The organism is Nonomuraea sp. NPDC048881, from assembly GCF_040649795.1.
Classification (GTDB): domain Bacteria; phylum Actinomycetota; class Actinomycetes; order Streptosporangiales; family Streptosporangiaceae; genus Nonomuraea.
Window position 1 is genome coordinate 112,556 of the sequence record NZ_JBEZGC010000013.1, and the last position, 56,242, is coordinate 168,797.

The following is a 56,242-nucleotide window of genomic DNA, read 5'->3' on the forward strand; positions in this document are numbered from 1 at the left end:
CGCCCGGCGCAGGATGTCCCGCTCGGCCTCCAGTTCCCGCACCTTCGTACGCAGCCGCCGGTTCTCATCTTCAAGCCCGGCACCGGAGGCTACTGGGCCGGCATCGGGCACCAGCCGCCCCAGAGGGCCCTCTCACCCCCAGATCTCCATGATCCAGGGTGGTCAGGGGGCTCACACCGTGGGGGGAAGGCCCAGTAACGCCCAGCCCGGTCCGTGGCCGATCGGCTCAGCGGCGGACGCGGTAGCGGATGTGGGTGGCCTCTGGGGTGTCGATCACCTGAATGATCTCCAACTCGATCTCCGACGGCAGGACGTCGAACAGCCGGCGCCCTGCGCCCAGGAGTACTGGGATGTGGTGGATCTGCACTTCATCCAGCACCCCGGCCTGAAGGGCCTGCTGCACCGTGTACGCGCCACCACGAATCTGGACGTCCCGTTCCCCGGCGGCGGCCTTCGCCTGCGCCATCGCGCTTTCGATCCCGTCGTTCACGTAGGTCACCAGCGGATAGCCCCACCTGGCGGCCGGGCCCGGCGGCCGGTGGCTGGGGACGAAGATCGGCAGACCGCCGTGAGAGCCGCCCCAGTGGTCCATGAGCTCAGCGGTCCGCCGTCCCGCGAGGATCGCACCAGCTCCGTTCCATTCGTCCTGGAACTGCTTGACCGGCCCGGGATGCTGGTCCGAGTCAGCCCACTTGTGCAGCCGCTCGCCATCGTCGCCGCCGAGGAAGTCGTTGGGATCGGCGATGTACCCGTCGAGGGACATCGACATGTCGAGCACTGACTTGGACATGGCCCACTCCTTGGTTCACGGCGTGGCCTCTCGGCCACGGCCTGCGCCCGGGTCCGGAGACTAACTGTGTCCCCAGAACACTGTGTACGGTAGAGACAGTTTTGGCGGATGGCAAGCGGGAGGCGACGTGGCGGTCAACGAGGATCCGAGGACACTGGCCGAACTGTTGTGGGGCCTGCGCAGGCCGCGCAACAGAGGCCCCAGGCCCGCCTTCGACCTCGCCCGGCTGGCCGACACCGCCGTCAAGGTCGCCGATACCGAGGGCCTGGAGGCGGTCTCCATGCACCGCATCGCCGCCGAGCTCGGCCTCACCAAGATGGCCCTGTACCGCTACGTCAACGGCAAGACAGAGCTGATGGCCATCATGATCGAGGCGGCGGTCGGCACACCCCCAGACCTGAGCGGGGCGGCCGGCTGGCGGGCCAAGCTGGAGGAGTACGCCCGCGGACTGTCCACCGCCTGGCGGCGCCACCCCTGGCTGCCGTCGGTCACCGTGGGCGACCGCGTCATGGGCCCACGTGAGACCGCATGGACCGAAACAGCCCTCAGCGCCCTCACCGACACCCCCCTGACCGAACGCGAACGACTCGACGTGGTCATGATGGTGTCCCACCACATCCGCGCCACCCACCCGGCCGCCACCCAAGGCACTCAGACCTGGACGGACGGCAGCGCCGCCCCCATCATGCGTGACCTGCTACTCCTCAACGCCAGCCGCTTCCCGCTGCTGGCCACCACCGTGGCCATCCACTCAACCACCACCACCCGCGAATTCGGCCTCCTCACCCTCCTCGACGGCCTCGACCGCACCATCACTCAACGCGCCCACAACAACGGCGACGAATCCTCTCCATTGGACGCTTCGCGGTGACGCCCCGGGGCGGGTATCTGTCACGCCACAAGTGGCAGACTCCGCTTGGTCCTTGCTGTTGACCTCTCGGTCTAGGCAGGCGTGTTCGGCCATAACTGCTCCAGGGATGAGAGATCCTCAACCCTGGAGCGGGACTCACGGTGCCGCGGACACCGAGCCTGTGGCCTTCCCGGCCAAGTGCCACCGAAGGGCGGAAGAGGAACGTCGCTCCTCCTCGCGTGAAGGCAACCCGTGTCGACCCTGTGCGTCACGCCGACCCTTCGGACCGCGCCGGCCGGGCGGCGCGGGATTCGGGGACCATCCATGCCGCGCAACGCCCTCGCCGTCCGCCGCAGCCGCTTCACCCTCCAGGGCTGTCAGCAAGCGCTGGAGTCGATCCACCGCGCTTGGTGCGATCTCTCGCGCAACCCCTTCAGGCGTTCTTGGAGGCCCTGGTCCTGGAACGAATCGGCACATGGCGGCCTGCCTGCTGGACACCCGACATACTGGGATCGGCATCGCCTGGGTCGACCCGTCTCCGACCGGCATCGCGGCGAGATCGCCAAGCTGCTCCTCCACCACGAGGCGCGAGGCCGGGAGGTGTCGCGGCTGCTGCTGGCCGCGTCGTAGCGGTTCACAACATCTCGGTGAGCGCGTCGAGGTCGGCCAGGCGTCCGGCGGGGGCGAGGCGGGCCGCCACGGCGACCAGCAGCAGCTCGGTGACGGCGATCTGGTGCGCGAGCGGCGCGATCGGCCCGGCGGCCTCGCGCGGCAGCCTGATCAGCACCTCCGCCCGCGCCGCGAGCGGCGACTCCCCGGCGTCGGTGATCAGCGCCAGCCGCGCCCCGCGGGCGCACGCGGCCTCGGTGAAGCGGGCCGTCGCGGGGGAGTAGCGCTGGAAGTCGTACGCGACCACGGCCGCAGAACCGCCCAGGTCGAGCAGCGTACGGGCACGCGCGGACGCCGGGTCGGGCACCCGATGCGCCCCCGGACGCAGGCCGGCGAGCTGCCTGATCAGGTATTCGGCGGCCAGCTCGCTGAGCGGCCCGCCGAGCGCCCAGACCGACGCGGCTCCGGCCAGCAGGTCGCCGACGGCGTCGAGCAGGGGCTCGGTGACGACGGCGAGGGTGCTGTCGAGCCCGGCACGCAGGTCTTCGGCGGCCCGCTGGGTGCCGGGCGGACGGGCGACGAACTCGCGTAGGCGCGACCGGTCGCGGACGCCGTCGCGCACGGCCGCCTGGAACCCGGCGAATCCCGCGTACCCGAGCCGGTCGAACAGCCGGGAGGCGGTCGGCGGGCTGACCCCGGCACGCTCGGCGAGCGCGCGCAGCGAGCCGAGCGCGGCGAAGGGGTGGTCGTCGAGCAGCGCCCGCACGACGGCCCGCTCGCCCGGTGGCAGCTCGGGGTAGACCGCGCTGAGCCGGCTCGTCACCGGATCCTCATCCATGCTGACAAATGTTACACGTGGCGGAGTCAATGAAACGAATGTTACGGTCACCGGTATGAGTACCTGGAACGGACTGATCGACAGCGGCTACCGGCGCTGGCTCCCGGTCACCATCGACACGCCCGCCGTCTCGCTCAACGAGGGCAACACCCCGCTGCTGCGCTCGGCGCACCTGTCCGCGGTGACCGGCTGCGAGGTCTGGCTGAAGGTCGAGGGCGCCAACCCCACGGGGTCGTTCAAGGACCGTGGGATGACCGTGGCGATCAGCAGGGCCGCCGAGGCCGGCGCCGAGCTTGCCGTGTGCGCCTCCACCGGCAACACCAGCGCCTCGGCCGCCGCCTACGCCGCGCGCGCCGGGCTGACGGCCGCCGTGCTCGTGCCGAAGGGGCGGGTCGCGCTCGCCAAGCTGGGGCAGGCGGTCCGTTACGGCGCGCGGATCGTCGAGATCGACGGCACGTTCGACGACTGCCTGCGCGTCGCCCGCGAACTCGCCGCCCACCACCCGATCGCGCTGGTCAACTCGGTCGGCAACGAGCTGCGCCTGGCGGGGCAGCGCACGGTCGCCTACGAGATCGTGGACGCGCTCGGCGACGCGCCCGACATCCACTGCCTGCCCGTCGGGAACGGCGGCAACATCACCGCCACCTGGGGCGGCTACCGCGCCTACGAGCAGGAGGGGCTGTCCGGCCGGTCGCCGCGCATGTGGGGCTTCCAGGCGGCGGGGGCCGCGCCGCTCGTCCACGGCACGCCGGTCGCCGATCCCGAGACCGCGGCGAGCGCGATCCGCATCGGCAGCCCGGCCACCTGGGACGGCGCGCTCGACGCCCGCGACCGGTCCGGCGGGCTGATCGCCGCGGTGACCGACGCGCAGATCTTCGAGGCGTACGAGCTGGTCGCGAGGCGCGACGGCGTCTTCGCCGAGCCCGCCTCGGCCGCCGGGATCGCCGGCCTCCTCGACCAGCACGCCCGGGGCAACCTCGCGCCGGGCCAGCGGATCGTGATCACGCTGAGCGGCAACGGCCTGAAAGACCAGGACGCCTCCCTGCGCGGCGGCTACACCGCGACGGAAACCAGTTCGGCCACCTCGGCCGTGGCCCAAGCCCTCGGCCTCGCCGCCTGATCCCAGGCGCGCCCCGGCGCGTGCGCTGGGCGGGGCAGCACACCGCTGGCCGCCTACCTGTTCCGCCGGGGCCGGGAGATCGCCGATGCGCGCGGGATTCATGCGTTACTCCTTCGATCGGTCGCGGACGAGCGGCACGCGGATCCGTCTGCTGGTGTGCTCGATGACGGTCAGACGAAGGAGCACGGCCGATCATGCCGTATGCGTTCGCCCTCTCCCGGCGGTTGGAGCTCGTCCCGCGACGCGAAGCCTCCAGATGGCCGTGACCTGGGCGGATGTAATCATCGGCAGGCGTAATGTCCCCGCCCGGAGGGAGGACGCCGCGTCCAGTGGTGCGGGCCGGTCGTCGGTGGCGGGCTTGCCGCCTACAGGTCCGATTTCCGCCGGATGCATCCTGTCGGGGACGGACATGATGAGCGCATGATGGCAGAAGCAATGACGAATGACGGTCCGGCTTCGGGGGGCGACGAGGGCAGGAGCTCGCTGGCAGTGCTGGAGAGGTTCTATCGGGCGGAAGTCGCCTATATCGCCGCAGGGGGCTTCGGCAAGGCCGATTTCGGTGAGCTTGCCGAGTGCCTGGACCCAGAGGTCGTGATGTACCAGGCGGACTCCCTGCCCTACGGGGGGACCTGGCACGGACCGAGCGGCATCGAGCAGTTCATGGCCGCCATGAGCGAGGCATGGCAGTCCCTGGAGTTCCTGGAGCAGAAGTATGTGGTCGACGGCGACAGTGTCGTGGTCTGGAACCGCGGCATCCTGCGCGCCCGCGCCACCGGCCGGGCCTTGGAGACCTCGGTGATGCAGCTGATGACGATCAAGGATGATCGCATCACCGAGATACACCCGTTCTACCTGGACACTTCTGCGGTCCTGAACGCCCTACGCCCGGACGACGACGTCTAGCCGTTCTCTCCCGTGAGGTCGAGTACGCGGCCGGCTGGTGGCACACCTGCCAGTGCGGAGTGGCCGCGGTGGTGATTGCAGGTGTGCAGCCAGTACGGCAGGACTTGGCGGCGTTCGATCTCTGAGGCGCAGGGCCGGGCGTGGGCACATTCCTCCAGCAGGGTGCGGTAGCAGGAGCCGTTGTCGGTCAGCACCTCGCCCGGCGCCTCGAACCCCCGCGACGCCTCGACGAAGGCCAGGCAGACAGCACGGCCGGTGGCCCGCACCACCGCCGTGGCGATCACACAGAAGCGCGAGTGGTCGCCGACGCCGGTCACCACCTCCACCTCCGCCCGTCAGCACCATGTCCCGGGACAGGACAGGGATGAAAACATGACACAAGGCGTCGGGTTTCTGAGTGATCCTCAATGCACCGGTCGGCGCCGATGTGGGTGCGGACCGGGGGCCTCATGGATAGACAAGGACCTCAATGCGCGAAACGCCCGAGGAGCTCAAGGAGCTCAAGGAGCTCAAGGAGCTCAAGGAGCTCAAGGAGCTCAAGGAGCTTCAGACTCTCCTCGAAGCCTCCCTGTCCCGCTCCACCTCGCACCTCCGCCCGATCGTCACCGCGAACACCCTGACCGTGGAGCAGATCACCCGAATCGGCACAGCGCGCAGCGCCGCCAAGGCCCGTCACCCGGCCGCCCGTCCCGCCGCCGGCGCCGCACACCTGCGCGGTGAGGATCTGGGCGTGTCCACGCACGGCACAGTGGAGATCCGCAACCCCGAGGACGGGAAGCCGGCGGCGGACTGGCCGTACCTGCTCGCGTACTCAGGCATCGACAAGCTCGCCGGGGTGTCCCGGTCTTGATCTGCGGCATGGGCCGAATCTGGACCGGCCAGGCGCCGAGGGAGCTGATCAAACGGCCGCGTAGTGGCGGAATCGACTTGTTCGACATGGGCGGGAGTCCGTCCGCCTGTGTTCTGCTGTGTTGCGAGAGGGTGGATCAAGGTTGACTGCGTTCGTACGGGACGTCGCCAGTTTGGGGCGAGAGGCCATCGAGGTGGTGGGGGCTCGTACCAACAATCTGCGGGACGTGTCGGTGAGCATCCCCAAGGGGTGGCTCACCGCCTTCACCGGGGTGAGCGGCAGCGGCAAGACCTCGCTGGCCATCGACACCCTGCACAACGAGGCCCAGCTGCGCTACCTGGAGGGGCTTTCGCCGTTCGTACGGCAGTACATCACCCAGCGCAATCGGCCGAAGGTCGACCGCATTCTGGGACTCGGCGCGACGCTCGCAGTCGACCAGCGCCGCCTGAACCGCAACCCCCGGTCCACGGTCGCGACGATCACCGGCATCGACGGGCATCTCGGACTGCTGTACTCGCGCCTGCCGGGGATCGGCGCGGACCCGGCGGCGCAGAGCGTCAACGGGCATCTGACGACCGCTCACTTCGACCGCAACACCCCGGAAGGCAGCTGCGCGGACTGTCACGGCGTGGGCGGGCGCTGGCAGGCGCAGGAGGACCTCATCATCACCCGTCCGGAGCTTCCCCTCTTCGAGGGGGCCTCGCCCTGGTACGCCAGGTGGCGGTCGGGGGAGCACGCGTTCGTGCCGGCGCTCGCCGACAAGCGCGGCGTGGACCTCGGCCTGCCGTGGCGGTCGCTGCCGGAGGAGTTCCGCCACTGCGTGCTGTACGGCACAGGTGAGGAGAAGGTCGAGGCGACCGTCGACATGACCAGCAAGAAGGAGACGGTCTCGGTGACCTACACCTCCAGCCAGCCGCTGCGGGGTGCGCTGGCCGAGGTGGAGCGGGTGTTCCTGAACGCCCAGACCGCCAGCGCCAAGCAGCGCTACCTGCCGTACATGCGCAAGCAGCCGTGCGGCACCTGCGGCGGCAGCGGGTACGACCAGGTGGCCCGGTCCGTGCGGCTCGGCGGGCTGACCTTTTCCGACCTGCTCCAGGTGGACGTACGGGAGGTACGCGGCTGGGCCGAGCGGGTGGCCGGCGACCTGGACGCCCGGCAGCGCGAGGTGGGCGAGCCGCTGCTGCAGGACCTGGGCCGCAGACTCGGGATCCTCGACCGCCTCGGCCTGGCCCACCTCCAGCTGTCCCGGAGCGCGGCGACACTGTCGGGAGGCGAGTTGCAGCGAACGCGGCTCGCCGCGCAGCTCAGCACCGAGCTGAGCGGCATCGTCTTCGTCCTGGACGAGCCCGGGACCGGGCTGCATCCGGCGGACAAGGCGCACCTGCTCGACATCGCCCTGGAGCTGCGCGAGGCCGGCAACACCGTGCTCCTGGTCGAGCACGACCCCGAACTGATCGCCCGGGCCGACTGGGTGATCGACCTGGGGCCCGGCGCGGGCCGCCTCGGCGGTGAGATCCTGGTGTCGGGGCTTCCCGCCGACGCGGCCGCCCACCCCACGTCACTGACCGGACGCTACCTGGCCGGTGAGGGGCCACGGCTGCGCCGGACCCGCCGTCCGGCCGGGGATGACACCGGCTGGGTGGAGCTGCACGGCCTGCGTGCGCACAACGTGACCGCAGACGTGGTGCGTTTCCCCGCCGGCCGGCTCACCTGCCTGACCGGGGTGAGCGGCAGCGGCAAGAGCAGCCTGCTCGGCGCGCTCGCGGCGAGCGTGGAGGCCGCTTTGAACGGGACGACGATCGACACCGTGCGCCAGGTGACCGGCCTGGAGGGGTTCGACTGGGTCGCCGTCGTCGATCAAGAACCGCTCGGGCGCACGCCGCGATCCAACCCGGCCACCTACAGCAAGGCGTTCGACGTCGTCCGTAAGCTGTTCGCCGGTACCGACATGGCCCGCGCACGTGGGGTCAACGCGTCCTGGTTCAGCTTCAACACCGCGGGCGGTGGCCGCTGCGAACCCTGCACCGGCTATGGCCGCAAGCTGGTCGACATGCACTTCCTGCCGGATGTGTGGGTGGTCTGCGACGCGTGCCAGGGGCGGCGCTACACGCCGGAGGCCCTGGAGATCAAGTACCAGGGACTGGCCATCGATCAGGTGCTGGAGCTGACCGTCGCCGAGGCGGTGGAGCAGTTCTCCGAACCTCGGCAACTCGCCGAAACCCTGGGAGCCCTGAACCAGGTCGGGCTCGGCTATCTGCAGCTCGGCCAGAGCGCCACGGAGTTGTCCGGCGGCGAGGCGCAGCGGCTGAAGCTGGCCTCCGCCATCCAGCGCGGCGCCGCGGGCCGCAAGGCCGGTCTTGTCGTTCTCGACGAACCCGTCTCGGGCCTGCACCCCTCTGACGTCCAGCGGGTGGTGGACGCGTTCGACGTGTTGCTCGACTCGGGCAACACCGTCGTCGTGGCCGAACATGACATCCCCGTCGCCGCGTCCGCGGACTGGGTGATCGACCTGGGGCCGGGAGCCGGTCCGGACGGGGGCGCGGTGGTCGCGGAGGGCACCCCGGACGCCGTCGCGACCGCGAACACCCCGACCGCCGGCTTCTTCCGGCGGTACGCGGCGGGCCTGCCGCTCCTGGAAGGGCCGCGGCTCGCCGGAACAGGTCGCCGAGGACGATGAGGCCCTTCCGGCCGGGACGGCTGGTGGTGGGGCGCGAACGTGTCAGACGGCCGGGCGGCCGCAGGTGACGTCCTTACCGGGCAGGACACCGTCGACCAGGTAGCTGGTGACCTTGGTGTCGACGCAGGCGTTGCCCGCCGCGAGGTAGACGCCGTGGCGGAAGGCGTCGTTCAAGGTGATCATGCGGGAGCCGGTCAGCGCCCGGTGCATGGCCTGCTGGCCCGGATGGGGCGTCGCGGGGTCGCCGGCCGCGCCGACGATCAACGCCGGTACGGAGTTGCCGACCCTCGTGGGCGCTTCAAGCGGCTTGACCGGCCAGAACGCGCACGGGGAGATGTTGCGGACGAGCGGCCCGAACAGTGGTTCGGCGGTGCGGTGCCGCTGGATGTCGCGGTAGTAGGTCGCCGGGTCGCGGGGTGCGGCCCGGTCACCGCACAGGATCGCCGTGCCCGCCCGGTCCGAGGCCGCTCCGGAACCGGTGAACAGGCCGTCGAGGAATTCCTTCAGGGAGGCGGGCGGCGGTGCCTCGCCGCCGCGGCTCAGCGCCCGCGCCTCCTCGGCGAGGACGGCATAGGACTGCGGGCCGTCGCTGTAGAGGCGTGCGAACAGCCAGTACGGCACGACATGGGCATCGACGCGGTATGCGCCGATCTTCACGGGATGCCGGTTGATCTTCTCCACGGTCGCCAGGACGGCGTCACGGGTCCCGCCCAGCCCGTACTCCTTGTCATGTGACGCGGCCCAGGACGCCCAGCGGCGCAGCGCGGCGTCCATCGCGGGGGCGGCGCGGGAGAACATGCGCGGGCCGTACACCCGCGGGTCGACGGCGCTGTCGAGCACCACCCGGTCGGCCCGCGAGCCGAACATCTGCAGGTAGGTCGCACCCAGGTAGGTGCCGTAGGAATAGCCGAGGTAGGACAGCTTCTGCTCGCCGAGCGCGGCCCGGATCACGTCCATGTCGCGTGCGGTGTTCCTGGTCGTGGCGTACGGCAGGGTCTGGAGATTGCCCTTGGCGCAGCCCGCCGCCAACTGTTCGGCCAGGCGCACCCCCTCGTCGAAGGCACGCCGGTCGGGTCCCGCGGAGCGGAGGAAGGTGTCGGTCTGCCACCGGCAGCTGATCGGTGTGCTGCGGCCGACGAATCGGGGGTCCATGCCCACCAGGTCGTAACGGGCCGCGACCTCGGGCATCTCCTTGCCCAGCAGCGTCATCGGGAGGCCGGAGCCTCCCGGCCCGCCGGGGTTGAGCAGCAAGACGCCGCGGCGCCGGGAGGAATCGGTGGCCTTGGTCCGGGAGATCGCGATGGTAAGGGTCCGCCCCTGTGGGTTGCGGTAGTCCATCGGGACCAGAACGGTGGCGCATCGAGCACCGGCGGCGTCCATCTGTGCGCCCATCTGATCGCCGGGTCCGGTTGCGCAGGCGCGCCAGGTGATCGTCTGATGGTGGAAGCGGTCCAGGGGGGTGGCCGCCTGCGCCGGTCCGGCGGCGCCCAATCCGATTCCGGCCGTGAGTGCCACTGCGGCAGCCGTTCCACTCTTGCTGAGGAGCATGCGTCGTTCCTTGGTGAAGGGGGTTGTTTCCTGCGGATCCGGCGCGCGTCGGATTTCGACGCTCCGGTAGTGAGGTGTCCGGTCTCAGGGGTGCCCCCTGTTGATCACTGATCACCGGCCGTATCCAAAACTAGGGGCCTGAGCAGCCCCTGGACATCGTGCGGAAGGTCGATCCGGGCCCTGCCACCGGCACACCAACCGCCCGCTTCTCTGCAACCGCTGCCCTAACAACGACTCCTCCCAAAGGAGGACAAAGCGGGTCATGCTGGCGGCTACCTTCGTCTCATGAACGTGGTGCGACGATGGGGCCGCTGGTGGCGCGGCTTGCCGGTGATGGTCGCCGACAGCCTGCTGGCCGGTGTGTCGACCGCGCTGGCGGTGACGCAGGCCGCCTTGTCCGCCCATGACCCGGTCGTGCTGGCGTACCTGCTGGCGGTGCTCACCAGCGCGCCGCTGGTGCTGCGCAGGCGCCACCCCATCGCCGTCCTCGCGGTGATCACGGCGGGCCTGATCGGCTGCGGCCTGGCCGGCTACCCCAACGGATTCCAGGCCCCGCCGGTGCTGGTCAGCCTCTACACCGTCGCGGCCTACCGCCGGGAGGGCCACCGCGACGGCGTCCTGGCCCTGGTGTTGATGGCGGGCATCCTCGTTCCCGACCTCATCAGGTCCGGGCTGACCTTCACGATCGTCAAGAGCCTGGTCGAGAACGCGCTTCAGCTCGGCGCGGCCTGGGCCATCGGGGAGGGGGTGCGCAGCCGCCGGCTGCGCCACCAGGACCTCATCGAGCACGCCCGCCACCTGGAGATCGAACGCGAGGAGAAAGCCCTGCGAGCGGTCGCCGAAGAACGCGTGCGCATCGCCAGGGAACTGCACGACGTGGTCGCCCACCACCTGTCGGTCGTCTCGATCCAGTCCGGCGCCGGCGGCCGCCTGATCGACACCGAGCCCGACGCCGCACGCGAAGCATTCACCGCGATCGCCGCCACCACCCGCGAGGCGCTGGCCGAACTCCGGAACATGCTGTCGGTCCTGCGCCTCACGTCCGACACCGGCGAGGACTCCTACGCCCCGCAGCCGGGGCTGGCCCAGCTGGACACGCTGCTGGAACGCTCCCGCCTGTCCGGCCTGTCGATCCGGCGGGAAACCTCCGGTCAGGTACGCCCGCTGCCGCCCGGCGTGGACCGGTGCCTGTACCGCATCACCCAGGAATCATTGACCAACGTGCTCAAACACGCCCCACACGCCGACGTGACCCTCACCCTGACCTACCAGCCCGCCGCGGTCACGCTGCAGGTCGGCAACAGCGGCCCGGCCACCACCGGGCACAGCGCCGACGGGCACGGCCTGATCGGCATGCGCGAACGAGCCACCCTCTACGGCGGCACCCTCACCGCCGGCCCACGTACGGACGGCGGCTTCACCGTGACCGCGCACCTGCCCGCCTCCCCACTCGCCGACCCCGCTCTCGCCACGGCCCACCCGCCCGCCTCCCCACTCACCGACCCCGCTTTCGCCACGGCCCACCCGCGGCAGAGCGCACCACGACCTGGGGCACCCCGATGACCGGCCCCGACACCGGCCGCGGGACCATCCGCGTCCTGGTCGTCGACGACCAGGCCCTGGTCCGCGCGGGCCTGGTCGCCCTCCTCCGCACCGACGCCGCTCTCGCGGTCGTCGGCGAGGCCGCCGACGGCCACGAAGCCATCGCCCAGGCCGCGGCGACCGCCCCGGATGTCATCTTGATGGACATCCGCATGCCCGACCTGGACGGGGTCGCCGCCACGCGCCACATCCTCGCCCACGCCGCCGGCCCGGCACCGAAGATCCTCATCCTGACCACCTTCGACCTGGACGAACACGTCTTCGCCGCCCTGCGCGCCGGCGCCTCGGGATTTCTGCTCAAGGACACCCCCGCCGACCAGATGCTGGCCGCGATCGCCACGGTCGCCCGCGGCGAGGTGCTGCTGGCGCCCAGCGTCACCCGGCGCCTGGTCCACCATTTCGTCACCGCGCCCGAACCCGACCGGCGCCGGCCCGAGGAACTCGCCCGGCTCACCAGCCAGGAAACCGCCGTGCTCCACCTGGTCGGCCAGGGCCTGACCAACCAGCAGATCGCCACCCGCCTGAACATCGCCGAGGCCACCGTCAAATCCCACCTGGGCCGCCTCATGACCAAGCTCAAGCTGTCCAGCCGCGCCCAAGCCGTGGTCATCGCATACGAGACCGGCTTGATCGTCCCTGGAGCCGGAGACCGCACCTGATGCCCGGCACCACCGGTTCGGTCGCAGGTCGTCCCGTCCTCCGGTTCGGGTAAGTCCGGTCTTCCGGCCACCCGGACCGCCGGACTATCATGGACGCCGCGCGCGCGGATCCCCGCGATCTTTAAGATTTTCTGCAAGATCCGGTGCAGAACTCCTCGATGGACGCGTGCTCTCGCTCGCCAACAGACTCCCTTCCTGAGATCCAGCAGCGGACCCGACCGATCGGGGCCGCTTCACAGGAAGCGCGATCTATGGCGAATCGATCCCGGAGAGTGGTGCCCGCAGGGCTCGCGCTCGTCCTGGCCCTCGTGACGGCGGGCTGCAACGCGAACTCGCAGTCCACCTCGCAGTCCACCGAGCCGACGAAGGGCAAGAACGCGGCGCCGCTGGAGTCCGTGCCCAAGGGCGGGACCCTGCACTACCTCTCGCGGCGCGCGACCGAGTCCTTCGAGACCGCCAACGCGCAGATGGTGCCGACCAGCCGGCTGCGGTGGGTGCACCGCGGGCTGACGTCGTGGCGGACGCTCCCCGACAAGGACACGGTCCTCGTGCCGGACCTCGCCACCGACACCGGAAAGACGGACGACGGCGGCAAGACGTGGACCTTCACGTTGAAGGAGGGCTTGAAGTTCTCCGACGGCAGCCCGATCACCGCGCAGGACGTGAAGTACGGCATCGAGCGGTCGTTCGCGCCGATGTTCCAGGGTGGCCTTGGCTACCACAAGACGCTGCTGGTCGGCGGCACCGACTATGACGGCCCGTACGACGGCAAGGAGCTCGACTCCATCGAGGTCACCGGTGACCACAAGATCGTCTTCCGGCTGAAGCGTCCGTTCGGCAACTGGCCGTGGATCGTCAGCATGCCGGCCTTCGCGCCGGTGCCGGCCGCCGCCGACACCAAGCCGGAGACCTACGGCGAGCACCCGGTCGCCAGCGGCCCGTACCAGGTGACGAGCTTCCGCAAGGGGGCGCAGGCGGTGCTGGACCGCAACCCGAACTGGACGGCCGACAGCGACCAGGTGCGGTTCGCCGGCCCGGACAAGATCGTCCTGGACATGGGCCTGAACAACGACACGATCGTGCAGCGCCTCATCGACGACAAGGGCGAGGACCGGACCGCGATCAGCAACGCGCTCATCTCGCCGTCGCAGTTCCAGCGGATCGAGTCCGACCCGTCGATCTCCGGCCGCATGGCCAACAGCCCCTCGGGCTACTTCCGCTACCTCGCCATGAACGTCAAGCGCCCGGGCCTGTCCGACGTCCGCGTGCGGCAGGCGATCAACTACGCGATCAACAAGGCCGAGGTGCAGAGCGTGTACGGCGGCCCGAAGTTCGGCGGCCAGATCGCCTCGACCATCATGACGCCCGGCATCCCCGGCTACACCGAGTACAACCTGTACGACGGCGGTGACACCGGCGACGTCGACAAGGCGAAGGAACTGCTCGCCGCCGCCGGCGTCTCCGACCTGAAGCTCACGCTGACCTATCCGACCGACGTGAGCGCGATCGAGGAGAAGGAAGCCCAGAGCATCAAGAACTCGCTGGCGCGGGTCGGCGTCAAGGTCGAGCTCAAGGGCCTGGACGCCAACACCTGGTCCGAGCTCATCTCGTCCGCCGACGGCGACTACGACATGACGACGAACGGCTGGGGAGCGGACTTCCCGAGCGGCATGAGCACCATCCAGCCGCTGTTCGCGTCGAGCGAGATCGGCAACGGCGGCGGAAACGCCTCGAAGTTCTCCAACCCCAAGGTGGACTCCGCGATCGACGCCGCGATCGCGGAGCCGGACCTCGACAAGGCCGCCGAGATGTGGGCCGCGATCGACAAGCAGATCATGGAGGACGCCCCGGTCGTGCCGATCCTCGTGCAGCGCACGCAGGCCCTGGCCGGTTCGAAGATTATGAACTACTTCGTCCCCGCCTACCCGCCGTTCGCGAACGAGTTGGTCGTCGGTGTCGATCGCTGAGATCCAGCAGGCGGAGGGCCGGGGCACCTCGGTCCTCGGCCGCTTCCTCCGGAAGCGGTCCGGCGTCGCCGGCCTGGTCATGCTGGTGGTGCCGCTCGTCGCGGGGCTCTGCGCCCCGCTGCTCGTGTGGATGGAGGGACAGGATCCGAACACCTTGCACACCGACGTGCTCGACCCGGACGGCGGCCGTCCGCTGGGCGCCTTCGGTGGCGTCAGCGCCGACCACTGGCTCGGTGTCGTCCCGGTGACGGGTGTCGACCTGTTCGCCCAGATCGTCTACGGCATCCGCTCGTCGCTGTTCATCGCCTTCGGGGCTAGCATCCTGTCGATCGCGTTCGCCGCCGTCCTCGGTACGGCGATCGGGTACTTCGGCGGCTGGCTCAACGCCGTCGCGGGGCGGGTGATCGACTTCATGTTCGGCTTCCCGGGCCTGATGTTCGTCATCGCGATCATGGCGATCGTGCCGCCGGAGATGCCGCGGGGCCTGGTCCTCGTGCTCGTGCTGGCCTTCTTCGGCTGGACCGTCCCGGCCCGGATCATCGGCGCCCAGGCCGGCGCCGTCAACGCCCGCGCCTTCGTCGAGGCGGCGCGGGCGACCGGTGCCGCGCCCTGGCAGATCATCCGCCGGGAGATGCTGCCGCACCTCTTCGGCCTGGTCGTCGTCCTGTTCGCGATGTCACTGCCCGGCAACGTCAGCGTGGTCGCGGGACTGTCGTTCCTCGGGGTCGGCCTGCGTGGCGACGTTCCCGACCTCGGCAAACTGCTTTCGGACTCGCTGCCGTGGATCTACAGCGGCGCGGACGTCTGGTACATGCTCTTCCCGGGCGCCGTGGTGTTCCTGATCGTATTCGGCGCCACGCTCGCCGGTGACGCGCTCCGCGACGTCCTCGACGTGCGCATGGAGGATTCTGCATGATCGTCTACATTGCCCGCCGCATGGCCACCGCGGTGTTCATGCTCCTAGCGATCGCCTTCGTGACGATAGCCCTCTTCTTCGGGGCCTCGAAGGACCCGGCCCGCGCCATGTGCGGCAAGCCGTGTCCGCCCGAGACCCGGGCCAAGGTCGGCGCCTACATGCAGACCGACCAGAGCCCGGGGTGGCAGTACGCCCAGTTCGTGAAGGGCCTCTTCACCGGCCGTACGTACGGCGAGGGCGCCCAGCAGGTGCACTGCCAGGCGCCCTGCTTCGGCTACTCGTTCCCGAACCGCAGCGACGTCACGACGCTCATCGCCGAGCGGCTGCCCGTCACGTTGTCGCTCGCGTTGGGCGCGGCCGTCCTGTGCCTCGTCGTGGGCATCGGCCTCGGCGCGTTGTCGGCGATACGCAAGGGCGGGATCGTCGACCGGTTCTCGATCGGCTTCGCGATGTTCGGGCTGTCGGTCCCGACCTTCCTCGTCGGCCTGCTCGTCGTCCAGGTCTTCGGCTTCATGCTCAACGCGCTGCCGTACTCCGGCTTCGTGCCGTTCTCGGAGTCACCGGCGGATTGGGCCTGGCACCTGATCGGCCCGTGGATGGTGCTGTCGTTCATCCTCGCCGCCGGCTACATCCGGGTCACCCGCACGCAGCTGCTCAACGAACTCTCGGCCGACCACCTCGTCGCGATGACCGCGCGCGGCGCGTCGACCCGGCGGGTGAACCGGCACGCCGTCCGCGGCGTGATGGTGCCGGTCGTGGCGATGTTCGCGCTCGACGTCACCGCGCTCCTGGGCGGCTCGGTGATCGCGGAGAAGGTGTTCAGCCTGCACGGGCTCGGCGACCTGCTGCTGTCCGGCGTGAACGAGTCCGACCTGAGCATCGTCGTCGGGGTGACGCTCTTCTCCGCCTTCCTCATCATCGTCGGCAATCTGATCGCCGACCTGCTGATGCCGCTTCTCGACCCGAGGATCCGCCGTGCCTGACCCCGTACTCCAGGTCGAGGACCTGTGCGTCTCGTTCACCGGCGGCGGCGTCACCGCCGATGTCGTGCGGGACCTCTCCGTGAGGCTGGACGGCGGCCGCACACTCGCCGTGGTCGGCGAGTCGGGATCGGGCAAGACGATCACCGGCCGGGCGATCATGCGGCTCCTGCCGCGAGGGGCGAGCGCCCGGGGCCGGATCGTCGTCGCCGGGCGGGAGATGCTCTCCGCCGACGAGCGCGAGCTGCGCCGGGCCCGCGGCTCCGACGTGGCCATGGTGTTCCAGGACTCGATGTCCGCGCTCAGCCCGTACCTCGACATCGGCGCGCACATCGCCCAGGCGGTCCGCCTGCACGACCCGTCGGTCACCCGTCGCGCTGCGCGGGCCCGTGCGGTCGAGATGCTCGACCGGGTGGGCATCCCCGAGCCCGCGGACGCCGTACGCCGCTTCCCGCACGAGTTCTCGGGCGGCATGCGGCAACGCGCGGTGATCGCGATGGCCCTGGTGAACCGGCCGGCGCTGCTCATCGCCGACGAGCCGACCACCGCGCTCGACGTGACGGTGCAGGCGCAGATCCTGGCCCTGCTCCGCGGGCTCCAGCAGGAGTACGGCATGGCGATGCTCCTGATCAGCCACGACTTCGGGGTGGTGGCGAGTGCGGCGGACGACGTCCTCGTGCTGTACGCCGGCCGCCAGGCCGAGTACGGCAGCCTCCGCGACATCTTCGATCAGCCCGCCCACCCGTACACCGCCGGACTCCGCGCGGCCACGCCGCGGCTGGACGCCCGGCTCGACATCGGTGGGGAGCGGACGCGGCTGCGCGCCATCCCCGGCACGCCCACGTCGCTGCGCGACGCAGGACCGGGTTGCGCCTTCGCGCCGCGCTGCGGCTTCGCCGACCAGGTCGGCGAACGCTGTGTCGTGGACGTGCCGCTGCCCACCGTCCGCCCGGCCGGCGAGGGCGGCGGCGTGCACCTTGCGGCCTGCCACCTCGATCGTCTCCCCGAACCGCAGGAGGTCACCCGGTGAGCCAGCCGATCCTGGAGATGACCGACGTCAGCAAGCGCTACCGCATCGCCGGTGGCTTCGGCCGCAGCCGCAAGGGCCTCCTCGCCGTGGACGGCGTCTCGCTCCACGTCGAGCGGGGCGAGGCGCTCGGCCTGGTCGGCGAGTCCGGCTCGGGCAAGTCCACGCTGGCGCGGATGGCCAACGGCCTGGTGGTGCCGACGTCCGGCACCGTCCGTACGGACGGGCAGGACGTCGCCCGCCTCGGCCGGCGAGGACTGCGGCGGCTGCGGCGCAACGTCGCCATGGTCTTCCAGGACCCGCTGGCGTCGCTGAACCCGCTGCAGACCGTGCGGCAGACGCTGGAGAACGTCTTCCGCGCGCACGGCGAGACGACGTCGACCGCCGAACTGGTCGCCCTGCTGGAGTCGGTCGGCCTCGGCGCCGACTACCTGGGGCGCTACCCGCACGAGGCGTCCGGCGGGCAGCTCCAGCGCGTCGCCGTGGCACGAGCGCTCGCCCTCAAGCCGGATCTGATCATCGCGGACGAGCCGACCTCGGCGCTCGACGTGTCAGTGCGTGCCCAGATCCTCAACCTGCTGGCCGACCTGCAGCGCGACCAGGGGATCTCGTTCCTCCACGTCAGCCACGACCTGGCGGTGATCCGGCTCTACAGCGACCGTGTCGCCGTCATGCAGCGCGGCCGTATCGTCGAGACCGGCTCGTCCGACGAGATCTTCCGCTCCCCGCAGCACCCCTGCACGCGCGCGCTGGTCGAGGCGACACCGGAGGCGGAGCTGCGGACCTGACCTGCGGGAGCGTTGCGCGACGCCGAAGAGGCGTGCCACGATCATGACCATGATCCACCGAACGACAACCCCGTCGTGAGCCGGCCGGGGGCCGGCGCGACAGAGCAGTGAATGAGGACACGTGGGAACAGACCTGTTCGTCCGAGAGTATGGGCGGGACGCAGCAGATGCGCCTGCCATCCTCATCCTCCACGGCGCCGTGGAGTCCGGCGCATGCTACGGTGACGCCGTCGACCGCTGGGGCGGCGACTACCACATCGTGGCGCCGGACGCACGGGGCCACGGGGAGTCGCCCGGCCGTCTGCCCGAGCACGAGGGCGTTCCGTCCACCGACGTGATGGTGCAGGACGCGATCGACATCCTCAAGGACATGCTCGACGGGACCGGGCGCAAGACGCTCGTCGTCGGGCACTCCATGGGCGCGCGGATCGCCGCCTTCGTCGCCGCCGACGCCCCGCACCTCGTGGCCGGCGTCGTGCTGGAGGACCCGCCGTGGTGGGTGCCGGAGGCCGGTCCCAACCCGTGGCTCAGCGTCGAGCAGACCACCAAGGACCCCTTCGACTACGCCGACACGGCGTCGGTCGAGGAACTCGTGGACATGCAGCGCGAGCTCAACCCCCACTGGGCGGAGCAGGAGCTGCGCCCGCTCGCCGAGGCGATGAAGGCCGTCGACATCGACTACATGCAGCAGCGGGTCCACGAGAAGCGCCGGATCTGGACGCCGACCGCGCGGCAGATCACGGTCGGCCCGGCCGGCGTGCCGGCGCTGCTCGTCACCGGCACCGGCGACGTCATCGTCGACAAGCACTCCCGCGAGCGGCTCACGGCCGTCGCGCCCGGCTTCGACGTCGTCGTGATCGAGGGCGCACACCACTGCGTGCGCCGCGACAAGCCGGAGGAGTACCACCGGCACGTCGACGCCTTCCTCCGCGAGAACGCGCCGCCGGCCGGAGCCATCACTCGACGCTGAAGGTGTCGGACCGCGCGAGCGGGCCGTAGACCTCCGAATCCGGCTCGGACACAGCGGCCCGCATCGCCTCCAGCCCCGCGCGTACGACGGGGTGGCCCTGGTTGTCGCGCCGCGTCGTCATGATCACCTTGCGCAGCGGCGCGATGCCGCGCGTCGGCAGGATCGTCACCCACTCGGCGTCGCGGGCGGAGAGCGCGGACTCCGGCACCAGGCAGATCCCCGCCTCGGCGGCGACCAGCGCCAGCGCGGCGCGGTAGTCGTCCGAGACGTGGCTGATCGGCGGGTGGAAGCCGAGCTCCGCGCACGCCTGCAGCACCATCGTGCGGCACGGATTACCGGGGGAGGGCATGATCCAGCCCTCCTCGATGAGCTGGGTGAGCCCGATGCCCTCCTCGCCGGCCAGCGGGTGCGCCTGGGGGAGGACGACCTTGAACCGCTCGATGTAGAGCGGGAACTTCACGATGTCGGGGGAGTCGCGCTCGGGGTCGGACTCGTACTCCATGCTGACGGTCACGTCGATGTCGCCGCGCATCAGCATGCGGTGGCTCATGTGCGCCTCCGCGTCGACGACGGTGACGTCGACGCCCGGGGCCTGGCGGCGCAGCTCGACGATGGCGGGTGCCACCAGCCAGCTGATCGCCGTGGGGAAGGCGCCGATCCGGAGCTGCCCGAGGACACCGCCGGCGTGCGCGGCCAGGTCGGCCTCGGCGATCTTCAGCCGGGAGCTGATCTCCTCGGCGTGCCCGGCGAGGATGCGCCCGGCCGGCGTGAGCACCAGCTTGCGCCCCGAGCGTATGACGAGCGCGTGACCGACCTCGCGCTCGAGCGCCGCGAGCTGCTGCGACACCGCGGACGGCGTCAGGTGCAGCGCCGCCGCGGTCGCGGTGACAGAGTCGGACAGCACGAAGGCACGGAGGATGAGGAGACGTCGGGGGTCGATCGTGGGCACGCGGGCTCCGTGGCGGGTCGGCCGGGCGTCCGTCGCAGTGGGGCATCCGCGAGGCGGGACCGGGGGACCCCGATGTTAGCGGGCCCTTCCGGACGCGGGCGCTCCGGCATGGGTACGCCGCCCGTGGGCGCCGAGATGAGCACCGTCCTATCTCAGTTCTACGAAGGTGGGATTGGTGTAGCACCAGAGGTCGTGCCAGGGGTTCTCGTTGCGGCCCGTGTCCGCCGCCGGCTCCATCCCGCCGGGAGCGCTGCGCCTGCCGTCGGTGCCACGCAGCCGGAAGTAGAACGGCTCGCGCACGTCGCGGAACTTGTAGTGGAACTGGGCGACCCGGCCCTTGCCCTTCGGCATGAACGACTCGACCACACTCACGTCCGGTGCGGTGAAGACGTCGAGGTCGGCGGCCGGCCCGGTGATCGCACCGCGGATCAGATCCAGGCGGGCGAGCCGGGGGATCTCTTCATTGGCGTTGGGACGGCCGGCGAGATCGACGGAAATGGTGATGGTGACGTCGTCGCCGCGCCGCACCGACAGCCGTCCGCCGAATGTGGCCGGGGCGTTGCCGGGGGCGTGCGCGTCGACGTGCAGCCCGTCGATGAGGCCGCCCATCGACACCCAGGATCGCCCGGCCTTGATCGCCTCCATGACCGCGCCGTAGCTGCGTGAGGTCGCCCCCACAACCGTGCGGCTGAACTGACCGGGCCAGAAGTCGGCGTGCCGCAGCGGGACGCCGCCGTCGACGGGATCGGGGTATCTACCGTGCTGGTCGTACCAGTCAGCAGGTCGGGAGGGTTCGACGGTCGTGTCACCGTTGTAGAAGTGGCCGTCTGAGTTGGCAGTGATCCACCAGCCCTTGCCCTCGGCGAGCATCGAGTCCCACATGCCGCCCAGGATGCCGGTCATGGAGTCGAAGCCGCCGTACGTCGGGTAGTGTTCCGGCCGCCAGCCGGCCCAGGAGTTGGCGTCGGCGGTGTTGTTGAAGTCGCCGCGGGCCCTGGGCTCGTTCTGGGCGCCAGGCGCGCCCTCCATGCCGACTGCGATGTTCGGCGCCTTGTCGCGATAGGTGCGCAGGTCACGCGGGGAGTATCTGCCGCGTCGCATCACGTGGTTGATCAGGAACAGCGCGGAACTCGCCGAACCCGTGCGCAGCGCGGTCTCCAGCCAGGCGAGCGCCTCCAGCGCCTTGGCCTCGTTCGCCGGGTTGCCGGCGCCGGTGCCGTTGATCCTGGAGTCGAAGAGCCGCTCGAACGCGCGCAGCAGTTGGATCTCATCGCGAGCACCGTCGAAGAACACCGTGGCGTGCTCGCCCCCGGGAACGTTCCATTCCAGCCCCTGCCACAACAGCAGCTCAGGGTGCTTGGCCCGGGAGGTGACGATGTCGGCATAGGTGGACTCGACCGCGAACTTCTCGTGCGCGGCGTGCCCGTGGTCGGTGATGACCAGCCAGTCCAGGCCATGCTTGAGAGCGCCCGCAGCCTGCTGCTCAATGGTGTACATGCCGTCGTAGCTGTACTGCGTATGAACGTGATGGTCGCCGGCCAGCCAGTGGAGCGCGCGGGAGCCTCCGCTGGTTGCGGCGGCGGGACGCGTGGTCAGCCCTCCCAGAGCGGTGACGCCGAGACTGCTGATGCCGAGCAGCCCACTGTTCAGCAGAAAACGGCGCCTGCCGAGGTCGGCGGGCGACAGTTCGGTCTCTGAGACGGACAGGTCGGCGAACGCGGCCGTTCCTTCCGGTGCGCTGTGGGAGTGTGCATGGGTGCGGCACATGGGACATACCTTTCATCTGGAATACCTGGTGCGTCGTTCTCGGGTGGCCCATGAGCTTGCGCACGAAGTGGGGCGGAGCAGGTGAACCTGCGGCCCTTGGTCACGCTCGCAGAGGAGCATGACGGCTTGCGTGGGGAGAAAGCGAATGCTGGGCGACTTCTTGCCGAACGGCGGAAGGCTCCGGCGAGCCATCTGCGGCGCTGTCCGGGGCGCCTCCGCGCTGCCAGGGCTCCCCGGCGTCTCCAAGGTCGGTCTGTCCGGCATCCGTGCGTGACGTGCGGCGATTCGCGCAATGGTCACCCGCGCTTGATCGCGGTGATATTCGCAGGACGGTCTGCGCAATGATCCGATAGAGAGGATCCATGTCGATTCGTGTGCGCCTTGACGACCTGTGCCAGGAGACCTGGGAAGCGGTGGCCGAGCTGAGGGTGGCTGACGACCAGGCTGATCTCATCGCGTCGAACCTGTACTCGATTGCGGAGAGTCGGTTCTTGCCGGGCTTCGTGACCCGTGCGGTGATGCACGATGAGCGCGCCGTGGGCTTCGCGATGTACGGCCCCGATCCCGATGACGGCCAGATCTGGCTCTATCGCTTGATGATCGACAAGGATCACCAGGGGAAGGGGCTGGGCCGAGCGGCCCTCCAACAGGTCATCGCCCATGTGCGGGACGCGTTCGACGCACCGGTGCTGCGGTTGGGAGTGCGTGGCGACAACATCGCGGCCAGGGCGCTCTACACCTCTGCCGGGTTCGTTCCCACCGGGCAGGTCTTCGGCCGGGAGGACGTCCTGGAGCTCCGTCTGCGAACGGGGCACGAGACGGGGCCGGTCCAGTCGCCGTAGGGCGACATCTGTCACGCGGGTGTGGTGCGGCCCCGCCGCCGTGGTGGGCGGAGGGGCCATCAGCCGCTGGGAACCGATCTATCCGAGCACCGGGTAGTTCGCGCGGAACACGTTGTGCGGGTCACGGGCCCGCTTGATCTTTCGCAGCCGCGTGAGCGCGCTGCCGGAGAAGGACTGCGCCGCCGTGTCACCGGGGGACAGCAGGGTGTACGGCTTGCGGCCGCTGATGTACGCCTCCAGGTCGGCCACGACCTCGGCCTGCTTGGCGCGCGTCGCGTCGGCCGCGTGCGGCAGGCCGAGACCCACCAGTCCGAGCAGGTACGGCTCAGCCACCGCGCCGCTCGCACCGGCCCCGCCGCCCGGCTCGGCGAGCGCCCCGCCCAGGTGCCTGATCTGCACGTTGATGAGCGGTTCGATCGGCTTGGCCAGCAGGAGCTCCACGGTGTCCGCGTTCAGGCCGGTGAGCAGCTCCGCACGAGCGATGGACGGGACCGGATCGGTGGGCTCGGCGGCGATCCTGCCCAGATCAGCGATCGGGACGACGCCGCGGCTGTCGGAGATCGCGCCCTCGATCTTGTCGATGCGTGCCAGCAGGTCCTCGCCCTGCGCCGCCTCACCCAGATAGGCCAGGTCCAGCGTCACCATCGGCGGCGCGCCGGGGGGCTGGAGCCGGTTGATCCAGACACTGAGCTCACGCGGCGCCTCGGCGGTGATCTCCAGGAACGCGTCGTACACCTCCCGGGTCCGGTGCTCCGGCCAGATCACGCGCCCGCCGTACAGGACCGGAGCGGGATACAGGTCGAGTTCGAGGGCGGTCACCACCGCGAAGTCCCCGCCACCGCCGCGCAGCGCCCAGAACAGGTCGGGGTCGGACTCGGCGGTCACCCGGCCCGGCTCGCCGTCGGCGTCCACGATGTCGATGGCCCGCACGCTGTCGGAGGCCAAGCCGTGCTTGCGGCTGAACCAGCCGACGCCGCCGCCCAGGGTGTAACCGGTCACGCTGACCCCCGGCGCGCTGCCGGACAGGCCGGTCAGCCCCAGCGGACCGGCCGCCGCCAGCACCTGCCCCCACTTCGCGCCCGCGCCCACCCGGACCACGCGCTCCCGCGGGCGGATCTCCACGTCGTTCAGCAGGCCGGTACGCAACAGGATCAGGCCGTCCACATCACCCGAGGCGCCATGCCCGCTCGGCTGCGCGGTCACCGTCATGCCCGCCCGCCGCGCGTAACGCACGAGCGCCGCCACGTCATCGGCGTCCGCGGCCTCCGCCACGGCCGCCACCGGCTGCCTGACGGTCAGATTCCACGCGGTGGCCGCCTGTTCGAAGCCGTCGTCACCGGGCAGGAGCACGCGCCCCTTCAGGACACCGCGCAAATCGTTGGTCGTCATTGTCGTCTCCCTTGTCGAGTTGTCAGAAAATGCGGACGTCAGGCGGACTGCGCGGCGGTCGCCGGGGTGGTCGCCGGGGTGGCGCCGGCCTCGCGGAGGATCAGCCACCCCGTGATCGCGATCAGCGCCGCGGTCAGGCCGTGGACGCCGAGCGCGGCGGCCGTGGATCCGTGGTGGGCCAGGACGTTGACCATGTCGCCGAACGGGGCGATGGCCACCATCAGCAGGACCCAGCCCAACGGGCGGCGGTGGCCCGTCACCAGCAGGACGCCCATGGCCAGGCCCATCGCGATCTCGCGGCTGCTCTTCACGATGGGGAAGCCGCTGTCGCCAGAAGGCCAGTTCGGCAGGCCCGGGAAGGACGGCTCGAGGGGCAGGACGAAGGACAACCCGAGGTAGAGGGTGAACAGGACGACAGCGGTGGCCAGGACGGTGTTGAGCTTCTTCAGCGACATGGTCGTTCTCCTTGTATGTACGGACGGGCAGGGTTCAGCCGCGGACACGGCGGATGTGGCGGGCGTAGCGGGGGCGGCCGATGACGTGCCAGATGACGCGGACCGGGGCGGGCAGCCCGCTGAGGACGAGGGCGCGCTCGGCCGGGTTCGCGTCCTCCAGGACGGCGCCGAAGAGCGTGAACAGGGTGAGCTTGGGCGTGTTGTGCACCAGGTGGTCGCCCAGGGAGGCCCACTCCTGTCGGGTGATGTGCTTGGCGGCGAGCGGGAGGAGGGTGGCCTCCTCGTCATGAAGGTGTTCCAGCAGGACCGCGCGGTGCTCGCAGAGGGCGGCCGCCAGGGTGTCGCGTTCGTCGGCGCCCGCGGTGGCCTCCCAGGCGGGGAACGCGGCGTCCAGCCTGGTCAGGGTGGCCGCGACGCGTTCGTGCTGGGCCTGCATGCGCAGGACGACGTCGGCCTCCAGATCCACCCGGGACAGCAAGGGCGGCCACAGCAGCTCGTCCTCGCCCTCGTGATGGTTGTGCAGGCCCAGCCGGTAGACGCGGAAGTGGCCGGCGATCACCCTGGCGCGAGCGGTGTCACCGGGGGCGACGGCCGCGACGAGCTCCACCAGCAGCCGCGACTCACGGCGGAGCACGCGGTGGACGATCTCCATGTCCTGGGTGTTGACGCTCATCTGTTCCCGCTCCTTCATCGGTTGCGATGTGTTCAGGCTGCTCCTGGGTGTTTGGAAGGCATTTGGAAGCGATTTGGAACGTCCACGAAAGATGTGCGGATCATGGTCTTCATCCGGGTGCTGGGCTCGTTCGGGGCCCAGGTTTGCGGCGGGCCCCCGGCCCCGGACGCTGATCACCGCTAGAATGGGTGATCATGACGACTGGACGATGGGCGTTGGGCGGCGACCTGAGCGTCGCCAGGGTCGGGTACGGCGCGATGAAGCTGACCGGCTGGCCGAAAGGCGACCGCCCCAGCAGGGACACCGCGCTCGCCGTCCTGCGCCGGGCCGTCGACCTGGGCGTGAACCACATCGACACCTCGCACTACTACGCTCGCGACGGCGTGGCGGCCAACGAGCTGATCCGGGAGGCGCTGCATCCCTACCCGGACGACCTGGTGATCGTGACGAAGGTGGGCGCGCTGGTCGAGGGCTCTGACCTCGCCTTGCCCGCCGAGGGCAAGACCGGCCTCACCCCCGACGGCCTGCGCCGCGGCGTCGAGGCGAACCTGCGCTCGCTCGGCGTGGACCGCCTCGATGTCGTCAATCTGCGCATGGGCGACCTCGACCGCGCCGGGACGCCGCTCGCCGGTCCGCTGGAGACGTTGCTCGCGCTGCGCGAGGAGGGGCTGATCCGCCACCTCGGCGTCTCGAACGTGACACCCGCCGAGTTCGCCGAGGCCCAGAAGATCGCGCCGATCGTCTGCGTCCAGAACCTCTACAACCTGGCCAGGCGCGAGGACGACCCGCTGGTGGACGCCTGCGCCGAGGCGGGCATCGCGTACGTGCCGTTCTTCCCGGTCGGTGGGTTCCGGCCGCTCACGGCCGAGCGCCTGGACGCCGTCGCCGCCCGCCACGGCGCGACCGTGCCGCAGGTGGCGTTGGCCTGGCTGCTGGCCCGGTCGCCGAACATCCTGCTCATCCCCGGCACCGGCTCGCTCGCCCACCTGGAGGAGAACGTCGTCGCCACGTCCCTGCAGCTGACCGACGAGGACCTGGCCGACCTCGCCGACCAGGCGCACTGACCACGGAGTCCGAGGGACCACGACAGGTGCCGGCCGATGACTCCTGGCCGACTCGGCAGCGTCTCGTCGTGCCGACCTGGTCGATCGGATGACCAAGGAGATCGACCGGGGCCGGGCACGCGCCGCCGGCGAGCGCATGGGCAAGTTCACCTGCTGACGAGGGCGGCGCGCTGCTCGACGGCAGGGCGGTGGGCGCCAGGCGGCCGTTGACCGAGAGCGACACACGCGTGCTCGCCGTGGTCGCTGGAGGACGGCCCAGGCCGGAGCGATCGCGTGTGGGCTGGGACGAAGCCGGTTCGATTGATGGTGGGAGCGTGCCAGTCGGGCCAGGGTCCGGTCCGCACGGGGAACTGGTCGCCGTGGCGCCGGCGGGTGAGGCGGCCGGGAGAGGCGTGCCCGCGAGAACCGTCGCCATGGAAAGGCTGTGGGTTCGGCGGAATGCCTGCATGTGAGCCGGGGCGGCCGCGTGCGGGGCGGGGCGGGTGCCGGTCAGCGCGGGATGGTGTCCCGGTGGGTGGCCAGCCACGCGTCGAACGTCTGCAGCCGCGGATTGAGTGCACGCAGCAGCTCGAAGTCGATGAGCTCGGCGATGTCGGGGGCGGCCGCGACCAGGTACTGGAGCATGTTGCCGACCTCGCCCGCGCCCGGGAAGCCCGCGGCCCGGATCATGTCGGGGCTGACCGCCTGGTACGTGACGGGCTCGCCGAGCGCCTGGCTCAGCGCGGCGGCGTACTGCGCGCCGGTGAGCACGGCCCCGGCGACGCTCACCCGCCTGCCGGCCATCCCGTTCCCCTGGCGGAAGATCCCCAGCGCGGTCCTGCCGACGTCCTCCGCGGCCTGCGCGGCCACCCTCGCCTCGCCGAACCCGAGCGGCAGCACCAGTGCGCCCGTCTCGTCACGCCGGGGCGCGAACATGTCCCGGAATGCCTCGTAGTAGACGTTCGCCTGCAGGAAGGTGGTGGGCACGCCCGACTCCAGGAAGAACCGGTCGGCCTCGGCCTTGCCGTCGGCGTGCGGCACCTTGTACGTGCCCCCGAAGCTCGGCGTCCCGTCGTCCGGACGGAAGTAGCCGCGGGTGTCGGACAGCGTGGACCAGACGAAATGCCGGACGCCGGCCTCCCGGCCCGCCCGCGCGGCGTTGCCGGCCTGCTCCCGCTCCTTGGTGGTCGCGGGCCGTGCCCGCTCCTCCTCGGGCGTGCGCGGCTCCCAGAAGTTCGTCACCACGAAGGCGCCGTGCGCGCCGTCGAAGGCCCTGCGCAGGCTGCCCGCGTCGTCGAGATCGGCCTCCACGACCTCGGCCCCCAGGGCGGCCAGCTCCCTGGCCCGCGCCGAACCCGGGTCCCGGGTCAGGGCTCGCGCGGCGAACCGCCCGCCGCGATCGTCGAGGATCGCGCGGACCAGCCCGCCTCCTTGCGCCCCGGTCGCGCCCACCACGGCGATGATCTGCTGCTCGCTCACGGAAACGGTCCCCTCATGTGTTCAGGTTGATGTATCAACCCGGTCTACCATACAGCGCCAGGTTGATACGTCAAGCAACCGGTAGAGTGGGCGTCATGGGATGGGAGCAGGACATCGGCGAGGCCGACCGGATGTGGCGCACGTACATCGAAATGGCCAAGCACCTCGGCTCACACCTGCAGCAGCACCTGCAGCGCGAGTGCGACCTGTCCGCGGCCGACTTCGAGGTCCTGGTCCGGCTCGCGGAGTCGGAGCGGCGGGTGATGCCCGTCGCGGAGGTGGCCGCCGCGACCCAGTGGGAGAAGAGCCGCCTGTCCCACCAGCTCACCCGGATGGCGCAGCGCGGGCTGGTCGAGCGGGTGGACGCCGACGACCGCCGCTATCCCGACGTGCGGCTCACCGACAAGGGCTCCGCGGCGATCGACAAGGCCGTCTCCGAGCACACCGAGCTGGTGCACGCCCTGTTCATCGACGTGCTCGGCCCAGAGCGGCTGGCCGGTTTCGCGCAGGCGTGCGCCGACGTGCTCCGCGCGCTCGACGAGCACCGGGAGCGGGACTGCTCGTTGTGATCACGCTCCCGCCGGCAGCCACGAGGCTGCCGGTGGAACGCCGCCGGCGGTCAGCCTGCGATGGCTTTCCAATTCCAGGTGAGCCCGTAGGACGCGCTCAGCGCCAGCAGACCCGGGCCGGCGGTGCCGAGGTTGAGGAAGCGGCCCCGCGCGTCGTACTGGCCCACCGCCGTCAGTTGCGAGGCGTGCCTGTCGGCCGGTGGGGTGCAGAACATGTAGCCGCCGTCATTGGGACGGAATTCGTTCAGCGTGAGCAGGTTGCCGTCGCCGACCGCGGGGTTGGTGGCCGTTGAATTGACATACAGTCCCTTGTGGACCAGGTAGTAGCAGTAATATCCCTCGGTCTTGTCGGCGTATACGGGCATGAATTCTTCCGCGGAATCGTCGCTGTCGGGTTCGAGCGCCACCGGCGTGCCCGGTTCCGGGTCGGAGTCCTGTACGGTCATGGCCGATCCCGCGCCGGTGACGATCTCATCGACGTCCAGCGCCTCGTTCTCGGCGTCCTGGAGGAACCAGCGCTGGTCGGGATCGAATTCGTCGGCGAGGTCACGACCCACCAGTTCTTCGCCGTCAGCGCGATCCAGGGCGGTCAACGCCTGGCCGGTGGCCTTGTTCAGCAATATCCAGGTGCCGTCTCCCATGTCGAGCAATCGCCACAGCTGGGAGTCGCCGTCGTCGGAGCCCTGGAGAATCACCGGCGCGTCGGCGAGTCCGGATTCCTGGCCCAGATAGGTACGCGTGAAGCTGTGCAGCACGCGATAGTGTCCCGGGTCGTCACCGGCGGCCAGGAACCGGAAATTGTGCGCGCTCTGCTCGGATCGGGCGAACGTCCTGGTCTTGAGGCGGCTGCTGCCGGGCCGCGTCCCCGCACCCGAAGGGTAGGGGGAGCGGGTGCTGGAGGCGCTTCGGAGATTCTGCGTCGTTCGCGGAACGGCCTTCGCCTGCCGCGCCGGTTGGGACGTCGTGCACCGCTGGTCCTCGGTGAGATAGGAGAAGTCGTATTCGACGGGAAGGTGGTCCGACATCTCGAAGTCGGTCATCGGCGTCCCGAACCCGTACCCCCTGTAGAGCGCCGGGGTGACGCCGTTCTGGGTGACGGCGTAGTCGATGGTGCGTCCCGTGACGGGCCGGGTGGGCCCGCTGGAGGGCAGTACGTCGAACTGACGGGAGTCGTCGCCGAGGGCGGTCAACAATCCTGTCTGCCCATAAGCCTCCATATTGAAGTCGCCGAGGACCACCCAGGGCAGCGGTTGCCCGTTCGGGCCGGCGGTCTGCATATGACTCCTGATGTTCCGCAGCATCGTGACGTTGTCCGTGCCGCCTGCCGCGGCCCCGTGCCAGGTGAAGTAGACGACCCCGCAATAGTTGACGCCGAGCGCGGGACGGGACTTGCCCTCGTGAACGCCGTTCCGGGTCGCTCCGGGGACGACGAATATCTCGTCCCTCCGGACACTTCGCCGCGTCCAGACGGCCAGATTGATCTTCTCCGGGTTGCCGGAACCGGTGTCGACGTTCGTGTTCAGCCAATAGAGGTAACCTCCGCCGCGGCCTCCACTGGTTCGGCTGAGCCAGATCTCCTCGACGGGAGGCGCGTTCGTGCTGCCGTCGCGCATCCTCTTGACGTAGTCGGTCTGAGCGATCGTGTCCTTGCCCCAATAGTGCCGGTCGGCGGGATAGCCGGTCTCCTGCAGGGCCAGGAGGTCGTTCTCCCTGGGAGGACTCTCCCGGGTGTGCAGAGCGGGCAGCGCGGTCGCGTACCTGTCGCCCTGTTGCGGCGAGGACGCGCCGGCCATGTTCCAGGTGGCCGCCTTGATCTCGACGAGCTTCGGGTCGCGTGGGGGAAGCTCGCCGCCGGTGTCGCGGAGGAACAGCGACCGCCGGTGTCCCACGTCGAGGGCGGCCACTCCGTTGCCCTGGTAGTTCAGGGTCTCCCGTCCGGTCCAGTCCGTGATCGCCTGCCCGTTCTGGCTCAGGGGCAGGAACGCGCGTGGGTCGGAGCCGTCCGAGCCGAACTGGAAGGCGGTGCCGGCCTGGGCGCCGTACGGCCGGTACGGCTCGAACGGCCCGCCGGCGGTGGTCTGCTTGCTCAGCGTGTTGTCGAAGAAGACGTTCTGCGGCCCGGAGGAGCCGGCCCACTTGCCCGCCTTGGGCCCGGCCGCCCACCAGATCGGATACCAGGTGCCCGCGTCCATCTCACCGCCCTCGCCACCGCAGTTGGCGGAGCAACTGGCCGAGCGGTGCTCGTAGGGGACTCGCACCGTGTTCTGCTCGAACAGGTTGTCGTGCTCCCAGCCGCCGTGCAGGTTCAGGTCGGAGTCGAGGTCGTTGCGGAAGGCGACGTTGCCGCCCGCCGACCACTGGAAGGTGAAGTGGCGCAGGTCGCGGCTGAGGTTGTGCGCCCACAACGAGTCCCACACGCGGCTGCCACGCAGGTAGCCGTTGCCGCCCTTGCCCTTGTTCCAGGCGCCGTCGAAGCTGTTGCGCTCGATCTGCAGGTTGCGCGCCACCTCGGTGACGATCGGGTGTGAGCCGGTCATCGTGGCCTTGAGCCCGCGCGCCCAGCTGTTCGCCGCCCACTTGAACACGATGCCGTGCATGGCGTACTCGGGCGCCAGGTTGCCGTAGTTGTGCACGGCCTGCTCGGGAGTGAGCGCGTACGTCTCCTGGCCGCCGATCTTCGGCAGGCCGTTCATGTCCTGGGTGAAGGAGAAGTCCTCGAACCCGACGCCTTCGACCACCTTCAGCGGCGTGACCTTGCTGGCGTACGGGCCGCCGCCGTTCAGCGGTTCGGAGCCGTCCGATTCGGAGTTCACCGGCAGGTCCCACCTCAGCGGCCGGTCCAGCGTGATCGTCTTGGCCGTGGCGTCCATGCGGCTGAGCCGGAACATCTCCTGCCGCATGTGGAGCGCCTCGATCATGCTCTGCTCGGTGATGCCCTGCTGCGCGTAGAACTTCCTGCTGTTGGCCGCGCCCACCCAGACATAGCCGCCGGGCCTGAACCTGGTCATGTCGGCCTTCGCGTCCAGCCGCACGACCGTGCCTCCCGCTCGTGCCGAGAAGCCCGGGTCATCGGCCGCGGCGGCCACCTTGAAGCCGGCGGCCCAGTGCTGGTTGACGCTGCCCTCGTACAGATCCTTGCGCATGGGCAGGCTGGAGGCCAGCTCCCAGTCGTCCTTGTACCGGGTCGCCACCTCCCGGGTCTGGACGCGGAACATGCCACGCCCGGGCCAGATCCAGCCGCCGTTGCCGACGTCGGGGGCGGTGCCGGCGATCATGCTCTCCTGGTCCCACCGGCCGTTGATCACCTGGTCGTAGCGGGTCTGGAGGCCGGGCCTGAACACCAGCCGGGTGCCGCCGTCGCCGGAGCCCTTGCCCCGTACGATCAGAAATCCGGCATCTACGTAGATCTGCTGGGTGATGTCGATCCGGCCTGCCGGTAGCTCGATGAGCGAGAGCCGGTTGAAGTTGGCGTTCGGCGAGCAGTCGTCCTTGATGTGGTCGATCGCCTTCTGCAGTCCGGCGGTGTCGTCGGTCCCGTCGTCCGCCGTCACCCTGTAGGAGGAGGCGAGCTCTTCGGGCGAGATGCGGCAGGAGGCGTCGTCGGTCAGATCCGCATCGCCCTCAGGCAGCTCCTGGCCGCCTCGGTATCCGGCGCGGGACCAGTCCGGCAGTCCGGCCGGCGGGGTTGTGCGGTTGCCGTGACTCAGGTCAGGGCCGGACGCTCCAGGCCCGGCCCACGGCGGGTCCTCCGCCGTGGCGGGTGCGGTCACGGACGTCGGGGAGGCGGACGCCCCCCACGCCGCCGGGGTGCTGCCCGGCGACGACAACGAGAGCAGCAGGACGGACATCATGGCCGCCGCTGGTCGGACCATTCTCACGTGATCTCTCCGAGAAGGACGCGGACGCCGGGAGCCGGCGTCGGTGACGATGACGTCGTCCGGCTGCGTGTTCGCCGGCTTCACCACTGCGGGGCCGACGGCGTGGGCATCGCCGCGAAGTCGTAGACCTTCTTCCACAGCACGCCGCTCCTGCCGCCGGCCGAACCGTTGATGACGTAGTAGAGATCGGTTCCGGCCACCACGGCCAGCGGGGTTCTGCCGGGGGAGAGCGCGAAGCTGTTCTCCTCGTAGTAGCCGCTCCACCCGCCGTCGCGCGAGATCAGGTAACTGCCGATGGTGTTGTCACGGTCCTCGGTGATGGTGATGACGCCGTAGCCGCTTCGGGAGAGCGCGACGGACGGGCCGTTCCTCGTGTAGCCCGGGGTGCCTGTCGCGTAGACCCGGAACGGATTCGTCCAGTTGCCGGTCCCGTACCGCTGCCGCGACATGTACACGTAGTTGTCGGTGCCCGTGAAGGCGAGCACGACCTGGTTCCAGGGAGCGGGGTCGCCGTTGGCGCCCACCTGGGCGGCCAGTCCCGGCGCGTCCTTGCTCCGCGCGCCCGGCACGACGCTGGGCGAGCTGTAGGTGCCGGTGTCGCCGTTGTAGTACATCGTCCAGATGTCGTCGGTGGACTGGCTGTTCCAGGCGAGCATGAAGGAGTTGCCGGGGAGCGCGGCAGCCGCCACGGGCTCGGTGTCGGTGGTGCGCGTGTCGTTGGGGATCCTGGTCCAGCTGGGCAGGGTGGCGGGTAGCTGGTAGCTCGGGCTGAGCTGGACGCGGTGCTGGTAGACGTGGCCCTCGGTGCCGGTGTGGAAGATCCGGAAGTTGCCGCGGCCCCCGTCGTCCGTCCAGATCACCCGCGGCGGCGTCCAGGTCTGGGCGTTGGGCAGCGAGTACGCGGGGCCGTTGTTCAACGAGATCCAGATGGAGTCGTTGTCCGCGCCGCGCCAGGCGTGCAGGATGTTGCCGCGGTCGTCGCGCGCCTCTCCAGGAGTGGACCTGCTGGTGATCTGCCCGCCGGCGTAGGTCACCGGCTGCCAGTCGGACCCCTCACCGGGGAAGCCCCAGGAGCTGATCGAGGCGCCGCCGTCGTCGGCCGAGGCCGGCGCCGTCATTCCACCGGCGGAGGCGATCAGCGACACGGCCGCGATGAACAACCTCTTCTTGACGAACATCTCTTCTCCCGCATCGTCTCTCGAATCGACGACCATCACGCCGTTGGCCCGGCGGTGACTCATGGACCGTCGTTACAGAGACAAAGTGCGGGAGGCCGCCCGTGACATGACGCTCGTCACATCACCGTCCCGCTCGCGGACGACGGCGGGGCCGCGGATCCTCAGGCCGTGAGCGCCGCGCCTTCGAGCAGCGTGGTGCGGATCTGCTTGCGTGAGGAGATGCCGAGCTTCGCGAAGACCTTGCGCAGGTGCCATTCGACGGTGTGCGGGCTGATGAAGAGCTGAGCGCCGATCTCGGGGTTCGTCAGCCCGTCGCCGGCCAGGCGCGCTATCTGCGCCTCCTGGGCGGTGAGAGTCGCGCGTGCCTCGACGGTGCGCCTGCGTACCGTCTCACCGGTGGCCTGGAGCTCGCGCCGGGCGCGTTCCGCGAACGCCTCGGCCCCCATGTCGCCGAGCAGCTCGTATGCGATGCCCAGCTGCTCGCGCGCGTCGAGGCGGCGGTTCTCCCGGCGCAGCCACTCGCCGTAGAGCAGCCGGGTGCGGGCGAGCGTCGTCCGGACCTCGGTGCGGCCGAGCCGCTCGATCGCCTCGCGGTAGAGAACGTCGGCGTCCGCTCCGTCGCTCACCTGGGCCCGTACGCACGCCGAGGTCCCGAGGGCCCAGTCGGTGCCGCTGGCTCGGGCCATCTCGTCGAGTCGCCAGGCGACCTCGGCCGCCCGGGCGGGCCTTCCGCTCCGGACGGCGGCCTCGACGAGTTCGACCGTGGACCTGATGGCCGTCCCGCCGAGCTCCTGCGGGTGCTCGAAGGCTCGCTCGGCGGCGACGTACGCCTCCTCGTAGCGGCCGAGGCCGTTGCAGAGCACCGCGCTCGCCCATTGGGTGGCGGTCACCACCTTGCCTTCCCCCTGAAGGGCCGGGTCCCGCGTGATCGCTGCGCTCACCTGACGGGTCGCGGCCTCTCGTCCTCTCCACGGTTCGAGGATCAGGGCCGCGTACTGGGCCAGGTAGCGGCTGCCCGTCACCTCGCCGATCGTCACCGCCTCGGCGACCAGCGCGTCGGCCAGGGCGAACTCACCGGCGAGGACCCTGTTCGACACGAGCATGTGGAGGGCTGAGGGCAGCACCGACAGTGCGCCCGCCTCGCGTGCCAGATCGACCAGTCTCGCGGAGAGCACCGACCAACTGTCGAAGTCCCAGACGTTATGGGCCATCCGGGACGCGAACGGCAGCCAGCCAAGGCCCTGTTCCCTGGAGACCCCTTCGGCGCGGAAGGACTCCAGGGCCCGCAGCACCATCGGCACGCCCGCGGCGGACCCCTCGGTGAGCGCCACGCCCACGCCGTTCAGGAGCAGGTCGTTGCGCTCCGGCGGCGGCCCCGGCGGTGCGGCGAGCAGCGCCTCGGCGATGTCCGCCACCTGGGCGCCGCTCGGCAGCCGGCCCGCGTTCATGGCCGCGTTCAACGTGTCGCGGTAGGTCTCGCGGGCCAGCCCGGCGTCCAGCGGCGCCAGGCGCTCACCGGCTCTGAGCAGCAGCGGGAAGGCGGAACCTGCGCTCCTGGAGGCGAACGCGATCTGACCGCGCAGCAGGTCTGCCTGGGCGCGTTCGCGTTCGTCCAGAGTGCTGAGCTCGGCTGCGTCCAGCAGTTCGAGCGCGGCGTCGTACCCGCCGGCCTGGTACTTGGCCCGTGCCGCCGCCAAGGCCCTGGCGCCGCGGCGCGCGGGGTCGGGGGTCAGCTCGGCTGCCCGCTCGTGGAACGCCGCCGCCGCGGCGACTCCGCCGCGCGCCTGCGCCCGATCGGCCGAGCGCGCCAACTCGGCGGCCACCGTCTCGTCGGGGCCGGCCGTCGCGTTGGCGAGGTGCCACGCCCGGCGATCGGGGTCCGCCCGGGGATCGGTCGCGTCGGCCAGCGCCCGGTGGACGTCCTGCCGGTCCTGCGGGGACGCGACGCGGTAGGCCGCCGATCGCATGAGGGGATGACGGAAACGCACCCGCGTACCGATGGCGATCAGCCCCGCCGCCTCGGCCGGCGACGCGGCGGACACCTCGATGCCCAGCAACTCCGCCGCGCGAGTCAGCAGGGTCACGTCCCCGACCGGCTCGGCCGCCGCGATGAGCAGCAGCCGCTGCGTCTCGGCCGGCAACGACCGGACCCGCCGCAGGAAGCCCTGTTCGATCTGGCCGGCCAGCGGTCGCGCGTCGGGCCGCCCGAATCCACCCGCCAGCTCCGCCGGCGCCAGCCCCCGGGGCAGTTCGAGCAGGGCCAGCGGGTTTCCCTGCGTCTCGACGACGATCCGGTCCCGGACCTGCTCGTCGAGTCGTCCAGGAGTCACGGAGTCCAGCAGGGCGCGGGCGTCGCTGTCGCTCAGCCGTCCCACGTCGAGCTGGGGCAGCCCCTTCAGCTCCGGTCCGAGGTGGTGCTCGCGCACCGCGAACACCAGCCCGATCGGCTCGGCGAGCAGGCGCCGCGCGACGAAGGCGAGGGTCTGCGCGGAGACCTGGTCGAGCCACTGCGCGTCATCGACCAGGCAGACCAGCGGCCCTTTCTCGGCCACGTCGGCGAGCAGGCTGAGCACCGCGAGCCCGACCAGGAAGCGGTCCGGAGGAGTTCCCGCGCTCAGGCCGAACGCCGTCCCGAGCGCGTCGCGTTGCGGGCCCGGCAGGCGACCCAGATGCTCCAGCAACGGGGAGCACAGCTGATGCAGCCCGCCGAAGGCCAGCTCCATCTCGGATTCCACGCCGGTCGCCTTGATGATCCGGCAGCCGGACGCGCTGTCCCGCGCGTACTCCAGCAGCGCCGTCTTGCCGATGCCGGCCTCGCCGCGCAGAACCAGGACCGAGCTGTGGCCGTCCTGCACCGTCGCCACGAGCTGATCCAGCGTCTCGCACTCCAGCTGCCGCCCGAGAAGTCGCGACCCGGGACCTCCGCTTGCCATGGCACTGCCCCCGACGATCATCTGTGCGTTGCCCCATGACCGCTGAACATGGGGAGAAACCGGCGCTACATCCTAGATGGAGACGTAACCTACCGTTCTCCCGTCAAGCCCAGCAATCTGCTGGTGACACCGGCCGCAGGGTGAGCCGGGTGGTCGCGGAGCGTCCCACTGCCCGAGGCGCCTCCGCTGCCCCGACGCCCGCCACGGTGCGGGCCAGGGTACCGACCACGGTGTTCCCGGGGCGCGATGGAGCAGCCCGGGCAGCGACCGTGATCGCAGTGGCATCACCGGATGCCAGCTGTCGAACGGAGCCGCCATCGTGACCATGAGCCTGTTGGAGTCGTACGAAGACCACGCGGAGCAGACCCATGACCGGTCGAGCACCCATGGGGACGGAGACGATCCGGCGTTCGTCAGCGCCGCGCCCCGGCTTCTCACGATCGGTCTGCGCGTCCTGCAGGACGTGGGCGAAGCCGAGGACGTGGTGCAGGAGACGTGGCTGCGTTGGGCCCGTGCCGATCGCTCGGTCGTCATCAGCCCGCCGGCGTTCCTCGCGCTGACCACCGCGAGGCTCGCCATCAACGTCGCCCGGTCCGCCCGCAGGCGCCGAGAGACCTCCGCCGGCTCCTGGCTCCCCGAGACGGCGGACCTCGCCGCCGGACCCGAGACGGCAGCCGAACGACGAGAGGCGGTCGACACGGCGATCCGGCTGCTGCTGGAGAGGCTGACACCCGCCGAACGAGCCGTCTATCTCCTGCGCACGGCCTTCGACTACCCCTACCGCCAGATCTCCGAGCTCCTCCACCTCGGCGAAGACCACGCGCGGCAACTCCTGCGACGCGCGCGCAACCACCTCGCCACCGAGCGACGCCACCAGGTGAGCACCACCGCGCACCGGCGCCTCGTGCGGACGTTCGTCGCCGCCGCCCAGTCCGGCGACCTCGCCGCGCTGGAAGACGTGCTCACCGCCGACATCGTCCGCTGAGTTCGATCGCTGGTGCGGCGATCTGTCACAGATCACGACGCCGTCCGGTCTTTCCGGTGAATCGGACACCGAAAGAGCGACAGGAGCGTGAGCGTGCCCTCGACCATGACCACCATCCGGATCCGGGTCAGGATGAGCTCCCGGCCCGTCGACGAGCCGCATCGCGCGTCGAGCCAGCTCGAGCTGCTCTTCGATCTCACCTTCGTGGTCGCGGTCGCGGCCGTCACGGCGCAGTTCGCGCACGTCATCGCCGAAGGTCATGGCCTGACCGGGCTGGTCCCGTTCCTCCAGGTGTTCTTCGCCATCTGGTGGGCGTGGATGAACTTCACCTGGTTCGCCTCGTCCTACGACACCGACGACGTTCCCTACCGGCTGCTGACCATGGTGCAGATGGCGGGGGTGCTGGTCCTGGCCGTCGGCGTGCCCGCCGCGGCCGGCCATTCCGACTACGGGATCATCACCCTGGGCTACCTCATCATGAGGATCGGGCTCGTCGCCCAATGGCTCAGGGCCGCCTTCGAAGACCCGGCGAGCCGCCGTACGGGGCTCCGCTACGCCGCCGGCATAGGTCTGGTCGAGCTGGGCTGGTTGCTCCGGCTCGCCCTCCTGGACGCCGGCCTCCTGCCGGCGTCGCTCCAGCTGCCGTTCTTCGCCTGCCTGGTCGTCCTGGAGCTGGCGGTGCCGTGGTGGGCGGAGCGGGCCAGGGCGACCACCTGGCACCCGCGGCACATCGCCGAGCGCTACGGCCTGTTCACGATCATTTTGCTGGGCGAGAGCGTCCTGGCCGCGAGCAGAGGGGTTGAAGGGGCGCTCGAAGCGGCTCCCCTCGTCGTCATCGCCGGATCCGGTCTCGTCCTGCTGTTCGCCCTGTGGTGGCTGTACTTCCTGGTCGAGGCGGGGGAGGGGCTCAGCGAGCGGCGTCACCGGTCGTACTGGTGGGGGTACGGCCACTTCGGCGTCTTCGCCGCGCTGGCGGCCCTCGGCGCCGGGCTCGAGGTCGCGGTGGAGCAGAGCGGGCGCCAGGTGCTGGCATCGCCGACGGCGATCGGCTACGCGGTCGCCGTCCCGGTCGGGGTGTATCTCATCCTGCTCCGGGCGGTGCATGCGCTGGTCGACGCGGACTCCGTCGTCCCCCGCGCCGCCGTGGCGGGGTGCGTCGGCGCCGTCGTGTCGTCGCCGCTCGCGGCGCCGTGGATCGGGGTGGCCGCCGTGGTCGCGCTGATCGCGGCCGCCTGCGTCGCGCTGGTCGCCGTCGCCATCTGGGCGGCACGTAGCTGAAGGAGCATCATGTACGCGTCAGAGAACAGAATCGCCACGTCCGTCCTGGTCATCGGGACCGGAGGGGCCGGGCTGCGGGCGGCCGTCGAACTCGCCGAGCGCGGGGTGGACGTCCTCGCGGTCGGCAAACGGCCGAAGGCGGACGCACACACCGCGCTCGCGGCAGGCGGCATCAACGCGGCCCTCGCCACGATGGACCCCGAGGACACCTGGCAGCAGCACGCGGCCGACACTCTCAAGGAGAGCTACCTGCTGGCCAACCCCGAGACGGTGCGCATCGTCACCGAGGGGGCCGCGCGTGGCATCGAGGACCTCGTGCGGTACGGCATGCCGTTCGCACGCGAGCGGGACGGGCGGATCTCCCAGCGCTTCTTCGGCGCCCACACCTTCCGGCGCACCTCGTACGCGGGGGACTACACCGGACTGGAGATCCAGCGCACGCTGATCAACCGGGCGGCCCAGCTCGACGTCCGCGTCCTCGACACGGTGTACATCACGCGGATTCTCGTGCGCGACAACGCGGTCTTCGGCGCGTACGGGTTCGACCTGACCGACGGCAGCCGCTACGTCATCCATGCCGATGTGGTGATCCTGGCCGCGGGCGGCCACACCAGGATCTGGCGGCGCACCTCCTCCCGGCGCGACGAGAACACCGGCGACTCCTTCCGCCTGGCCGTCCTGGCCGGCTGCCGCCTCCGCGACCCCGAGCTGGTGCAGTTCCACCCCTCCGGTCTCATCGCACCGGAGAACGCGGCGGGCACGCTCGTCTCCGAGGCGGCACGGGGGGAGGGAGGGGTCCTGCGCAACAGGCTCGGCGAGCGGTTCATGTCCCGGTATGACCCGGAGCGGATGGAGTTGTCCACGCGCGATCGGGTCGCGCTGGCCGCGTACACAGAGATCAAGGAAGGTCGCGGCACCCCGGACGGCGGCGTGTGGCTGGACGTGTCGCATCTGCCGCGCGAGACGATCATGACGCGGCTGCCTCGCGTCTACCGGACGCTCCTGGAACTGCAGATGCTCGACATCACCAAGGAGCCGATCGAGGTCGCGCCGACCGCGCACTACTCGATGGGCGGCGTCCGGGTGCGCCCCGAGGACCACGGCACGGACGTCGCCGGCCTGTACGCGATCGGGGAGGCGGCCAGCGGCCTGCACGGCGCCAACCGCCTGGGCGGCAACTCCCTCATCGAGCTCCTCGTCCTCGGCCGCGTCGTCGGCCGGGCGGCGGCGGAGTACTCCGCGGGTCTCGGCGCGCAGCGCCGCTCCGCCGAGGCGCTCGCCGCGGCGCGGCAGGAAGTGGACGAGCTCCTGTCCGCCGACGGCCCGGAGAACGTGCGGTCGTTGCAGCGAGCGCTGCGCGACATCATGACGGAGCACGCCGGAGTGGTACGCGACGAGGGCGGCCTGCGAAAGGGCCTCGCCGAACTGGCCGCGGTCGAGGCGCGCATCAGCGGGATGGGCGTGCACCCGGACATCGCCGGCTTCCAGGACCTGGCCCATGCCTTCGACCTGAAGTCCGCCGCGCTCGCCGCGCGCGCGACCATCGAAACCGCGATCGAGCGCCGCGAGACCCGCGGCTGCCACAACCGCTCCGACTACCCGGAACTCGACCCCGCATTGCAGGTCAACCTCGTGTGGTCCGGCCCCGGATCGGTGGAGCGGGAGAGCATCCCGCCGATTCCCGCCGAGATCGCGGCGCTCATGCGCGACGTCTCAACCGTGGGAAAGCTCGCCGAATAGCCGGATCTTGTCACAAATGCCGAGGCTGCCCTGTCTTAGCTGGCGATCGGACCACATGGGCGCGGGAGTCGGCGGGCTGAGGCCAGATCGCCGGCCGACTGCAGATCGCTTGGAGGAGACATGAGCACCCCGAACGGTGAGAACGAGTTCCTGTACGAGCTCCACGTCGAGATCGAGGAGGAGCTGATCATCGCCGAGGCCAGCCACCCGGAGGAGGAGGTGGGGCAGCCGGTCACCGAGTGGCTGTACGACCCGACGGACGTCGAGCGCGAGAAGATCGCTCTGCGGGGGCTGCGCGACGCGGTCGAGGTGCTGGAGGACGGCTGGCGGCCGGGTGACGACGTTGCCTGAGCCGCGGATCGGCACGCTCGGCAGCCTGCGTGAGCATCTGCAGTGGGCGATCGAGCTGGAGCACGCGACGTTGCCGCCGTACTTGACGGCGCTGTACTCGTTGGATCCGGAGCGCAATCCGGTGGCTGTGGAGGTGGTGAGCGGCGTCTTCGTGGAGGAGATGCTGCATCTGGCGCTGGCGGCGAACCTGCTCAACGCGGTCGGTGGCACGCCGCGTCTGGACGTGCCGGGGATGCTGCCGCCGTATCCGCGCAAGCTGCCTCATGGCGATCTGGAGGTGTCGCTGGTGCCGTTCGGCGCGCAGGCGCTGGAGATGTTCCTGCGCCTGGAACGGCCGGCGCCGTCCGGCGCGCCGCCGGAGGACGACGACTACGAGACGATCGGGCAGTTCTACGCCGCGATCGAGCAGGGGTTGCGCCATCTGTGCGAAACGCTCGGTGAGAAGGAGGTGTTCTGCGGCGACCCGGCCCGGCAGGTGAGCGGCGTCCACTTCCGGCACACCGGCGGCAGGCTCGTCGCCGTCACCGATCTGGCCTCCGCGCTGGACGCGCTTGAGGAGATCGTCGAGCAGGGGGAGGGCAGCGCCCGCGGCGAGGTCTGGGACGGTGACCAGGACGAGGTCGCCCACTACTACCGCTTCATGGAGCTGAAGCTCGGCCGCCGCTACCGGCGCGGGGACACCCCTGAGTCCGGGCCCACCGGTGAAAAGCTCTCGGTGGATCTCACCGGGGTGTTCCCCATGACGCCCGGCCCTGCCGACCGCGCCGCGCAGGAGGAGTTCGACCAGACCTACTGCGCGATCCTCCATCTGCTGGAGCTGGCCTTCAACGGCAGCCCGAGGATGCTCGCCGTCGCCACCGGGGAGATGTACGCGCTCAAGGCCCAGGCGCAGGACCTGATGCGGCGGGGCGGCCTCACCTTCGAGTACGTCCCGCCTGAGCTGCGCCGCTGGAGCGCGGGCGACCACCAGCGGATCGTCGTGCTCCGGGACGGGCCGTACGTCGTGTACGGTCGCGTCCCCCTGCGGCGCAAGCGGAAGATCGTCTCCGCCGAGCAGAAGAACGCGCTCACCTGGAAGACCGGCGAGCCGCTGGAGACCGAGGAGACCTACGCGCTGTGCCGCTGCGGCCGTTCGGGCGCCAAGCCGTTCTGCGACGGGACTCACGCCGTGATCGGCTTCGACGGCACGGAGGCCGCGCCGATGCGGCCCTACCAGGAGTTGCAGCACGTGCACGACGGCGTCGGCATCTCCGCGCGGCGGGTGGGCGAGCTGTGCGTGCACGCCGCCTTCTGCATCGGCCGGACCAGGCCCATCGCCAAGATGCTCGACGACACCGCCGACAGCGACGTGCGCTCGGACGTCATGGGCCGCATCGATCACTGCCCCTCCGGCTCCTACAGCTATGCCCTCGAACGCGGCGGCGAGACGATCGAGGCCGACCTCCCGCACGCCGTCTCGGTGCTGGAGGAGGACGGCCTCGCCGGCGCGCTGTGGGTGACCGGTGGAATCCCCGTCACCCGATCGGACGGCCTGCCGCTGGAGACCAGGAACCGGATGACGCTGTGCCGTTGCGGTCACTCCGGCAACAAACCGCTCTGCGACGGCACCCATCGCGAGATCGGCTTTCACGAGTGAACAACCAGAGAGGCAATCCCATGAACCAACCAGTCGTTCTCCTCGTCCACGGCGCCTTCGCCGAGTCGGCCAGGTGGAACCGCGTCATCCGGCGCCTGCGTGGCAACGAGCTCACCACGGTCGCCGTGGCCAACCCGCTGCGCGAGCGCGCGGACTCGCGCGGCACCCGCGAGGTCGCCGGCGCCTCCCACGCGCTCGCGGCCTCCCAGCCCGACGCCGTGACAGCGACTATCCTCGACGCCGCGGACCACGCGCGAGGCTGACGAACCCCTGTTCAGGCCGAGGGGCGAATCGATGTGGGGCACATGAACACGGAATCCCTGGAACAGGCGGACGCTCTCGATCAGGCGGCGTCCGCCTTCATCGAGCTGCGCCCGCGGCTGTTCGGCATCGCCTACCGGATGCTGGGCAGCGCGGCCGAGGCCGAGGACATCGTCCAGGAGGTGTGGCTGCGCTGGCAGGACACCGACCGCGAGACCATCGAGAACCCGCCGGCCTTCCTGGCGCTGGTCACCACCCGGCTGGCCATCAACCTGGCGCAGTCGGCGCGCGTGCGGCGGGAGTCCTACATCGGCCCCTGGCTGCCGGAGCCCGTGGACACCAGTCTTGACCCCACTGTCGGCGCCGAACGCGGCGAAGCGCTGGAGCTGGCCCTTCTGCTCCTGCTGGAGAGGCTCAATCCCACCGAGCGCGCCGCCTACGTCCTGCGCGAGGCCTTCGACTACCCCTATCCGCAGATAGCGGAGATCTTGCGGCTCACCCCGGTCAACGTCCGGCAGATCGTGAGCCGCGCCCGCAGGCGCGTGACCGCCGTCCGCCACGAGCCCGTCGACAGGCTCCAGCACCGGCGCCTCCTGGAGACGTTCCTCGACGCCGCCCGGACGGGAAATGTCGGCGCCCTGGAGAAGCTCTTCGCCGCCGACGTCGTCAGCTCCTCCGACGGCGACGGCATCAGGGGATCGGCCAGGTTCCCCGTGCTGGGCAACGAGCGGGTGGCCAGGTTCGTGGCCGCGTTCTCGCCGCGGTTCTGGCCGGGCACCGCCGTCACGTGGGTCGAGATGAACGGGCTGCCAGGCGTGCTCGTCACCCGGGACGGCGCCGGCGTCGCCCTGCTGGCCATGGAGGCCTCCAAGGAGGGGATCCACCACCTGTTGTGGATCCTCAACCCGGCCAAGATCGAGGCCTTCGAGCGGTCTCGCAGCCGCTCTGTCACAACGTAACGGGCTGTCCGGTCTTATCTGCCAACGATGAAGGAGGCGGCAGACCATGACCGAGGCGGGCGCCGAGTCGCTGGCGGAGATGCTCGACGAACGGCAGCACCTGCTCGGGATCGCTCTGTCCATGTTCGGCTCGGACACCACGGCCGACCACGTCGTCCAGGAGACCTATCGCCGCTGGTACGCCCTCGACGAGGAGGAGCGCGCCGCCATCGCGGTGCCGCGCGCCTGGCTGACGCGGACAGCGAGAAGCATCTGCCTGGAGCTCGTCGCCGACCCCGACCCCGCCCCCGACCCCGACCCTGACCACGTGCCCGGCGGCCGGGTGACGCGGGCCCAGCCCGTGCCGTACCCGGCCTCGCACCAGGCCGGGTACGGCCCGGAGATGCGCGCCGGGCACGAGCGGGTGGCCCGCCGGTTCGCCGCGGCCTGCCAGGCGGGCGACACCGAGGCGCTGCGGGAGGTCCTGGCCGCCGACGCGATCGTCGTCAGCGATGGCGGCGGCAAGGTGCGCGTCGCCGTACGGCCGACCCACGGTGCGGACGCGGTCGCGCGGGTCGTCACGGCGTTGCTGATCGACCAGCCAGGAACCGAGCCGGCCATCGGATCGGTGAACGGCAGGACGGGGCTCGTGCTGCGGCGGGCGGGCAAGGCCGTGGCGGTGGTCAGCGTGAGCGTGGCCGGAGCCGAGGTCACGGCGGTGTGGATCATCCTGAACCCCGACAAACTCCAGCGTTGGCGCTGAAGGGCATACCGGTGCACGAGCAGATCTCGCCGGGTACTTCTTCGAGTCGAGCATGGTCTGCGTGCTCTCGCCCTGGTCCAGGGGGCGGGATCAGCACGCTTCTCCTCGAACACGAGGCCGCCTGTCACAACCGAGGGGGGCTGCCTTGTCTTAGCTGACGACAAGGGCGCACCACAGCGCCCGGAAAGCCAGAAGGGTGCCAGCAATGAAAATCGTGGTGATCGGCGGGACCGGGCTCATCGGGTCGAAGCTGGTGAGGAAGCTGGGCGAGCACGGCCACGAGGCCGTGGCCGCGTCGCCGAACACCGGCGTCGACACGCTGACCGGGGAGGGCCTGGCCGAGGTGCTGAAGGGCGCCGAGGTCGTGATCGACGTGTCGAACTCGCCCTCGTTCGAGCGCGAGGCCGTCATGAAGTTCTTCCAGACCTCCACCGGCAACCTGCTGGCGGCCGAGGCGGCCGCCGGGGTGGGCCATCACGTGGCGGTGTCGATCGTGGGGACCGAGCGGATGCCGGAGAACGGCTACTTCGCGGCGAAGATCGCCCAGGAGCAGCTGATCGAGAAGTCCGGCATCCCGTTCTCGCTGGTGCACTCCACCCAGTTCTTCGAGTTCGCCCGCGGCATCGCCGACGAGGGCACCGTCGACGGCAAGGTGCACATCGCGCCGGTGCTGTTCCAGCCGATCGCGGGCGACGACGTGGCCCAGGCGGTCGGCAGGACCGCGGTGGGGACGCCGCTGAACGGCCGGATCGAGATCGCCGGACCGACCCGCTACAAGATGGACGAGTTCTTCCGCAAGGCGTTGGCCGCCTGGGGCGACACCCGCGAGGTCGTCACCGACCCGCAGGCGCGCTACTTCGGCAGCGTGCTCGGCGAGCGGTCGCTGGTGCCCGCTGACGGCGCGCAGCTCGGCACCGTCACCTACAAGGACTGGCTCGGCCAGTCCGACGCGAAGTAGGGCGGGGCGATGGACAAGCCGCGATCGACCGCGTGGCAGACGGCGCTGACCGTGCTGCAGGAGGCGCAGCCTCCGTTCATCCCCGAGGGTGCGCACGCGATGACCGTGGTCATCGAGTACCCGCCCGGAGACCCGGGCGCGCCGCCGCATCGCCACCCGGGTCCCGCCTTCGGCGTCGTCCTTGAGGGCGAGATGCTGATGGAGCTGGAAGGAGAGCCGGAGCGGGTGATCCGCGCCGGCGAGGCGTTCTGGGAGCCGGGTGGCGACGTCATCCACTACCAGGACGGCAACAATCGCGACGATGTCCCGGTACGGTTCACGGTCACCATGCTGTGCGAGCCGGGCAAGCCGATGTTCACGCTGGTGGAAGAGGCCGAGCTGGCCCGGCGCAAGGACCGCCGCGCGCCGCGGCCGTCCTGAACCCCGGCGAGCCATCGGCAGCGTGACGGCACCGGCTGCCGTCATCGCTGCCTGATCCCAGGATCGAACCAGGCCGCCGGCCCATCGGCCGGCGGTCCGATCCGCCATGCCGACAACCCGAGGTATGACACGAATGAACCACGAACGACCGGTCCGGATCGGCACGCTCGGCAGCCTGCGTGAGCATCTGCAGTGGGCGATCGAGCTGGAGCACGCGACGTTGCCGCCGTACTTGACGGCGCTGTACTCGTTGGATCCGGAGCGCAATCCGGTGGCTGTGGAGGTGGTGAGCGGCGTCTTCGTGGAGGAGATGCTGCATCTGGCGCTGGCGGCGAACCTGCTCAACGCGGTCGGTGGCACGCCGCGTCTGGACGTGCCGGGGATGCTGCCGCCGTATCCGCGCAAGCTGCCTCATGGCGATCTGGAGGTGTCGCTGGTGCCGTTCGGCGCGCAGGCGCTGGAGATGTTCCTGCGCCTGGAACGGCCGGCGCCGCCCGGCGCGCCGCCGGAGGACGACGACTACGAGACGATCGGGCAGTTCTACGCCGCGATCGAGCAGGGGTTGCGCCATCTGTGCGAAACGCTCGGCGAGGAGGAGGTGTTCTGCGGCGACCCGGCCCGGCAGGTGAGCGGCGCCCACTTCCGGCACACTGCCGGATCGCTGTTCGCCGTCGAGGATCTGGAGTCCGCGCTCGGCGCGCTGAAGGAGATCGTCGAGCAGGGGGAGGGCAACGCCCACGGCGAGGTCTGGGACGGTGACCAGGACGTCCTCCACCCCGAGCGGAAAGAGGTCGCCCACTACTACCGCTTTCAGGAGCTCAAGCTCGGCCGCCGCTACCAGCGGGGCGACACCCCGAAGACCGGCCCGACCGGCGAGAAGGTCGGCGTCGACCCGGACGGCGTGCTGCCGATGACACCCAACCCGCGGCCCGCCGAGCCGGGCAGTGCCGTACGGGCGGCGCAGGATCTGTTCGACACCACCTACAGCACCCTGCTGAACCTGCTGGAACAGGCGTTCAACGGCGACCCGAAGCGGCTCACGGACGCCACCCGCACCATGTTCGCGCTCAGGGCCCAGGCGCGGGCCCTGATGGCGCTGCCCGGCGGCGCCGGTCCCACCTTCGCCTACGTGCCGCCCGAAGCACGCAGCTGATCGATCCGCTTCTCGTCCACGTCCGGCTTGGCGATCGGGGCGGCCCGCGCGGGCGTGCCGCCGTGATCGAAGTCGTCCTCTCCGCCGCCGCGTGGGCGGCGGAGAGGACGGGAGTCACCGGGTCCGCGTCACCAGCTCGCCGATCTCGGGGAGGACGGCGTCCGCGACCGTGATCTTCCGCTCGATGAGCCCGTTGGCGTGGAACAGGTCGGCGGCGTGCTGCTGCTCGGCGACGAACTCCGGGCTGACCGGGTGCAGCCCCCACGGGCGGGTGCGCAGCGCGTGCTCCCACGCGTCGAGGTCGCCGTCGAACAGGGCCGCGGCCTCGCGCGGGTGCTCCTCCGTCCAGCTGTCCGCCCGCTGCAGCGCGGTGACGATCCTGGCCAGCTCCTCCGGCCGTTCCTGGGCGAAGTCGCGGCGGGTGAACCAGAGCGAGCGGTGGCTGAACAGGCCCTCGGTCTCCACCAGCGTCCGGGTGCGCGATTCGACCGGCGTCAGGTACGGGTAGGAGCCCACCCAGGCGTCCACGTCGCCGTTCACCAGCAGCTCGGCGGCGTTGCCGTAGGCGTCCACCGGGACGATGTCGCCCCACCCGAGCCCGGCCCGCTCCAGCGCCAGCAGCAGCAGGGTGGTCTGCCAGGAGCCGTGCCCGAGCGCCACCCGCCTGCCCTTCAGCTCCGCCACCGAGCCGATCGGGGAGTCGTCCCGCACCACCAGGCGGCCGTTCTCGACCCGCGGCCCCGAGATCGCCACGTACACGATGTCGTGCCCCTTGGCCTGGGCGGTGACCGGGGGCGTGGAGCCGGTGCCGATGAAGTCGTATCCGCCGTCGAACAGGTGGTCGCCGTGGGCGGACGGCAGGGCCCGGGTGGGATCGACGCGCCCGTCCCGGCCGAGGGCGTTCAGGTCCACCCATTCGACGCCGGGCAGCAGGTCGCGGTGGCGGGCCACCCAGAGCGTGTTGTTCTGCGGGAAGAAGCCGACCTTGGTGGTCATCAGGAGCGTCCTTTCAGTAGCGGCAGAACGTGACGGCCCACGCGGCGGGCCTCTTCGAGATGGGGGATCCCGGCCAGGATGAGGGCGTCCACCCCGAGATCCAGCAGCCGGTCGAGGCGGTCGGCGACCTGGTGGTAGTCGCCGACCAGGCCGAAGGCCGGGCCGTCGCGCAGTTGGCTGAACCCGCCCCACACGTGGGGGGCGACCTCCAGGGCACGGGGGTCGTCACCGGCTCCGGCGAGGAAGGCGCGGCTGCGGCGCACGCCGACGGAGTCGCCCTCGCCGGCGTCGCTCTCGCGCGGCCGGGCCCGCCAGCCGGCCTCGATCTCCGCCCACGCCTCCTCCTCGCTCTCCCGGGCCAGCAGGTCCACCCGCACGGCGAACCGGGGCGGCGTGGCACTGTGCGCGCGCACGGCGTCGAACTTCTCCTCCAGCGCCTCGAACGGCTCCAGCCAGGACAGGTAGTAGTCGGCGTGCCGGCCGGCGGCGTCGATGGCGGCGGGGGAGGAGCCGGAGAAGAAGATCTCGGGGAACGGCTGCCCGGTCAGCTCCTCCGGCAGTCCGGCGTTCTCCACCTGGTAGAAGCGGCCCCGGTGGGTGTGCCCGCCCTGCCAGACGCCCTTGAGCACGTCCAGGAACTCCGAGGTGCGCGCGTAGCGGTCGTCGTGGTCCACCTTGTCGCCCCACCACAGCTGCGCCGGGCCGCCGCCGCCGGAGATGACGTTGTAGACGATCCTGCCGCCGGTGGCCCGTTGCAGCGTGGCCGTCATCCGGGCGGCCTGGACGGGGTGCAGGAAGCCGGGCTGGAAGGCCACCATGAAGCGGTACGACGTGGTCTCGCGGGCCAGCGTCGCGGCGGCCGCCCACGGGTCGTCGGTGTGCGGGAAGTTCGGCAGCAGCCCGCCGGTGAAGCCGCTGTCCTCGGCGGCCCTGGCGACCTCGGCCATGTAGTCGGCGTGGCTGTAGCCGTCGTCCCGACCGTCCCTGGTGCCGGGGGCGGTGCCGCCGGGGGCGAAACCGCCTCGGCTGCGGACGCGGCGGCGCAGCGAGGGCTGGTCGCCCTCCATGTGGATGCGCCAGTAGATGTCAACGGTCAACAGACCGCTCCTTCACGTGCTCGCCGAGGCGGTAGACGTCCTCGGTCTGGAGGAAGAACTCGGTGACGCCGAGCGCGGCGTACTCGTCGGCGGCCTCGATCGAGGGCAGGTGCACGCCGTAGCGCAGGCCGGGCAGCTCGGGGATGAGGGCCGCCAGGTCGTCACCGGCGGCGAAGACGTGCACGTCGGCGTGGCGGCGCGACAGCTCCAGGGCCTCGGGCGAGGCGCCTGACAGGTGCACCTCGGGGAAGGGCGGGGACGACAGCGGCGCGCCGAAGCCGCCCTTGACCACCTCGTAGAAGTCCCCGGCGAAGTCGAACGGGCCGCCGCCCCAGACGCCCTTGGCCACGGTGAGGAACTCGTCGGCGCGGGCGAACCGGGCGGCGCCGGTCAGGAAGTCGCCCTGCGCCCTGGCCACGGCCGGGTCCAGATCCACCGCGAGCCGCCAGCCGAGCCGTCCGGCGGAGAAACGCTGTAGGGACGCCGAGAGCTTGGCCGCGTAGACCGGGGTGGCCACGGCCGGGTGGAACTCGGCCACGACCCGCAGGTGGCGGGTGCGGCGCAGGGCGTTGGCGGCTACGGCGAGAGATTCCTGGCCGGCGGGGTCGAAGGGCGAAAGGGCGCCCGCCCACCCGGACAGGTCCGCGGCCACGGCGGCCCGCCCGGCGGGGTCGGTGAGCGCCGGCCGCAGGTCGGTGACGAAGCCCGGCAACGGGGCGGGGTCGGGGCTCCGGGTGGGCAGGGCCAGGTGGAAGCGGCCGGTGCGGTGCGCCGTCATGCCGCCGCCCCCAGCGGGACCTCTTCCAGCAGGGCGTCGATGCGCGGGAGCAGCTCCCCGGCCAGCGGCTCGATCTGGCTGTCCAGCACGAACAGGCCGCGCGTGACGTGCCGCGCGCCGAGCACGCTCAGCACCGGGCGCAGGGCGTAGTCCACGGCCAGCAGGTGGGCCGTGGTGCCGCCGGTGGCGATCGGCACCACGGTCTTGCCGGCGAACGCGCCCTGCGGCAGGACGTCCAGGAACGCCTTCAGCAGCCCGGTGTAGGACGCCTTGTAGATCGGGGTGGCGACGACGATCGTGTCGGCCGCGGCCACCTGCGCGGTGGCGCGGGCCAACTCGGGACGGGCGGTGTCGCCGCGCAGCAGGGCCTCGGCGGGCAGGTCACGAAGGCGCAGCACGGTGGCGGGCCGGCCCAGCCGCCCGGCCAGGTGGTCGAGCAGGCGTACGGTGCGCGAGGCGGCCGATGGGCTGCCGGAGATGAGCAGGACGGACATGTCAGATCTTTCCTAGGGGTTCAGCGGAAACGGGCGGCGTCCGGGTCGGCCGCGGCGACTGGCCCGTCTCGTCGAGGAAGCCGAGCGGCGGCAGGTGGTACGGCGGCTCGGCGGCGGCCGGCAGGAGCGCGGGCTCCCGTTCGCGGGAGTCGAACTCCGCGCTGACCGCCGCCAGCGTCTCGGGCTGCTCGACCAGCGTGACCGCCGCCGTGGCCAGGTAGCGGGCGGCGGCCAGCAGCCCGGCGTGGGCGACCGGGGTGCCGGTCGCCGCGGTGGCCGCCCACGAGTGCAGGGGCACCCCGAGCGGCACCACGGCCGCGACCAGGCTGAGGTGCGGCGCCGTCCAGCTCACCTCGGAGGTGTCGCTGGACGGGCCGCCGAGGTCGGGACCGGCGGGCGGGCGCAGCGGCAGCACCTCGCCGGCCAGGCCGGCGGGCGGGCGGCCGATCGCCGCCTGCAGCCGCCGCGCGAACGCCTGGTCGGCGTCGGTGAACGCCGGCGGCCCCAGCTCGCTCATCGTGTGGTGCAGCAGCTCGGCGCCCGCCCGGTTGCCGAGCCCCTGCCTGATGGCGGTGACCAGGCGATGCTCCAGCCGGGTCCCGCTGCCGGCGGCGGCGGCGTGGGCGCAGGTCACGACCTGGTCGTAGAGGGTCCTGGCGGCGGCGGCCGTGGACTCGCGGACGTAGACCCAGACCGTCTGCAGGTCGGGGGTGACGTTGGGGGCGCCGCCGCCGCTGATCGTGTAGCTTACGCGGCCGGAGGGGGAGACGTGGCCGGCGCGCAGGCGCTCGACCATCTCCGTCAGCAGCAGCGCGCCGTCCAGGCCGCTGCGGGTGCCCAGCGGGTTCGAGCCGTGGCCGGGCGAGCCGAGGAAGGAGAACGTGGCCGAGTACAGGGCGCTGGTGACGTCCCAGCCGGTGCCGGTGACGGGGGCGGGGTGCCAGTCGAGGAAGGCGTCCAGCCCGTCGTAGACGCCGTCGCGCACCGCGTACGCCTTGCCGACCAGGTGCTCCTCGCCGGTGGACGCGAACACCTTGATCGTGGCGCGGCTCCCCAGTGCCGTGGCGGCGGCGATGGCCGCGCCTGCCGACGCCGCCGCCAGGGCGTTGTGGCCGCAGCCGTGGCCGGGGCCGTAGGCGGGGGCGTACTCGTCGCCCTCGAACGCGACCGGTTCGTGCCGGGCCGCGCCGGCCCGCTGGGACAGGCCGGGCAGGGCGTCGTACTCGACGTTGAAGCCCAGCACCGGCCCGCGGTCGCCGTGGGTGGCGACGAACGCGGCAGGCAGGCCGGCCGTGCCCCACGCGATCGTGAAGCCGTGCGCGCGCAGGAGCGCGGCGGTGGCCAGGGCCGAGCGCCATTCGCGCAGCGACGGCTCGGCGTAGGCCCAGATCCGGTCGGCGAGCCCGGTCAGCGCGGCGGCGTTCCCGGCGATCCAGCCCGCCGCCGTCATGGCCCTGCTCACGGCACTGCTTCCGGGCGCCGTCATGGCGCCGCTCCCGCGTGGGCGTCCACGCCGAGGTCGGCGAGGAGCCGGCGGCGCAACTCGACGAAGTCGGGGTCGGTGCGGTCGCGCGGCCGGTCGAGCTCGACCCGCACATCCGTGACGAACGTGCCCGCGCGCAGCACCGCGATCCGGTCGGCGAGCAGGATCGCCTCCTCCACGTCATGCGTGACCAGCACCACGGCCGGGCGGTGCCGGGCGCACAGCTCGGCGATCAGGTCCTGCATGTGCAGCCGGGTCAGGGCGTCCAGCGCGGCGAACGGCTCGTCGAGCAGCAGCAGCTCCGGCTCGCGTACCAGGGCCCTGGCCAGCGCGACCCGCTGGGCCTCGCCGCCGGACAGCGTCGCGGGCCAGGCGTCGGCATGGCTGCTCAGCCCCACCTCGGCCAGGGCCGCCAGGCCCTTGGCGCGGGCGGCGCGGCCCTGCCCGATGATCACGTTGGCGAGGGCGCGCTTGGACGGGACGAGCCGCGGCTCCTGGAAGACGACGGTGCGCACCGGCGGCACCAGCACACTCCCGCCGCCGGCCGCGTCCAGCCCGGCCAGGATGCGCAGGAGCGTGGTCTTGCCGGTGCCGCTCGCGCCGAGCAGCGCCAGGAACTCGCCGCGCCGCACGTCCAGGTCCACCCCGTCGAGCACGGCCCGCTCGCCGAAGACCTTGCGCAGCCCCCGGGTGCGTACGGCGAGGCTCATCGGATCGTCACCGCCCTGCGCCAGGGCATCGTGACCCGCTCGGCCAGCCGCAGGGCCAGGTCGGCGGCGAGCCCGATCACCGCGTACAGCAGCACGCACAGCGCGAGGATGTCGGTGCGCAGGTAGTCGGTGGCCCGGGCCATGAGGTAGCCGAGCCCGGCCGTCACGTTGATCTCCTCGGCGGCGATGAGCGCGATCACGCTGAGCGTGGTGGACAACCGCAGCCCGGCGAAGATCGACGGCAGCGCGCCCGGCAGCACGACCTCGCGGGCGACGGCCAGCCGGCCCAGTCCGAACGAGCGGGCCGCCTCGACGACCTTGCGGTCCACGTTGCGCACCCCGCTGGAGACGTTGATGTACATGGGGAACGTGCAGGCCACCCCGATCAGCAGGATCTTGGACGCCTCCTCGATCCCGAACCAGACGATGAACAGCGAGGTCAGCGCCAGGAACGGGATGGCCCGCAGGGCCTGCATCGAGGAGTCGACGAGCTCCTCGCCGAGCCGGGTGAAGCCGGAGACGACGCCCAGCGCCAGCCCCGTGGAGGCGCCCAGCAGCAGGCCGAGCCCGGCCCTGGTGACCGACACGCGCAGCGCCTCGGGCAGCTGGCCGTCGGCCCACAGCTCGCCGAAGGTGTTGACGACGTCCTGGGGGCCGGCGAGCACGTCCTGGGTGAGGGCGCCGGTGGCGGTGGCCGCGTACCAGGCGGCGAGCAGCAGGACCGGGCCGGTGGCGCGCAGCGCCAGCGTGACGGCCGGGTGGCGGCCGGACGAGCGCGGCGGCTGGGGCGCGACGAGCCCCTCGACGCCGGCCTCCGCGTGAGTGGCCACGCTCATGACCGCGCGCTCCCGAGCGTGTTCACGTTCACGACGTGCTGGGAGACGTCCAGCGGCGCGGTGAGCACCTTCTGGTCGAGAAAGAACCTCGCCACGTCTTGATATTTCGTGATTTCGGCGGCGGTGACCGCCTGGACGGGCCTGCCCTTCTTCTGGATGCCGGCCACGAGCTCCTTCTGCTCGCCCTGCACCGCCTGCGGGCCGGTCTGGGTGAAGACGTTCAGGTACGCCGCCGGATCGGCGATCTCCTTGGCGCTGCCCTCCTTGATGAACGCGAACAGCGCCTTGACCACCTCGGGATGCTCCTGCAGCAGCTTGTTGGCGGCCACGTAGATCACGTAGTTGTCCGACTTGATCGCCTCGCCGTCGGCCAGGACGCGCGCGTCCAGATCGGTGACGGCGGGGATGAGGAAGGTGGAGAAGGTGGACCAGGCGTCCACCTTGCCCGAGCCGAAGACCGGCGCGGTCTGCGGCGGCGGCAGATAGACCCGCTTGACCTTCTCGACCGGCACGTCGAACGTATGCAACGCCTTGAGCAGCAGGTACTCGCTGGTGCCGCCGTGCCCGACGGCCACGCTGCGCCCGGCCAGATCGGCCACGGACCTGATCGGCGAGTCCTTCTTCACCACGATGCCCTCCCCGGCCAGGTCGGGCGGGACGGTGGCGAAGATCTTGAAACTGGGCTTGACGGCCAGCGCGGTGACGCCGGAGGTGATCGAGCCGGTGGCGATGTCGAGCGAGCCCGCGTTGATGGCCTGGGCGGCCGGGGCGAACACGGAGAAGTCACCGGCCCACTTGACCTTGGCGTTGACCTTGGCCAGGGCCGCGTCCAGGCTGCCGTCCTTCTTGGCGACGGCCAGGAAGCCGCTGTTGCCGGGGTCGGAGATGCGCACGACGACCTGCTCCTGGCCGGCGGCGGTGGTGGTGGTGTCCGGGCCGCCGCAGGCCGTGGCCAGGAGGGCGAGCGGAAGGGCGAGCAGCAGCTTACGCATGGGTGACTCCTTGGAGCGGGGTGTGGTCGGCCCAGGCGGCGACGTCCACGGGTGATTCGAGGAAGCCGTGGCCGCGCAGGAAGCGCTCCTGCTCGGCCAGCAGGTCGAGGCGTTCGGCGGACAGGTCGAGGTGGAGCGAGGCGCCGGGGCGGTAGGCCGCGGCCACGCCGGTCGCGCCGGCGCCGGTCTCCGCGCCCAGGATCCTGGCCACCTCGGACGGGTGCGCGGCGGCCCAGTCCGCGGCGCGCAGCAGGACGGCCAGGAAGCGCGTGACCACCTGCGGATGCTCGTCCAGCAGGCGCTGGTGGACGGTGATCGGGCGGGGGGTGCCGTTGTTGATCCGCGCGCGCCGGTCCGGCACGGCGTCCAGGTCGATGCCCACCTCCGCGCCGTGGCGCAGGGCGGCCTCGACGGCGAGCGCGCCCTTGACGTAGACCGCGTCCACCCGGCCGGCGGCCAGCGCGGCCAGCTCCGCCTCCCACTGGCCGCCGCCCGGCTCGGCCTCGACGTCCACCAGTTCGGCGTCACCGAGCCCGAGCCCGGCCAGGGAGAGCGCGCCGTGGAAGCCGCGCAGGGCCATGGCCCGCCAGAAGTCGATGGCGATGCGATGCCGGGGCGCCGCCAGCCGCAGGCCCTTGAGCTGCTCGGGGCTCTCCAGGGCGGTGCCGCCGCGCACCAGCACGACCTGCCGCTCCTCGATCCAGGTGAGCCCGATGAGCCTGGTCGCCTCGCCGCGCGAGCGCGCCCACAGCGCCGGCACGTTGCCGCCCTCGCGGAACAGGCCGGTCAGAGCGTGGGTGTAGTGGGTCTCGCGGGGCACGCCGGGGTCGTCGTCCTGCAGCGAGCGGACCTCGATCCCGTCGCCGGCGAACTCTCCCGCCAGCCAGCCCTGGTCGGCCGCGATGCCTGTGGCGGTGGGGACGGGACAGCGGGTGAACCAGATGGCGTCGAGTGCGGCTGTGGTCATGGGCAGAGTTTGCTTGTAAATTGGTAGGGAATGCAAAGATTGTCCCGCGATGCGGGAAGCGTTCTCGGCCGGGCCGGCTCCTACCTGGTCCCCGATCTCCCTACTCGGAAGACGGAGTTTCCCGCATGGCAGCAGACGACAACGTCCAGTCGGTGCGCAGGGCGATCGGCCTGCTCGGCTGCTTCGGGGGCGGTGACGCCTCGCTCGGTCTGTCCGACCTGGCGCGCAGGATGGGGCTGTCCACCTCGACCACCCACCGCCTGGCCAGGACGCTGGCCGCCACGGGCTTCCTGGAGCAGGAGGCGCGCACCGGCCGCTACCGGCTGGGGCCGTCCATCACGGAGCTGGGGCAGCTCTCCTTCCACCGGCGCGGCCTGCACCGCATCGCCCCCGAACTGGCCGAACTGGCCCGCGTCACCTCCGCTACCGTGGACCTGGCCGTCCGCAACGACCGACACGCGGTCATCCTGAGCGGCGGCTCGCTCAACCCCGACAGCGGCGCCGGGCTGCGCCGCCCCCTGCACTCCACGGCGCTGGGCAAGGTGCTGCTGGCCTGGGACCCGGAGGGCAGCGCCGACCTGGCGGCGCTCGGCCCGCTGCCGGCGCTGACCGGCCGCACCATCGTGGACCACGCCGAACTGCGCGAGGAGCTGGTCCGCGTGCGCGAGTCCGGGTACGCGCTCAACGACGGGGAGTCGGGCGACGGCGTCCGCACCGTCGCGGTGCCGGTGCTCGACCGGCACAACCACGTCCGCTACGCGCTGGCCGTGCGCTCCACGCCGTTGGTCATCAGCGACGCGCGGATCGACTGGTTCGCCGCGCACGCGCGGGCCTGCGCCCGCGCGCTGGAGGTGCTGCTGATCCCACCGGCCGAGCGCCGCCTGCGCCCCTCCGCCTGAGTCACGACAGGCGCGGCCGAGCCGGTCGGCGAGCCCCTGGGTGATTCACGAGGAAAGCGTGACGGAGGTGAGGAGCGCCAGCTTCTCGGCGCTGCCGGTGCCGGGGTCCGGGTGCAGGACGATGAGCGTCTGGCCCGCCGCGCCGCTCACGCCCAGCCTCTCCCGGTTCAGCCACAGCTCACCGACCTGGGGATGGTCGAGGCGCTTGGGCGCGCCCTCGCACGTGTTCACGTCGTGGCGGGCCCAGAGCCTGCTGAA

51 protein-coding genes and 2 pseudogenes (2 of these 53 cut by a window edge) are annotated in these 56,242 nt (G+C 71.1%); 29 read left to right on the top strand and 24 right to left on the bottom strand.

The genetic code is table 11. The features are described 5' to 3' along the window. Window positions 1-102 (bottom strand): annotated as a pseudogene (locus AB0C33_RS36405) (IS3 family transposase); its annotated part reaches 59 nt to the left of the window's first position; the annotation flags it as partial. Window positions 103-226: 124 nt separating this feature from the next. After that, window positions 227-790: a dihydrofolate reductase family protein gene (locus tag AB0C33_RS36410; protein WP_192783973.1), complete on the bottom strand. Its 564-nt coding sequence runs from the start codon at window positions 788-790 to the stop codon at window positions 227-229. 127 nt (window positions 791-917) lie between these two features. Here AB0C33_RS36410 and AB0C33_RS36415 point away from each other — a divergent pair, with 127 nt between their 5' ends. Together AB0C33_RS36415 and AB0C33_RS36420 are read left to right on the top strand one after the other, a co-directional pair. Next, the gene (locus AB0C33_RS36415) at window positions 918-1,661 is read left to right on the top strand and encodes a TetR/AcrR family transcriptional regulator (RefSeq protein WP_358295937.1); all 744 of its coding nucleotides are present in this window, start codon (window positions 918-920) and stop codon (window positions 1,659-1,661) included. 303 nt (window positions 1,662-1,964) lie between these two features. Continuing rightward, complete coding sequence (locus tag AB0C33_RS36420) at window positions 1,965-2,270, top strand: hypothetical protein (protein ID WP_358295939.1); 306 nt, start codon at window positions 1,965-1,967, stop codon at window positions 2,268-2,270. Window positions 2,271-2,274: 4 nt separating this feature from the next. Here AB0C33_RS36420 and AB0C33_RS36425 read toward each other — a convergent pair whose 3' ends face one another. After that, window positions 2,275-3,087, bottom strand: coding sequence for a MurR/RpiR family transcriptional regulator (locus tag AB0C33_RS36425; protein WP_358295942.1), 813 nt, complete (start codon window positions 3,085-3,087; stop codon window positions 2,275-2,277). Between the two features lie 55 nt (window positions 3,088-3,142). Between AB0C33_RS36425 and thrC the strand changes: the two genes are divergently transcribed. After that, the gene (thrC, locus tag AB0C33_RS36430) at window positions 3,143-4,207 is read left to right on the top strand and encodes a threonine synthase (RefSeq protein WP_358295945.1); all 1,065 of its coding nucleotides are present in this window, start codon (window positions 3,143-3,145) and stop codon (window positions 4,205-4,207) included. A 420-nt stretch (window positions 4,208-4,627) separates the two neighbouring features. Beyond that, window positions 4,628-5,110, top strand: a complete 483-nt coding sequence (locus tag AB0C33_RS36435; protein ID WP_358295948.1) for a nuclear transport factor 2 family protein — start codon at window positions 4,628-4,630, stop codon at window positions 5,108-5,110. A gap of 176 nt (window positions 5,111-5,286) precedes the next feature. On the opposite strand, the pseudogene AB0C33_RS36440 reads toward AB0C33_RS36435, so the two are convergent. Next, a pseudogene (locus AB0C33_RS36440) lies at window positions 5,287-5,439 on the bottom strand (IS481 family transposase); the annotation flags it as partial. A gap of 140 nt (window positions 5,440-5,579) precedes the next feature. Here AB0C33_RS36440 and AB0C33_RS36445 point away from each other — a divergent pair. After that, window positions 5,580-5,960: a hypothetical protein gene (locus AB0C33_RS36445; RefSeq protein WP_358295951.1), complete on the top strand. Its 381-nt coding sequence runs from the start codon at window positions 5,580-5,582 to the stop codon at window positions 5,958-5,960. A gap of 142 nt (window positions 5,961-6,102) precedes the next feature. Beyond that, window positions 6,103-8,637 (top strand): excinuclease ABC subunit UvrA, encoded by a 2,535-nt coding sequence (locus AB0C33_RS36450; RefSeq protein ID WP_358295954.1) that lies wholly within the window; start codon window positions 6,103-6,105, stop codon window positions 8,635-8,637. A gap of 42 nt (window positions 8,638-8,679) precedes the next feature. Here the strand turns inward: AB0C33_RS36450 and AB0C33_RS36455 are convergent, their stop codons facing one another. After that, a complete protein-coding gene (locus tag AB0C33_RS36455; RefSeq protein WP_358295957.1) occupies window positions 8,680-9,975 on the bottom strand; it encodes an alpha/beta hydrolase in 1,296 nt (431 codons plus the stop codon). A 495-nt stretch (window positions 9,976-10,470) separates the two neighbouring features. On the opposite strand from AB0C33_RS36455, the gene AB0C33_RS36460 reads away from it, so the two are divergent. The 8 genes from AB0C33_RS36460 to AB0C33_RS36495 all read left to right on the top strand — a co-directional run bounded on the left by AB0C33_RS36460 (window position 10,471) and on the right by AB0C33_RS36495 (window position 19,094). After that, window positions 10,471-11,748, top strand: a complete 1,278-nt coding sequence (locus AB0C33_RS36460; RefSeq protein WP_358295960.1) for a sensor histidine kinase — start codon at window positions 10,471-10,473, stop codon at window positions 11,746-11,748. Then, the gene (locus AB0C33_RS36465; RefSeq protein WP_358295963.1) at window positions 11,745-12,446 is read left to right on the top strand and encodes a response regulator transcription factor; all 702 of its coding nucleotides are present in this window, start codon (window positions 11,745-11,747) and stop codon (window positions 12,444-12,446) included. Before AB0C33_RS36460 ends, AB0C33_RS36465 begins: the two co-directional genes overlap by 4 nt. Before the next feature lie 251 nt (window positions 12,447-12,697). After that, complete coding sequence (locus AB0C33_RS36470; protein ID WP_358295966.1) at window positions 12,698-14,413, top strand: ABC transporter substrate-binding protein; 1,716 nt, start codon at window positions 12,698-12,700, stop codon at window positions 14,411-14,413. Then, a complete protein-coding gene (locus AB0C33_RS36475; protein WP_358295969.1) occupies window positions 14,400-15,329 on the top strand; it encodes an ABC transporter permease in 930 nt (309 codons plus the stop codon). Before AB0C33_RS36470 ends, AB0C33_RS36475 begins: the two co-directional genes overlap by 14 nt. After that, window positions 15,326-16,312, top strand: a complete 987-nt coding sequence (locus AB0C33_RS36480; RefSeq protein WP_358295972.1) for an ABC transporter permease — start codon at window positions 15,326-15,328, stop codon at window positions 16,310-16,312. Before AB0C33_RS36475 ends, AB0C33_RS36480 begins: the two co-directional genes overlap by 4 nt. Next, window positions 16,305-17,339 carry an ABC transporter ATP-binding protein gene (locus AB0C33_RS36485; protein ID WP_358295975.1) on the top strand — a complete coding sequence of 345 codons (1,035 nt, stop codon included), beginning with the start codon at window positions 16,305-16,307 and terminating at the stop codon, window positions 17,337-17,339. The genes AB0C33_RS36480 and AB0C33_RS36485 overlap by 8 nt, the downstream gene beginning before the upstream one ends. After that, on the top strand, window positions 17,336-18,124 hold the full coding sequence (locus tag AB0C33_RS36490; RefSeq protein WP_358295979.1) for an ATP-binding cassette domain-containing protein: 789 nt from the start codon (window positions 17,336-17,338) through the stop codon (window positions 18,122-18,124). The genes AB0C33_RS36485 and AB0C33_RS36490 overlap by 4 nt, the downstream gene beginning before the upstream one ends. Window positions 18,125-18,245: 121 nt before the next feature. Further along, window positions 18,246-19,094 carry an alpha/beta fold hydrolase gene (locus AB0C33_RS36495; RefSeq protein WP_358295981.1) on the top strand — a complete coding sequence of 283 codons (849 nt, stop codon included), beginning with the start codon at window positions 18,246-18,248 and terminating at the stop codon, window positions 19,092-19,094. Here the strand turns inward: AB0C33_RS36495 and AB0C33_RS36500 are convergent. After that, on the bottom strand, window positions 19,081-20,043 hold the full coding sequence (locus AB0C33_RS36500; RefSeq protein WP_358295983.1) for a LysR family transcriptional regulator: 963 nt from the start codon (window positions 20,041-20,043) through the stop codon (window positions 19,081-19,083). The two genes, AB0C33_RS36495 and AB0C33_RS36500, sit on opposite strands and share 14 nt — an antisense overlap. Before the next feature lie 147 nt (window positions 20,044-20,190). Then, a complete protein-coding gene (locus tag AB0C33_RS36505) occupies window positions 20,191-21,810 on the bottom strand; it encodes a PHP domain-containing protein (protein WP_358295985.1) in 1,620 nt (539 codons plus the stop codon). Window positions 21,811-22,172: 362 nt separating this feature from the next. Between AB0C33_RS36505 and AB0C33_RS36510 the strand changes: the two genes are divergently transcribed. Beyond that, a complete protein-coding gene (locus AB0C33_RS36510) occupies window positions 22,173-22,652 on the top strand; it encodes a GNAT family N-acetyltransferase (RefSeq protein ID WP_358295988.1) in 480 nt (159 codons plus the stop codon). 78 nt (window positions 22,653-22,730) lie between these two features. On the opposite strand, the gene AB0C33_RS36515 is transcribed toward AB0C33_RS36510, so the two are convergent. From AB0C33_RS36515 to AB0C33_RS36525, 3 genes are read right to left on the bottom strand one after another with little or no spacing between them, the layout of a single operon-like run. Beyond that, window positions 22,731-24,041, bottom strand: coding sequence for an FAD-binding oxidoreductase (locus AB0C33_RS36515; RefSeq protein WP_358295991.1), 1,311 nt, complete (start codon window positions 24,039-24,041; stop codon window positions 22,731-22,733). A 38-nt stretch (window positions 24,042-24,079) separates the two neighbouring features. Further along, window positions 24,080-24,496: a DUF4267 domain-containing protein gene (locus AB0C33_RS36520; protein ID WP_358295994.1), complete on the bottom strand. Its 417-nt coding sequence runs from the start codon at window positions 24,494-24,496 to the stop codon at window positions 24,080-24,082. A 34-nt stretch (window positions 24,497-24,530) separates the two neighbouring features. After that, window positions 24,531-25,169: a hemerythrin domain-containing protein gene (locus AB0C33_RS36525; protein ID WP_358295997.1), complete on the bottom strand. Its 639-nt coding sequence runs from the start codon at window positions 25,167-25,169 to the stop codon at window positions 24,531-24,533. Window positions 25,170-25,363: 194 nt separating this feature from the next. Between AB0C33_RS36525 and AB0C33_RS36530 the strand changes: the two genes are divergently transcribed. Then, window positions 25,364-26,233: an oxidoreductase gene (locus AB0C33_RS36530; RefSeq protein WP_358296000.1), complete on the top strand. Its 870-nt coding sequence runs from the start codon at window positions 25,364-25,366 to the stop codon at window positions 26,231-26,233. Window positions 26,234-26,722: 489 nt separating this feature from the next. Here AB0C33_RS36530 and AB0C33_RS36535 read toward each other — a convergent pair whose 3' ends face one another. Next, window positions 26,723-27,691 carry an NmrA/HSCARG family protein gene (locus tag AB0C33_RS36535; protein WP_358296003.1) on the bottom strand — a complete coding sequence of 323 codons (969 nt, stop codon included), beginning with the start codon at window positions 27,689-27,691 and terminating at the stop codon, window positions 26,723-26,725. A gap of 95 nt (window positions 27,692-27,786) precedes the next feature. Between AB0C33_RS36535 and AB0C33_RS36540 the strand changes: the two genes are divergently transcribed. Further along, window positions 27,787-28,260 carry a MarR family transcriptional regulator gene (locus AB0C33_RS36540; RefSeq protein WP_358296006.1) on the top strand — a complete coding sequence of 158 codons (474 nt, stop codon included), beginning with the start codon at window positions 27,787-27,789 and terminating at the stop codon, window positions 28,258-28,260. 50 nt (window positions 28,261-28,310) lie between these two features. On the opposite strand, the gene AB0C33_RS36545 is transcribed toward AB0C33_RS36540, so the two are convergent. From AB0C33_RS36545 to AB0C33_RS36555, 3 genes are all read right to left on the bottom strand, one after another. Then, window positions 28,311-32,132 (bottom strand): RICIN domain-containing protein, encoded by a 3,822-nt coding sequence (locus AB0C33_RS36545; protein ID WP_358296009.1) that lies wholly within the window; start codon window positions 32,130-32,132, stop codon window positions 28,311-28,313. A gap of 86 nt (window positions 32,133-32,218) precedes the next feature. Next, entirely contained in the window at window positions 32,219-33,316 is a 1,098-nt protein-coding gene (locus tag AB0C33_RS36550; RefSeq protein ID WP_358296011.1) for a hypothetical protein, read from the bottom strand. 161 nt (window positions 33,317-33,477) lie between these two features. Then, complete coding sequence (locus tag AB0C33_RS36555; protein ID WP_358296013.1) at window positions 33,478-36,180, bottom strand: LuxR C-terminal-related transcriptional regulator; 2,703 nt, start codon at window positions 36,178-36,180, stop codon at window positions 33,478-33,480. 394 nt (window positions 36,181-36,574) lie between these two features. Between AB0C33_RS36555 and AB0C33_RS36560 the strand changes: the two genes are divergently transcribed. The 11 genes from AB0C33_RS36560 (at window position 36,575) to AB0C33_RS36610 (ending at window position 46,732) form a co-directional block, all read left to right on the top strand. After that, on the top strand, window positions 36,575-37,234 hold the full coding sequence (locus tag AB0C33_RS36560; RefSeq protein ID WP_358296016.1) for a sigma-70 family RNA polymerase sigma factor: 660 nt from the start codon (window positions 36,575-36,577) through the stop codon (window positions 37,232-37,234). A gap of 93 nt (window positions 37,235-37,327) precedes the next feature. Then, window positions 37,328-38,512 carry a low temperature requirement protein A gene (locus AB0C33_RS36565; protein WP_358296019.1) on the top strand — a complete coding sequence of 395 codons (1,185 nt, stop codon included), beginning with the start codon at window positions 37,328-37,330 and terminating at the stop codon, window positions 38,510-38,512. A gap of 9 nt (window positions 38,513-38,521) precedes the next feature. Then, window positions 38,522-40,252, top strand: coding sequence for an FAD-dependent oxidoreductase (locus tag AB0C33_RS36570; protein WP_358296022.1), 1,731 nt, complete (start codon window positions 38,522-38,524; stop codon window positions 40,250-40,252). A 120-nt stretch (window positions 40,253-40,372) separates the two neighbouring features. After that, complete coding sequence (locus tag AB0C33_RS36575; protein ID WP_358296024.1) at window positions 40,373-40,603, top strand: hypothetical protein; 231 nt, start codon at window positions 40,373-40,375, stop codon at window positions 40,601-40,603. Then, entirely contained in the window at window positions 40,587-42,239 is a 1,653-nt protein-coding gene (locus tag AB0C33_RS36580; protein WP_358296027.1) for a ferritin-like domain-containing protein, read from the top strand. Before AB0C33_RS36575 ends, AB0C33_RS36580 begins: the two co-directional genes overlap by 17 nt. 20 nt (window positions 42,240-42,259) lie before the next feature. Beyond that, a complete protein-coding gene (locus AB0C33_RS36585; RefSeq protein WP_358296030.1) occupies window positions 42,260-42,502 on the top strand; it encodes a hypothetical protein in 243 nt (80 codons plus the stop codon). A 42-nt stretch (window positions 42,503-42,544) separates the two neighbouring features. Beyond that, entirely contained in the window at window positions 42,545-43,459 is a 915-nt protein-coding gene (locus AB0C33_RS36590) for an RNA polymerase sigma-70 factor (RefSeq protein WP_358296033.1), read from the top strand. 46 nt (window positions 43,460-43,505) lie between these two features. After that, window positions 43,506-44,201, top strand: coding sequence for a sigma factor (locus tag AB0C33_RS36595; RefSeq protein WP_358296036.1), 696 nt, complete (start codon window positions 43,506-43,508; stop codon window positions 44,199-44,201). Between the two features lie 205 nt (window positions 44,202-44,406). Continuing rightward, window positions 44,407-45,159, top strand: a complete 753-nt coding sequence (locus AB0C33_RS36600) for an SDR family oxidoreductase (RefSeq protein WP_358296039.1) — start codon at window positions 44,407-44,409, stop codon at window positions 45,157-45,159. Window positions 45,160-45,168: 9 nt separating this feature from the next. After that, window positions 45,169-45,579, top strand: coding sequence for a cupin domain-containing protein (locus AB0C33_RS36605; RefSeq protein ID WP_358296042.1), 411 nt, complete (start codon window positions 45,169-45,171; stop codon window positions 45,577-45,579). A gap of 133 nt (window positions 45,580-45,712) precedes the next feature. Beyond that, on the top strand, window positions 45,713-46,732 hold the full coding sequence (locus tag AB0C33_RS36610) for a ferritin-like protein (RefSeq protein ID WP_358296045.1): 1,020 nt from the start codon (window positions 45,713-45,715) through the stop codon (window positions 46,730-46,732). 114 nt (window positions 46,733-46,846) lie between these two features. Here the strand turns inward: AB0C33_RS36610 and AB0C33_RS36615 are convergent, their stop codons facing one another. Genes AB0C33_RS36615 through AB0C33_RS36655 form a run of 9 tightly spaced genes read right to left on the bottom strand, consistent with a single transcriptional unit; the run spans window position 46,847 to window position 55,085 of the window. Then, window positions 46,847-47,728, bottom strand: coding sequence for an ABC transporter substrate-binding protein (locus AB0C33_RS36615; RefSeq protein ID WP_358296048.1), 882 nt, complete (start codon window positions 47,726-47,728; stop codon window positions 46,847-46,849). Beyond that, window positions 47,728-48,825 carry an LLM class flavin-dependent oxidoreductase gene (locus tag AB0C33_RS36620; RefSeq protein WP_358296051.1) on the bottom strand — a complete coding sequence of 366 codons (1,098 nt, stop codon included), beginning with the start codon at window positions 48,823-48,825 and terminating at the stop codon, window positions 47,728-47,730. The genes AB0C33_RS36615 and AB0C33_RS36620 overlap by 1 nt, the downstream gene beginning before the upstream one ends. Next, on the bottom strand, window positions 48,815-49,603 hold the full coding sequence (locus tag AB0C33_RS36625) for an LLM class flavin-dependent oxidoreductase (protein WP_358296054.1): 789 nt from the start codon (window positions 49,601-49,603) through the stop codon (window positions 48,815-48,817). The genes AB0C33_RS36620 and AB0C33_RS36625 overlap by 11 nt, the downstream gene beginning before the upstream one ends. Next, a complete protein-coding gene (gene ssuE, locus AB0C33_RS36630; protein WP_358296058.1) occupies window positions 49,600-50,097 on the bottom strand; it encodes an NADPH-dependent FMN reductase in 498 nt (165 codons plus the stop codon). Before ssuE ends, AB0C33_RS36625 begins: the two co-directional genes overlap by 4 nt. Before the next feature lies 1 nt (window position 50,098). Further along, window positions 50,099-51,559, bottom strand: a complete 1,461-nt coding sequence (locus tag AB0C33_RS36635; RefSeq protein WP_358296061.1) for a hypothetical protein — start codon at window positions 51,557-51,559, stop codon at window positions 50,099-50,101. Between the two features lie 20 nt (window positions 51,560-51,579). Further along, a complete protein-coding gene (locus tag AB0C33_RS36640) occupies window positions 51,580-52,290 on the bottom strand; it encodes an ABC transporter ATP-binding protein (RefSeq protein WP_125629991.1) in 711 nt (236 codons plus the stop codon). Continuing rightward, window positions 52,287-53,126, bottom strand: coding sequence for an ABC transporter permease subunit (locus tag AB0C33_RS36645; RefSeq protein WP_358296064.1), 840 nt, complete (start codon window positions 53,124-53,126; stop codon window positions 52,287-52,289). Before AB0C33_RS36645 ends, AB0C33_RS36640 begins: the two co-directional genes overlap by 4 nt. Beyond that, on the bottom strand, window positions 53,123-54,118 hold the full coding sequence (locus AB0C33_RS36650; RefSeq protein ID WP_358296067.1) for an ABC transporter substrate-binding protein: 996 nt from the start codon (window positions 54,116-54,118) through the stop codon (window positions 53,123-53,125). Before AB0C33_RS36650 ends, AB0C33_RS36645 begins: the two co-directional genes overlap by 4 nt. Further along, complete coding sequence (locus AB0C33_RS36655; protein ID WP_357971489.1) at window positions 54,111-55,085, bottom strand: ABC transporter substrate-binding protein; 975 nt, start codon at window positions 55,083-55,085, stop codon at window positions 54,111-54,113. The genes AB0C33_RS36650 and AB0C33_RS36655 overlap by 8 nt, the downstream gene beginning before the upstream one ends. Before the next feature lie 125 nt (window positions 55,086-55,210). On the opposite strand from AB0C33_RS36655, the gene AB0C33_RS36660 reads away from it, so the two are divergent. Next, entirely contained in the window at window positions 55,211-55,984 is a 774-nt protein-coding gene (locus AB0C33_RS36660; protein WP_358296073.1) for an IclR family transcriptional regulator, read from the top strand. A gap of 45 nt (window positions 55,985-56,029) precedes the next feature. Here AB0C33_RS36660 and AB0C33_RS36665 read toward each other — a convergent pair whose 3' ends face one another. Then, window positions 56,030-56,242 carry the 3' portion of a helix-turn-helix transcriptional regulator gene (locus tag AB0C33_RS36665; protein ID WP_358296076.1) on the bottom strand. Its footprint extends 612 nt past the window's final position, so the window shows 213 of its 825 coding nt (coding positions 613-825); its start codon lies beyond the right edge, outside the window; it ends in the stop codon at window positions 56,030-56,032.

Bases quoted from the DNA above. Each gene is read 5' to 3' on its own strand.
- AB0C33_RS36445 (WP_358295951.1), top strand. From the start codon at position 5,580: ATGCGCGAAACGCCCGAGGAGCTCAAGGAGCTCAAGGAGCTCAAGGAG.
- AB0C33_RS36595 (WP_358296036.1), top strand. From the start codon at position 43,506: ATGACCGAGGCGGGCGCCGAGTCGCTGGCGGAGATGCTCGACGAACGG.
- AB0C33_RS36615 (WP_358296048.1), bottom strand. From the start codon at position 47,728: ATGACCACCAAGGTCGGCTTCTTCCCGCAGAACAACACGCTCTGGGTG.
- AB0C33_RS36515 (WP_358295991.1), bottom strand. From the start codon at position 24,041: ATGACGACCAACGATTTGCGCGGTGTCCTGAAGGGGCGCGTGCTCCTG.
- AB0C33_RS36425 (WP_358295942.1), bottom strand. From the start codon at position 3,087: ATGGATGAGGATCCGGTGACGAGCCGGCTCAGCGCGGTCTACCCCGAG.
- AB0C33_RS36460 (WP_358295960.1), top strand. From the start codon at position 10,471: ATGAACGTGGTGCGACGATGGGGCCGCTGGTGGCGCGGCTTGCCGGTG.
- AB0C33_RS36640 (WP_125629991.1), bottom strand. From the start codon at position 52,290: ATGAGCCTCGCCGTACGCACCCGGGGGCTGCGCAAGGTCTTCGGCGAG.
- AB0C33_RS36545 (WP_358296009.1), bottom strand. From the start codon at position 32,132: ATGGTCCGACCAGCGGCGGCCATGATGTCCGTCCTGCTGCTCTCGTTG.
- AB0C33_RS36605 (WP_358296042.1), top strand. From the start codon at position 45,169: ATGGACAAGCCGCGATCGACCGCGTGGCAGACGGCGCTGACCGTGCTG.
- AB0C33_RS36600 (WP_358296039.1), top strand. From the start codon at position 44,407: ATGAAAATCGTGGTGATCGGCGGGACCGGGCTCATCGGGTCGAAGCTG.
- AB0C33_RS36525 (WP_358295997.1), bottom strand. From the start codon at position 25,169: ATGAGCGTCAACACCCAGGACATGGAGATCGTCCACCGCGTGCTCCGC.
- AB0C33_RS36410 (WP_192783973.1), bottom strand. From the start codon at position 790: ATGTCCAAGTCAGTGCTCGACATGTCGATGTCCCTCGACGGGTACATC.
- AB0C33_RS36435 (WP_358295948.1), top strand. From the start codon at position 4,628: ATGATGGCAGAAGCAATGACGAATGACGGTCCGGCTTCGGGGGGCGAC.
- AB0C33_RS36575 (WP_358296024.1), top strand. From the start codon at position 40,373: ATGAGCACCCCGAACGGTGAGAACGAGTTCCTGTACGAGCTCCACGTC.
- AB0C33_RS36560 (WP_358296016.1), top strand. From the start codon at position 36,575: ATGAGCCTGTTGGAGTCGTACGAAGACCACGCGGAGCAGACCCATGAC.
- AB0C33_RS36660 (WP_358296073.1), top strand. From the start codon at position 55,211: ATGGCAGCAGACGACAACGTCCAGTCGGTGCGCAGGGCGATCGGCCTG.
- AB0C33_RS36505 (WP_358295985.1), bottom strand. From the start codon at position 21,810: ATGTGCCGCACCCATGCACACTCCCACAGCGCACCGGAAGGAACGGCC.
- AB0C33_RS36480 (WP_358295972.1), top strand. From the start codon at position 15,326: ATGATCGTCTACATTGCCCGCCGCATGGCCACCGCGGTGTTCATGCTC.
- AB0C33_RS36510 (WP_358295988.1), top strand. From the start codon at position 22,173: ATGTCGATTCGTGTGCGCCTTGACGACCTGTGCCAGGAGACCTGGGAA.
- AB0C33_RS36585 (WP_358296030.1), top strand. From the start codon at position 42,260: ATGAACCAACCAGTCGTTCTCCTCGTCCACGGCGCCTTCGCCGAGTCG.
- AB0C33_RS36550 (WP_358296011.1), bottom strand. From the start codon at position 33,316: ATGTTCGTCAAGAAGAGGTTGTTCATCGCGGCCGTGTCGCTGATCGCC.
- AB0C33_RS36650 (WP_358296067.1), bottom strand. From the start codon at position 54,118: ATGCGTAAGCTGCTGCTCGCCCTTCCGCTCGCCCTCCTGGCCACGGCC.
- AB0C33_RS36625 (WP_358296054.1), bottom strand. From the start codon at position 49,603: ATGACGGCGCACCGCACCGGCCGCTTCCACCTGGCCCTGCCCACCCGG.
- AB0C33_RS36590 (WP_358296033.1), top strand. From the start codon at position 42,545: ATGAACACGGAATCCCTGGAACAGGCGGACGCTCTCGATCAGGCGGCG.
- AB0C33_RS36520 (WP_358295994.1), bottom strand. From the start codon at position 24,496: ATGTCGCTGAAGAAGCTCAACACCGTCCTGGCCACCGCTGTCGTCCTG.
- AB0C33_RS36655 (WP_357971489.1), bottom strand. From the start codon at position 55,085: ATGACCACAGCCGCACTCGACGCCATCTGGTTCACCCGCTGTCCCGTC.
- AB0C33_RS36530 (WP_358296000.1), top strand. From the start codon at position 25,364: ATGACGACTGGACGATGGGCGTTGGGCGGCGACCTGAGCGTCGCCAGG.
- AB0C33_RS36570 (WP_358296022.1), top strand. From the start codon at position 38,522: ATGTACGCGTCAGAGAACAGAATCGCCACGTCCGTCCTGGTCATCGGG.
- AB0C33_RS36465 (WP_358295963.1), top strand. From the start codon at position 11,745: ATGACCGGCCCCGACACCGGCCGCGGGACCATCCGCGTCCTGGTCGTC.
- AB0C33_RS36610 (WP_358296045.1), top strand. From the start codon at position 45,713: ATGAACCACGAACGACCGGTCCGGATCGGCACGCTCGGCAGCCTGCGT.
- AB0C33_RS36420 (WP_358295939.1), top strand. From the start codon at position 1,965: ATGCCGCGCAACGCCCTCGCCGTCCGCCGCAGCCGCTTCACCCTCCAG.
- thrC (WP_358295945.1), top strand. From the start codon at position 3,143: ATGAGTACCTGGAACGGACTGATCGACAGCGGCTACCGGCGCTGGCTC.
- ssuE (WP_358296058.1), bottom strand. From the start codon at position 50,097: ATGTCCGTCCTGCTCATCTCCGGCAGCCCATCGGCCGCCTCGCGCACC.
- AB0C33_RS36470 (WP_358295966.1), top strand. From the start codon at position 12,698: ATGGCGAATCGATCCCGGAGAGTGGTGCCCGCAGGGCTCGCGCTCGTC.
- AB0C33_RS36540 (WP_358296006.1), top strand. From the start codon at position 27,787: ATGGGATGGGAGCAGGACATCGGCGAGGCCGACCGGATGTGGCGCACG.
- AB0C33_RS36455 (WP_358295957.1), bottom strand. From the start codon at position 9,975: ATGGACTACCGCAACCCACAGGGGCGGACCCTTACCATCGCGATCTCC.
- AB0C33_RS36645 (WP_358296064.1), bottom strand. From the start codon at position 53,126: ATGAGCGTGGCCACTCACGCGGAGGCCGGCGTCGAGGGGCTCGTCGCG.